We start from the raw sequence: 43,058 nt of genomic DNA, 5'->3' as shown, positions 1-43,058 counted from the left end.
TGCTCGCGGCACTGGCCAAGGGCACCAGCCGTTTGAGCGGCGCGCTCAAAAGCGATGACACACGCCATATGTCGGTCGCCCTGCGGCAGATGGGCGTCACCATCGACGAGCCGGACGACACCACCTTTGTCGTCACCAGCCAAGGCTCGCTGCAATTGCCGGCCCAGCCGTTGTTCCTCGGCAACGCCGGCACCGCCATGCGCTTTCTCACGGCTGCCGTCGCCACCGTGCAAGGCACCGTGGTACTGGACGGTGACGAGTACATGCAAAAACGCCCGATCGGCCCGCTGCTGGCCACCCTGGGCCAGAACGGCATCCAGGTCGACAGCCCCACCGGTTGCCCACCGGTAACGGTGCATGGCGCGGGCAAGGTCCAGGCCAGGCGTTTTGAGATTGACGGAGGCTTGTCCAGCCAGTACGTATCGGCCCTGCTGATGCTGGCGGCGTGCGGCGAAGCACCGATTGAAGTGGCGCTGACCGGCAAGGACATCGGCGCCCGTGGCTATGTGGACCTGACCCTCGATTGCATGCGTGCGTTCGGGGCCCAGGTAGACATCGTGGACGACACCACCTGGCGCGTGGCCCCCACGGGCTATACCGCCCATGATTACCTGATCGAACCCGACGCTTCCACCGCCACTTACCTGTGGGCCGCAGAAGTACTGACCGGTGGCCGTATCGATATTGGTGTAGCCGCGCAGGATTTCACCCAGCCCGACGCCAAGGCACAGGCCGTGATCGCGCAATTCCCGAACATGCAGGCCACGGTGGTGGGTTCACAAATGCAGGATGCGATCCCGACCCTGGCGGTGCTCGCCGCATTCAACAATACCCCGGTGCGCTTCACTGAACTGGCGAACCTGCGCGTCAAGGAATGTGACCGCGTGCAGGCGCTGCACGATGGCCTCAACGAAATTCGCCCGGGCCTGGCGACCATCGAAGGTGATGACCTGCTGGTTGCCAGCGACCCCGCTTTGGCTGGCACCGCCTGCACCGCACTGATCGATACCCACGCCGACCATCGCATCGCCATGTGCTTTGCCCTGGCCGGGCTGAAAGTCTCGGGCATTCGCATCCAAGACCCTGATTGCGTAGCCAAGACCTACCCTGACTACTGGAAAGCGCTGGCCAGCCTGGGCGTTCACTTGAGCTACTGACACACAAACCTGTGGGAGCGAGCTTGCTCGCGAAAAACGTTAACCAAAACGCGTGTTTGCTGAATGAATGCGGCGCCTGTGAGTTTTTCGCGAGCAAGCTCGCTCCTACAACTGAACCTTGCCGGGAGCGTCAATGACCCTTCGCCAACCCTGCCCACCCGGCGCCTGTGTCTGCAACCGTGAACAACTGCTGGAAGCTCCCGGCGCTGATCTGCGCATTCTGCAACTGACGCGACAGCAGGAAAAAATCCTGCTGGAGCGCCTGGAAAACCTCAAGAGCCTGCAAGACCTCGAACACTTGCAACAGCGGATGTACGACCAACTCGGCATCCGCGTCCACATCGCGCCCGGGCATACCGAGGTCAAAAGCATGCGCGGGATCCAGATCGTCATCGACGAACTGCCGGGCATGTGCCGCAAGACCCGCCAGTCGATCCCCGCCTCCATTCGCCGTGGCCTGGAGAAAAACCCAGAGATTGCCTACCGCTTGCTCGACGCCCACGACCTGTTTCGCGACGCTTGAATTATCCCGCGATGGCCTCACGCTCAAACAACCCCTGCCCCACGGTCCGGGCCTTGTGCAAATGCGCCTGGGCCGTGCCACTTTCCGAGTCCAACAACAACTCGGAAGTGAGTACCCGCGCCCCGCAATAATCAAAGATGCCGTAGTCGATCTGGGTATTCATGGCCTTGGCATAACCGTGTCGATCGAAGGCGCTTTCGTCAGCCGCCCCCAGGGCCAGCACATGTACGTGCAAATGCCTGAGTTTCTTCTGCACCGGTGTATCGGGGCCGTAATCAATCGCCCAGCCATTGACGAATACGCGGTCGACCCAACCCTTGAGCAACGCTGGCATTGACCACCAGTAGATGGGGAACGCCAGCACCAGCGCGTCGGCGCGGTCTATGCGGGCCTGTTCGGCCTGCACGTCGGCTGGCGGCGTCGCCCGAGTACGGTGCACCCGATGGTCGGCGATGGTGTAGCGTGGATCGAACCCTTCAGCGGCAAGGTCGGCTATTTCAAAGGTGTGGCCAGAGGCGGTCAAGCCCGCGCCCACCTCGGCGGCCACACTGTGGGTGAGAGATTGCGGGTCGTGATGAGCAACTACGATCAGTGCGTGCATGACTTTGACTCCATTTGAGCTTAATCTACTTTTAGTAAGTTACGTCGAATAAGTTACTTTTGGTATATAAGCATGTCAAGCAGTGAATCCCCTGCCCCACGTCGTCGTTTGTCCCGTGAAGATCGCCTGCGCCAGTTACTCGACGTGGCCTGGCAATTAGTGCGTGACGAAGGCACCGACGCCCTGACTCTGGGCCGCCTGGCCGAGCTGGCGGGCGTCACCAAACCAGTGGTTTACGACCACTTCGCTACACGCGCAGGGTTGCTGGCCGCGCTGTATGCAGACTTCGACGCGCGCCAGGACCAGGTATTTGCCGATGCCATCGCCACCAGCAAGGCGACCCTTGAGGACCGCGCGTGGGTTATCGCGTCGTCGTATGTCGATTGTGTGTTGTTGCAAGGTCGGGAAATACCCGGGGTGATTGCCGCCTTGAGCGGTTCGCCGGAGTTGGAAGCATCCAAGCGCGAATACGAGGCGATCTTTCTCGATAAATTTGCAAAGCCATTTAGCTATGAGTCATAAATCGTATAACAAGGCGTTGCAACACCGTTTCGCTTCGCTACACTCGACAGTTTGTAAGCAGCGCATTTAGCGAATCGCTGCGCGAAGTTTTTCGCACATGCGCTGCTTACAAACTGCGGTTGAACTTCACGTTAGGCGGTTCGGATCGCTCATGAACAGTCGACTTCATCTTCCGTCGTCACTCACGGCAGCCATCGCGGCTTCGGCAACCGGTGCCGGCACGTTTTGTACATCGCGTCAGCCTCGTCGCCTCGCCGAGCACCGTGGGGGCCAGGTGCCAGCTCGCGCCACACACAGTTTTCTCTTTCGGTCCGGCGTGCTCCGTCGCGCCGGCCTCAACATGGGGTGCTGCCGTAGTTACCCCCCGTCTAACTCTGGCGTTGAACGACAGCTTTCCCAAAAGCTCTACGGCTGCTCTGGGTCGACACCGGTAATCGGATCGTTGCCGCACTGAACAGCGCCCCGTTCCAGGTCGCCTCCATTTATGCGGCTGAACCGAGGGAGAGCAGCTTTACGCCGTCTGGCCGCAGTTCGCCCTTGGGCGACACGTGCCGGTAGAGCGTCTGCCGGGTAATCCCGAGTTCTTCGCAGAGATCGCCCACCTTGGTTTCCGGTTGCCCCATGCTGGCCATCGCCAGGCGTAGCTTGGCGGCGGTCATCTTGAAGGGGCGCCCCCCTTTCCTGCCGCGAGCGCGCGCCGAGATAAGTCCAGCGACTGTTCGCTCGGAAATCAACTCACGCTCGAACTCGGCCAGCGCGGCAAAAATACCGAACACAAGCTTGCCGGCGGCAGTCGTCGTGTCGACCGCCGCACCGTGACCGGTCAGGACCTTCAGGCCCACGCTACGCGCAGTTAGGTCGTGCACGGTGTTGATCAGGTGGCGCAGATCACGGCCAAGCCGATCGAGCTTCCACACGATCAGCGTGTCCCCTTCACGAAGCGCCTTCAGGCAAGCAGCCAACCCTGGGCGATCATCGCGCCTGCCCGAGGCCAGATCCTCGTAAAGGTGCGCAAGGCTCACACCAGCGGCGATGAGCGCATCGCGTTGCAAATTGGTGGACTGGGATCCGTCCGCCTTCGATACCCGCATGTAGCCGATCAGCACCTTTTCACCCGTCACGTATACGTTCGATTATGTGACAGTGTGGGTTGGAAAGTTCTGATCGTCAAATTTTGTCACTTAACCCGTCATTCATACTAAGGAATGCAAAGGGTTCGCGAGGAACATAATGTGACAGAAATTCCGGGGGAATGCCCTCCTGGGCAAACGTGTCGCGCAAGCGATCCAGGGACTCGGGGTCGCGCCGCCCATAAGACGCCAGCGTGAACAGTGAGCGGGCCGTTTCGCAATTATGTCGGGCCTCGGCGATAGCCTCGTTGAGCGCCTTGACCGCCTCCCGCCAGTGATCGACAGGCTCAGGCTTACGTTTCTTCTCGGGCAGGCCATTGGTGAACCCGGTGTGCGGCTCCGACAAGAACAGTGCTCCCAACTCCCCGTGTGGACGCACCACGCTCGATTCGATCAGCTCGATGGCGGTAGCCGCCGCCTCCAGCATTTGTAACTGCACCGCCGGGGCCAGAATCTCGTAGGGACGCCACTGGCTTTGTCCAGCGCGCAGTAGATGGCCGCAGCACGCCCAGACATGGCGAATGCTCCAGACGCAAGGCCCGCACTGCGAGAGTGGCGTGTTCAGCTCATCGAGCAGGGTGCGCAGCAACCGAAACCAGAGGCCGGCATGAATGCGTCGGCGCGGCAGCTCGACGTAACCCGTCGTCAGCGCCTGCCAAGTACGTCGGTCCATTGCCACCATCGCGTCGCTGGCCGTGCGTGGGGCCGCATCGGCGTTTTCCCAGCCGAGAAACTGCCCCGGCACGCCACTATAGGATTCCAGCCAGCAGCCATGTTGCGGGCAGCTCAGCATCAACGGCAATTTCCACGCGAGCAGTATGGCTTGATCCTCCGAGTCGTTCAGGCAAAGCGGGCAGGCGCGGTGAATCGGCTGGCTTGGCAGCCAGGCGCGCCAGCTCGTGATTGATCTCGTCTTGCGGCCGCGTCTCGGCAGCAATAGCGAGAACTGGAACGCATAGGTTTCCAGCGCGTCTGGAATCCGGGAATCGAGGCTGTCCAGCAGCCACGGCACCCAGCCAGCGAAACTCATGCAACGCAGCCGCTCCAGCTCAATGCCGCTGCGCAGGGAGAGGGCCGTCAGCAGCGCCGGAGGTGGCGCAGTATCCAGGTCATCGACCCGGCCGTGACCAAGGTCGTGCTCCAGCAGGTCATACAAGTCCATCTGGTAGCGGGCGGCGACACGCTGGAGCCATGAGGACAAGGCTTCGCCTTCCCTGGGAGCAGGATGCAGCGGCCAGCGTGCTGCCGGTTTCACATCAGTTCCCGCTCGAACTGCCGACGCCGCTCGCCAGGGCCGGTGTAATCGGCCATGCTGAGCGTGCGGTGATTGATCGCTTCTTCACCGCTTTCCAGGGCGGCGACCGCCGCCGCCATCAACAGGTGCGCCAATTCACCAATGGTGCCTTCGCTGCGCGTGAGCAGGTAACGGGCCATATCCGGCGTGGCAATTGGGGAAGGCCGCCGCAGCGGGAGCGACGCGGCAAAACTGGCCAGCAGCGAGCAGCAATCGTCGTTGGCCTCCCACAGCGGCAGCATCATGGGCTCGAAGCGGTTCTCCAACTGGTCGTCCGACCGGATCGCCAGATAGGCGTCGCGCGTGCCGACACCGACCAGCGGGATGCGCAGCTCGTTGCCGAGGAAGCGCAGCAGGTTAAGGAATTCCCGACGGTTGACGCTGTTGCCGGCCAGGACGTTGTGCAGTTCATCGATCACCAACATGCGCACGCCGACCTTGCGCAGCAAGGCCAGCGCCAATTGCTCCATTTCCGGCAGTCGTGGGCGCGGGCGCAAGGGAGCGCCCATCGCGGCGAGCAGTGCGACGTAGAAGCGGATCACCGAAGGCTCGGACGGCATCTGCACGACAAGCACCGGAATGTGCTCCTGGTCGGCGTCGGAGCTGGCCGGATGCGTGCGCCGGAATTTCTCGACGATCATCGACTTGCCGTTGTTGGTCGGGCCGATCAGCAGCAGGTTAGGCATGCGCTGCTTGTTCGGCCACGCATACAAGGTTTCCAGCCGGTTCAACGCCTCGACCGCGCGGGGATAGCCGATCCAGCGGTCGGCGCGAAGGCGCTGGATGCGCTCGTCCGCCGGCAGCCGAGCCAGCCCCTGCACCGCCGGCAGCAGGTGGGATAGGTCGATGATGGGATATTCGTCCACGGCTACCACTCCTCAATCTGGTCGAACGGTTTGGCGGGCGGCAAGTTGTCTGCCTGCGCGGCCGCAACGTCCGTTTCTGGCGGAGTCAGCTTGTCCGGCGGAACCAACGCCTTGAGGTGTTGGCGTCGATCCGCATCGCGCCGCGCCTTGCGCGTGGCCTTCTGTGCGGTGGTCACGATCTCGCGCATCTGCCCGATCATGCGGAACAGCGCCGATTCATCCACCTGCTCGCGCCCTTGCTGCCGCAATTTCGCTAGCGCCTGCCTTTGTTCCCATAGGGTGACAGCCGGGTGCGACAAAGTACGGTAGGGGACTTCCAGGTAATGCTGCCCCTCCGGTTCCAGCACCCAGATGCGGCTTATGTCGCGCGGGTCGCGCCGGATCAGAAAGGACGGCCAGCGCTCACGCCGTGCGATCCACGGCTTGAGCGCGTCGGCGTAGTAGTGAATGTGGTCGATGACGAAGCCGGTGCGGGTCAGCGTGCGGCGGAGGATGGGCAGGAAATCGACCAGAAAGGCAGTGGCGCGGGTGACGACGGCCGGCACACCGATGCGGGCCACCGCCTCGGCCCAGCGCGCTTCCGGCGGCTGAAGCAGACCGTTGTGCACGGAGCCGTGGTAGGTGCCGACCGCCAATGTGAGCCAGCGCTCCAGCTCGCGCAGCGTCAGGGCGGCCTTGTTTTCGGAATCGTAGTCGCCGCGCTGGTCAGGGTTGGAGAAGGTCGTTCCCGGCAGTTCGTCGTGAATCATCTGCATCGCCGTGCCGATGATCCGTTCCACGATGCCGCCATAGTGCGGCTGTCCCAGCGGGCGATAGTCCAGCCGGATGCCATGCTGCTCGCAACCCCGGCGCAGGGCCTCGCTCTTGAACTCGGCCGCGTTGTCTAGGTAGAGCAGCAAGGGCTTGCCGCTCATCTGCCAATCCATTTCCACGTTCAGTCCTTCCAGCCAAGGGCGCTTGTCGCAGGCGACATGCACGAGGCACAGGCCAACCGAAACGGCAGACGGCGCTTCCAGCGTGACGACCATGCCGAGCACGCAGCGGGTGAACACGTCGATGGCGAGGGTCAGGTACGGGCGGCCAATAGGTTGCCGGTCGCGGTCATCGACCACGATCAGGTCGATGACCGTATGGTCTATCTGCACCTGCTCCAGCGGCGCGGTCACGGCAGGAGGCTCGCCGCCCACACCTTGTAGGTCACGAGCGGCATCCTGGCCTTCCCGCCGGCGGATGACCTTGCGCGGGTCAAGGCTAGCGATCCGTAAGGCCACGGTATTTCGCGCCGGCACTCGCAGTTTTTGAGCCTTGCACACCTGAGTGACTTCGCGGTGAAAGGCCGCTAGGCTGCGCTTCTGCTTGGTCAGGAACCGCTTTTGCAGTAGCTCGTGGATGACGCGCTCGACCGGTTCCGGCAAGCGCCCCTTACCTTTACCTCCACCGGACTGGCCGGGCACCAGATCCGTCACGAGGCCGCTGCCTTGCCGGGCACGCCGGATCAGAACGTATACCTGGCGCCGAGACAAGCCCAGCGCCTGAGCCGCCATATCGGCCGCTTCGTGCCCGACCGTCTCCGACTGCGCCAACGGACTGATGATCTCCGCACGACGGCGCGCACGCTCCCAAGCCTCATCAGGCAGAGTGGCCACGCCTTGTTCTGGAATCCGTGGGGTGTCCGTCGCCATGCTCACCTCGCTTTGGTGCACACGAGTATTGAGCATAGTCGAGATTGGTGCAGATCACTTCTGATATTGAACTGTCAGGAGCTGGCTGCACAACAGCCATTACGCCCAATCAACTGGTGCAGTCGTCTTCTGAAAATGACAGCGTGACGCATCCTGATCGTGCGCAGAAGCCCGGAGGTATCCAAATATGTACATGACCGCCTCTTATGTCATTAGGGTTATGTCACTATAACCTATGTCATTAGAGTTATGCCATTAAGGCGCGAGGGGAAGGATTCAGAGGGTGACAGAAGGGTATACTCATAAGACATAGCTGATAGTTGTATCTATCAGCTATGCGTGACAGTCACGATAGAGAGGTTAGGCGTAATTCTTGATCTTGAACTGGCGGATAAATTCACGCGATTTGAAATACCTCCCACGCGGCAGTTTTTCACCAAGCGAGCGCTTATCTGCCCACGCTTCAAATGCGGGACATGCGCCTTTTAAAACTGATGGTAGATAAATCCGTGTTGCAACATTTCTCATTACTGTACGCAGAGACAAAGTGGCATCCTCAGTATTAAAGCTATCATCAATACTGATAACTCTTTCTGACACATCCTCGATTTTGATTTTTGAGGTATCGATGGTCATTCCGTCTTTGACCTTCCCCACAACAAAAATATTTCTATTCTGCTGGCGTTCTGTCATAGCTTCCTCCTGTTGAAATTAACACTACCGTACAGCCAATAGCACCCAAAGTAAATAATAGTCACCTTTATTTTTACTGGTAATTACTAAACCACCATGCTAGTGTTTTCTCAGCGTTATATTACTACGGAAAATGACAATGGCAGAGGACAGCAAACAGCTAACCAAACGGCAACAGAAAGCCATTGATACTGCGGCGCTAATCCGGCAGGAGCCGCCGCAAGGTGAAGATATGGCATTCACCCACTCCATTCTGTGCCAGGTCGGTTTGCCCCGTTCTAAGGTGGCAGGGCGTGAGTTTATGCGCCGTTCTGGTGATGCCTGGCTCGTCGTACAGGCAGGCTGGATTGATGAAGGCAGTGGCCCGGTAGAGCAGCCGTTACCCTATGGCGCTATGCCGCGACTCACGTTCGCCTGGATTTCATCGTATGCACTGCGCAACAAAACACGGGAAATTTCCATCGGCCACAGCGCTAATGAGTTTCTTCACCTTATGGGGATGGACTCACAGGGAACCCGTCATAAAACGCTGCGTACACAAATGCAGGCGCTGGCCGCGTGTCGTTTGCAGCTGGGCTTTAAGGGCCGGACCTATAACGGCCAGCCCGTCGAACAGTTTGATGCCTGGATCAAAGATGGTGACGCGAAGCAGCTCACGCTATGGCCGGGAACACTCACCCTGTCCGAAGGCTATTATAACGGCCTGATAGACAGCGCCGTTCCGCTCGACAACAGAGCGTTACATGTGCTGAAAGGCTCTGCACTGGCACTTGATATATACGCGTGGCTTGCTCACCGTCTCCACCGCATTGAGGGCCGTCCGGTTATTTTGTACTGGATGAAGCTACGGGAGCAGTTCGCCCAGGAATACAGCGGGAAGAATGCCGACAAGGATTTTAAACGGGCATTCATGCCAGCGTTGAAACAGGTGCTTTCAGTATACCCGGCGGCGAAGGTTGAGCAGGTTAAAGGCGGCTTATTGCTGTATTGTTCCCCTCCCCCTATTCCGTACAAATCGTGAAAAAGGCCCCATCCGGGCCTTTTGTTTTTGTGGATAACCCTGTTTATTCAGCAAGTTATCCACGTTAAATCACCCCCCCTCAACTGCGTTAAATCGCCCCCCCTACTGCGTTAAATCGCCCCCCTTAGCTGCGTTAAATTACCCCCCCTAACCCACGTTATATTACCCCCCCCCTAAACCTGTAAGGTGATCCTTTATGTTTTTCCTTTAATTTCTACCTATAACAGATCCTATAATTACCCGGTGCAATATGTGAAAAACGAGTGTCAGAGCGTGACTGTAACGGTGGTGGAAATTACGCTTCCTCGACCTGACAGACTCGCCGCGCTGCGGCTCCCTAATCAGGTCTTGCGGCGAGCGTTGCGGCTTTCAAATTCTACGGCTTTCGCTATAATCCAGAACTATCAGCATTTCCTTCGCTGATTCCCCCGGAGGCCAGTTGCTGCCGCGACGGCCTCCCCCCCTTCGTTTCATTAGTTCAATAGAGTAAAATCATTATTTACTAACATTGACCGTTGGCGATGGCCGCTATATCATGAGCTAATCGTTATCAACCAGGAATGACTATGGCCCGCAAGCAGACCCGCAGCATGACGCAAGAGGAATGGGATTTGCTCATGCCCGCAATGCAGACATTTACTCACCTTTCTACCGAGATCGGCCACTCCGTGCTGGTTAACGGAGAAAGCAATAAAGAAGTGGCCGAGCGTGTCGGGCGGACGAAGCAAAACGTGGGTTCCACTGTGAAACGTATTTGGGATCTGTATCAGTCCGTGACCATTGAGGCAGGCGGCGAGAAACTTCGTAAAGTGGATGTGTGGCTCCCTGAAGCAATGGCCCTGAAGGTGCTAAAGGAAGCCGAGAAGTACGCTATCAATCAGAGTAAAGCCGAACAATACGAATAATAAATATTCCATTCGCCCCGGTCAGGGGCTTTTATTATGAGGGCTGAAGTTCGGCTTTCTCGCAATGCTCCCCGCCGCAGAACACGACCAGACCCGGCTTACCCCACAGATTCACATGACACACCGGGCAGGTGTATTTTGCGCGATTGGACTTGTTTACCGGGGTTTCTGGCGGCGGCGAAACAAACCTCATTGCCTCGATGATCTCATCGTCCAGTTCGCCGGGTTCGTCGGTGTAATCATCGTCCGGCTGATACTCCCCATCATCTTCATCATCGATGTAGCCCTTTCCGCTGGGTGATTGCGGCGCTCCGGGTTTTGGCTGATACGGAGGAAATCGGTCCATCCAGGACAGCTGGAAATTACGCGTCAACAGTTCATCACAAGCCTGGTCAAACGGACCGCCGGTAATGATGTAGTGCGTCATGCTTTGCCCTACCTTCTTTCCCCCTGCTTGTCCTGTATCGGAGGGCATTAACCCGACTCTTTCCATCAACGCGGCCCATTCTTTATTGTGATAGCCACGTCTTCCGGCCTTCCCGAAATGAAACTGCCACTGGTGAACCATTTCATGTACCAGAGTGGATAACGTCGCCTTGATGGTGCGTATGGAGAAGTACACCGGGTTCATGGCTATTTCATCGACCATTTGCCCGCTCTCACGTCCAGCGAAGCGCTGAAACGAGCAATAGCCGTAAGTGCGCTTTTCACGTTGCAGGGTGATCAGGCATGGCGGTAGCTCGTTATTAAAAAGCCGTTCATCAAAAAAATCGTAGGCGTGCTGGAGTTCTTCGTAGGTTTCGGGTGTTGGCAATGTCATGTGGCCTTCCTTCTGTATTGCGCAATACAGAAAATATACTGCTGACAGAGAGTAAAGTCTAACAAAATTTGTATTTACTAATGTTGACTTTGAATCAAAAAAGAGCGATACTTATTTCATCGGGAGGCAATACCGCCCCCGTTAACACAGCCCAAAGCGGCAACCTCGGAGTAAATACTATGGCTAATATCGTCACCGCAAAAATCTATGGCCCCGCTCAGAAAATGCGTTTCCTTCCTTACGCGTTCGCAGAATTTTATCTTCAGGCAGAAAACTACGTTTGCAGCTTCATGAAAAAATACGCTGTTGGCTATGATGGCGGCTGCTGGGAGTACATCACATATGAAAACGGCGCGTGTGCGTTCATCGCGCCGGATGGCTACCAGCTCACGCTCCCTAACTATTTTGATGAACCAGTTAGCGCTAAAGAAGCCGGGATTATCGTTGCGCTGTATGCCTACAGCCACTTTTGCTGCGTGGCGTTTGAGCGTGGCTGGCAGCGTGTGAATGAGACGATGGCCGAACGCTACCACACGCTGCGGGACTTTACCGAAACACTCCCCCCGGAGTCACAGAGCCGTATTTTTCGGGCAATAGATTAACCAGGAGCGGCGGGCATTTGCCCGCCTTACTCGTTCAGGAAGGAGGCAATCCAATGCAGCCAACGAAAGAGCAGTTAATAGCACACGCAACCGAAAAGCTGGGGAGAATTTCGGTCGGAGCGGTGCCGGAACGCTACCGCCTGGAGGCACGAATGAATCAGCAGTTGCTTGAAATCGCGATTGCGGCGCTGACGGGTGAATATATACAGGTATTTGAGAAAAAGGACTGACATATGGCTTTCGACTTCAAAAAAGAGGATGCGGCCAAGTATGGCCGCGAGGTTTACCGGGCGTTTCGTAGTAAGGGTAATCACCGCTGGGATACATGTGTTTTCGTGAAGGAATCCGGGGCTTACTCTGCCGTATTCCGGCATTCGTTCCGCAAAAAGGTTATCGAGGATGGCAAAGAAATCCGCCGCAACGTTATTGATGATGAAATCGTGGTGGCCGCGCCGGACGCGGGCAGCTTTACCAGGGCAAAATTCCCACAATTGGCCGACGCGAAAGAGCTGAAGCAATCAGGCTTTTTCACCCGCTTACGGTTTGCCGCTGAAGCAGCTGCTTATCGTGAAGCATGGCCGGGGCATGATGGCGGCGTGGTGCTGATATGGGAAGGGAAAGCCTATGGCTGGAAAAATTGCCTGCGCGATGCAAACCATGAACAGCCTGGCGCGATAGCGATCGACACTGACGGCCATGTTTTTATTGCTGAAGGTGGAAACGAGTATGACGGCGCGAAATGCTGGGTAGCTATGCCTGAAAATGTGGTGTGACAGTGCTGACTTTTATCCGTCACGCTGTTCCCTGATATAAACAGCGAAAGGAACGATTGCATGAAAATTAAAGTGGAAGTTAACGGTCTGGTGTATGACAGCAGCAACCCAAAATGTATGTGCATTTTGTCCAATAGCCAGAATACCTTGTATGCCTTTATCCAGGTGCTCGATGGTGATATGACAAAGCGCTATTGGGGCCTGTACGATCATGATGCTCAAGAGGCCTCGATAAAGGAAATTATGCGATGGGGCGGCAAGTGGCCGACTCTGCCAGAGTCTGACGAAACACCATTTTGATAAGGAGTTTAATATGCCGCATGGGAAAGTGGTTTTTAACAAAAAAGGGCGCTGGGACTGGCTTGATAGAGGGTGTGATATTGGGGAGGATGAATTAAATCAGGGGGAGTGGTTTGTTGGTGAAATGTTTTACCCGCCTGACTTCGAATACGACACATCAATGCACGATCACCAAATCACAACGTGGCTATCAAAGCCTGATGAACTGGTGCGATATGAGAAATGACGTTTAGATGTTAAAAGGCGGGGAGTGGTCCCCCCGCCTTTAGTTACGTCTCCGGTCAGTCGAAATACTGCCGGATCAGTTCCAGGACTGCTATTACAGCGTTAGACACTGCAACAACTGCCCGCAGAACGACGATTAACACGTTAATCATCCGTTTGCTCCATACAGAGCAGGAACGCCGCTGATCACCCTTACATTGCCTGTCACAGCGGCTACCCAACGTCAATTGTTTTGGTCGTCCCCACTCCAGCCAGGGCATTGAAACAGCACCACCTGTTTTCCAACCAGGACTTTAATCCGTTCACGCCGCGCAAGCGGTGGGCTGGAGAAAGAACGCCAACAGATTGACCCGCGCAGTATACCCTATTCCTGATGGTTTGCATTTACGGCACTCATGACGTAATATTTTATCGTCAATTGTTTTGGTCGTTCCCGCCTCCATCTGGGGCAAAACATTAAAGCCCGATCTCACCAGTCGGGTTTTTTTGTGCCTGTCGTTTACCTCTCCGCGCTGGGCGTCGCCCTCCGGGCCGCTACGTTGTGCTGCGCATCGAGCCAGCCTTGCTGTCTCGACCCTTCGGGCTTCCATCGCTGACGCATCAAAAAAACTGAACGCCTGCTTTTCTCGCCTGTTGTCGCTAACTCACTGAAATAACGTAAAACCCGAAATGGGCGCCCGCCAGCTGCAGCTGCTTCTCAGCTGCTGCCGGCTGCGTGTGTCGTTCAGCAAATTTGATCGTGTCGGTCAACGTCACCAGCGGCGCTGTAAAGCCGTTTACAGCCCATCCGGGCGCGTCAGCTGCGCTGACCCACCACGGACCCGGAAATCACGCCCTGCGTGTCGCTATGCGCCCCACAGCCCGCTCACCGGGACAGGGCTAATGTGTGGCCGTGGCGTGGCGTTTTGGGCGGTTGAAAAGAGGGCTTTGCAGGGAGGGGGTGGGGGCAGAGTTTACGCGGCGGCGTGCGTGAGCGTGCTGTGGTGGCCTAGGTCGGGTTTTGTGGTAGTGGGCGTGTCGCCCTGGTCAGGGGGAGCAAGGCCCGGCGATTGGCGTTCTGAGTCCCCTTTTATCCTGGTGCTGTCGCCTTCCCGCTGTCGCGCAATCGTATGAAATATATGTAATAAATGTATTTACTAATATTGACTTTAAGAGCGAAAAAGGCGATACTTATATTCATCGGGAGGCAATGCCGCCGCCCGGTAACACAGCCCAAAGCGGCGATTATCAGGAGTAACATCATGACTACTTTAACTGTCGGCCAGTGCCTCACCTCTTTTAAAAACGAGTATGTAGTAAGCGCGATTAATCTGGCTGACGACAAAATCAGCTATACCATCCTCGGCCTGAATGCCCCGACCTGCGCCCCGCTGCTGGAAACCTCCCTGCGCTTTTACCAGGTGATCGACAAGACCCTTTCACTCGATGAACTCCGCGCCCGCCGTCAGGTTGTGCAGAGTGTGACCGACCAGCGAGAAGCGAGACACCAGGCGAAAGAAGATGCCCGCCAGCTGGCGAACGAACGCGCCAGCGCTGACCCGGAAAACGCCGGATTGCTGACCACGGCCACCGAAAGCAACACCACCAAGCTAGCCGCTAAAAACATCCGTATTCTGCTGAAAAAGCATTTCCCCGGCGTGAAGTTTTCTGTCCGTATGCGTGACTATAACGCGCTCTATGTTTCGTGGACGGATGGCCCAACCAAAGAGGCTGTAGAAGCGATTACAGACAAGTTTGAGGAAGGCAGCGTTAACTCAATGGAGGACATTTACGAATACAACATTACGGGCTTCCACCGTGTTTATGGTGGCGTGAAATACCTGTTTTGCTCACGCGACCTGACCGACGCGCTGATCGCTGAATCTATCGAACTGCTGCGCAAAGAATACGGCGAAACCACTATCCCGGCTGATGTGACGCTTGAGGCGTACAAATCCGGGGCGCTGGCGGGGCGCGGGCATGACCGCTTTACCTGGGGGCTTGCAACGCAAATACGCATCAATGCGGGAAAGGTGGATAAATCCAGCCACTGAAATTAGCGCCCTTCGGGGCGCTTTTTGTTGGTAGAACTTAATGAAGTATATGTAATAAATTTATTTACTAATATTGACTTTGGGGGCGAAAAGAGCGATACTTATTTCATCGGGAGGCAATACCGCCGCCCGGTAACACAGCCCAAAGTGGCATCTAAGGAGTTATCTATGAACTATCTGATCATCATCCCAATCGTGCTTATCCTTGCCGCCGCCGCGCTGGCGCTTCCGTGGTTTATGGTTCGTCAGGGCTACCGTGAACAAGTTCAGCTGGGCGGCGCGTGTACTACCGTGCTGGGGCTGGCCGCATCAACAGGCGTTTTCAGCTATGCCGATAATATGCCGCTGGCGTTACTGTATGGGTCTGCGTCGGTTGTGTCATTCCTGTATGCGCTTGATTGCTTCCTGCCGCTTTATCTTTCACGTAAATCTCACTAACTCACAGGCGGGGGGAAGCCCCCGCCAGCCAGGAGAAAAAAATGGAAACCGGAAAACTCGCACAACAGCAGGGTTTTGATCTGGAGTTGCAGATCCTGAAAAGCCAGAAGGGCTATTACATTGGCACAGCGACCAGTGAAGGCTACCCGGTATCAAGGGAATCCGCTGAATACTTCCCGGACAGCAGCGCCGCGCAGCAGGCTTTGACGGATAACCGCTGGACACAGCGGGAGGATTATTAATTAAATTGCAGGGCGGCTATTCGCCGCCCTGCATAACGAAAAGGAGGCCGAACGATGGCAGACCATGACGACGCGCCGGATAAAATTAGATGTCTGGAGTGCGGGAAAGAGTTTTCTTTCCTTGCCCCTCATTTGAGTAAAGCCCACCAGATGAACGCCAGACAGTACCGGGAACGCTGGGGCATACCACTACAAACGCCGCTTGCCAGCGCCGAGCATTCCCGCCAGTGTCGGGAAAATGTTTTGCGCCGTATCCGGCGGGGCGAGATTCGCCCCGCTGACCAGCTTGCACTCATGGCCGAAGGGCGCAGGAACGCCCCGAAGCGGGACCGAAGTACCCGCCTGCATAAAGTGGCGGCGGCACAGGTCGCGCGGGTGCATCAGATATGGAAGCATTCTCCGGTGGTGAAGGTCGTTCCTGATACGCTCAGGGACGAAGCCGTGCAAAGAATGACGGCCAGAAAGGTGACTGGTGAGAAAGTTAAGGATATTGCCGCCGATCTGAATCTGTCGGTTGGGTGTCTGTACAAATGGGTGGCGGGCGCTAAATAGGGCGTCTCCCTCCGGGCCGCTACGTCGTGCTGCGCATCGAGCCAGCCTTGCTGTCTCGCCCCTTCGGGCTTCCATCGCTGACGCTTGTGATAAACATGGATTGTGCAGCTCAACGGGCATCAGTCCGTCAAACCCGGCGCTTGCAGCGGCCACAGGCCGCGCCGCGCCAACCGCCCCGCAACGGGGCTTTAAGGCATCAAAAATACTGAATGCCTGTTTTCCCTGCCTGCTGTCGCTAACTCACTGAAATAACGCAAAACGCAAAATGGGCGTCCGCCAGCTGCAGCTGCTTCTCAGCTGCTGCCGGCTGCGGGTGTCGTTCAGCAAATTTGATCGTGTCGGCCAACGTCACCAGCGGCGCTGTAAGGCCGTTTACAGCCCATCCGGGCGCGTCAGCTGCGCTGACCCACCACGGACCCGGAAATCACGCCCAGCGCGTCGCAGAGCGCCGCACAGGCCGCTCACCGGGACAGGGCTAATGTGTGGCCGTGGCGTGGCGTTTTGGTCGGTGGAAAAGAGGGCTTTGCAGGGAGGGGGTGGGGGCAGTGTCCACGCGGCGGCGTGTGTGGGCGTGCTGTGGTGGTTCCGGTCGGGTTATGTGGTAGTCCCCGTCAGGTCCGGTAAGGCCCGGCGATTGACGATTTAAGCCCCCTTTCATCGTGGTGCTGTCGCCTTTCCGCTGTCGCGCAACCATATGAAATGTAAGTAATAAACGTATTTACTAATATTGACTTTGAGAGCGAAAAGAGCGATACTTAATTCATCGGGAGGCAGCACCGCCGCCCGGTAATACAGCCCAAAGCGGCGATTACATTCAAGGAGCAAAAAATGAAACTGACTCGCGAAGCAACCACAGCAGCAAACCCGGATTTACGCGGCCGCAAACATCATTTCATCATCGAGAGCGCCACGGCGGCAGAGCTGGAAGCGATGGATGAGATCCTGACGCTGGCAGGCTGGGAAAATGACAGCTGCCCTTGCTATGAGGACGGCTTTGGTTGTGGTTACTGGATCGACATTTCCGAAGTGGCTTGTTTCAAAGCGGCATACAAAGCAGCGAAAACGGGCCTGAAAGGCTATATGGCAGTTGAAGCAGAGAAGGCCGCAGCAGTGAGCGAAGCTACCGCAGAACCAGCCCCGCAACACATTCCGGCGGCAAGCCTGGACGATTACACCGTGTACACTTTGCATGAACCTATTGAAGCGGAAGAAGGCAAGCCATACGCAGAGAAGCGCGTAACTCGCGCCTACGTTGCCCGCAGCATGACCCGCGCCCTGGCGAGCCAGGAGAAGCATGTAGAGAAGTACAAAGCGCAGGATGTTATCTGGCTGGCGGAACACAACGCAGACCACGCTTTTAGAATGGGCGTTTTAAGCCCGGAAGAATTCACAGAGATCTATCACATGATACGTGCAGAGAACGCGCAGCCCCTGCTTATTCTGGCGGCCTTGCGTGATGCCCTGCTAACCGGAGCGCCAGCACTTGCCGCCGCCCGTGCGGCATAAACCGCCGTCCTTCAATGCGCCTTCCGGGGCGCTTTTTGTTGGTAGAACCGCATGAAATATATGTAATTATTGTATTTACTAATATTGACTTTTCGGGCGAAAAAAGCGATACTTATTTCATCGGGAGGCAATACCGCCGCCCGGTAGCAAAGCCCAAAGCGGCAACCTACGGAGTCCCAAATGAAACAACATATCGCTGCAATTATCCGCGAATACAACACCCCTACAGTCACCGTCGAAGTAGCCAATACAGACCGCTACGATAGTGAGCAAATCGAGATCCGCCAGGTTGTTGATGGTCGCCTTATCTGGCGGGCGTGGGACTATGAGGCAGGTTTTGAAAGCGCCCTGCATCGCGAGATGGCCTATTACCATATCCCGGCCTGATTGAGCCATAAACACCCCGCCCGGTGAAAGCCGGGCAATACAGCCCAAAGCGGCACTTATCAGGAGTTAACCTAATGACAAAAGCCACTACACCGTCCCAGCTGAAAACAGAGCTGGAGAGCCAGAAAACCTACCTTCTCGAAGCCTGCCTGATGGCCTTCAATCAGTTACCTAACCAGCGAACAAAAGGCGCATACCCGTCAACATACGCACTCGCAGCAAAGATTGATCACCTGTTGCAGCAGGAAAAAAAATAAGCCTTCCCACAACGACAAAGCCCGGTTAATACCGGGCTTTTCTGTATTGCACAATACACTAAAGATTAAGTGCGTTTGCGTCCTGCGCCAGCCAGCATCGGTATGTTTCCTTTTGAAACTCCCCGCCGCAGCCGCCACCGGCTTTTGATTTTCCGCAGTGCTGGCATGTACCCAGCGCGGCTTTTTCTTTCTCCCACTGTTGCCAGTTGCGGATCAGCAGCAGCTGGAAAAACTCATTTGGTGAATAGGGCTGTTTACCTATCCTGCGCACCTGCCGTAGTTCTTCCAGCTGCGCGGCTTCATCATGCGTTAGCGTGACCGTCACGCTAACGCCTTCATTGCGTAACCGTTCGCGGCGGCGAGCTTGCCGCCGCCTGGCTAACATCCTCTCGCGTTCAGTTTTATCCATGTTCATCACCGTGACTGTCACGATTTAAAAAAAGAAAAAAGGCCGGGAGTCCGGCCTTGTGAGTTACTTCAGGATCAGCAAGGTCAGCGCCGCACCAATGGCCGCGCCGACGATGGAACAAACAGCCGTCATGATCACGACGCGGTTAACGATGGTGCTGGCGTTGTTGTGCTGGAGTGATTGCCAGCGCGTCAGGAAGTCTGACCGCGCCTTGTTTTCCTCCTTCATCGCTGTCTGTATGTCTCTCAGGCTGCCGATGATTTCCGCTCTCGAATCGTCTGCCGTCAATTCAAGTGCGCTTTTGAGTTCGCCCAGCTGCTGAAGCATGTCGGCTTGTTCGGCCTTCATTAACTTCATGGCTTCTAAAATTTCCTTCGCGTCTCCCAAAAACCAGTCCATCAATACGTCTAATTTATCGGGCTGCTTATCCATGCTTAATCTCCGATTAACAGGGAGAATGTTTTATCCAGGTTACTTTTTACCGGGATAGCCTGTTTCATGTAAGTATAACGACGCGCCATTTTGCGGCGTTCGTCTACGTCAGCTGATGCTTTAGCGCGGGCTTTAAATTCTTCCGCATCTTCAGCGGTCAGCGTTTCAAACGAAATTTTGTGATGTGCAAGATATTCGTATACCTCACTATTATAGATCGCAGAATTTTTATTAATGCGGCCTACTTTAGTTTGCTTCACAAAATCGAAAATCGGGCCGAAAACATTTTCAACATCGTCGCCCGGATTAACACGGTTTGGAATAAAGATAATTTTTTTGTTATCCACGCCAGCCTTGCTTAACGTGTGTGCCGTTTTCATGCTTTCTTTAATAGCTTTATCTTCCGGCGTTACCGGGATGAAATACATATCAAATTCATTTGCGCCGCCATCGAAGCGGGACATTGCCATTAAAAACGGTTCTACGTTTGACGCGCCAATATCAATAATCGCTGCATCTTCGAAAACAACATCTTCAATCAGGCGGGAAAAATCATCCCCTTTAAAACTGGTGACGTTTTCAATTCCTAAATCAGACGCTGATTGGTTAATTGTTTCGACAGCGAAAAATTTCGCATCTTTCAGGCGCGGGGCGAGAAGGTAAGTTGAAACTAAAGTTTTGCCAACGCTGCCACTGTAATTAATAACCGCTACTTTCATTACACACCTCAATATTTTTTGATGAACTCATTAGGATCGAACTCGGCTTTTGCCTCGTCAAAAAATTCCTTTCCGATGATACCCGGTGACTGTTTCTTTTTGTCTCCTTCGGTCGCGTCTTGTGTATTGTGCAATACATCTTTTTTTGCCTGCTCAGACTGCGCGGGCTTTTCTGTATTGTGCAATACAGGTTTCTTTTTTTGCTCACTGGCTCCGGTTGATTCTGTATTGTGCAATACAGAATCAGGGGCGGCATGTTTCGCCCGGTTTTGCCTGGCCCGATACAGGGCAGTATCAAAACTTCGAACGTTCACATTCTCCAGGCTGAAGCGTTCAGATACCGCTTTGAAAACCTCCTCTCTGGAGACTCCCAGTGACAGCATTTCTTCTACTTCCGGCAACATCATCTGAATTGCTGCCCTGATGCTTTTGGGCTTCATAGTACCCTCATGTAGAACGATGTATTTTTGATGTAATAGTGATGTATTTATGACGCATCAACTATCCCATGACGTAAGAGTGGTGTAATAGTGGTGTAATGTCAACCATGAATTGACGTAATTATGGTGTATTTGTGGTGTAAGGGTATTCATGCAAGCATGAATACCGGGATATTGAACGCTTTTTCACCAAACTACCCCTTAACCTCCGTAGATCGCTCCTACCAAACTGATTATTTTTTAGCCCTTAACCTGCTATACACCTAACGCAGTGCGATAAATCGCACTAACCAACTGATTTAAAAAGTAAAAATGGCAATATTACGAATCATGGGTATTAAAAAGGTATTAAAAATATAGCATAAGAGTATGGTTTATATGGAAATGTAGGTATTACTTTGTTAATACTTACCTCATGCGGTTAAACTACCGCCAGATTGAACACGAAAAATCACCAGTTGAGGACATGATGCCGATCATCACATGCAAGGTAACGGACGAAGAAAAAGAGCTTATCGACAGGCTGGCCGGAACGAACAGATCGGACTATATGCGCCGTTGTTTGTTGGCCGGATCAGGTGGCCGGATAGGTGGATTGAGTCAGGTTACGGAACAGATAAATGAAGTAAATCGACGCCTCGATATTCTGTTTGACCAGGTATCAGAGACAGATATGAGCGCGTTTTCCTCGGAGCTAAAAGGTCTGGTCAAACAGCTGTCACAACTCAAATTGCCGCCTCCCGGTCAGATGATGCTGCACGAATCCCTGGCAATCGAGACGGTGATCCTGCTGCGTTCGATGGCGACCCCGGCCAATATGAAAGCCGCCTGGGGAGAGCTGGAACGTAACGGGTACAAAGTATGGGAAAGTAAACAAGAGAGGAAGGAATAATGACGGAACAAGAGAGAGGACTTATATTTTTATGCTCGCTGCTGGGGCCAATACCCTTTGTATGGTTTATTACGGCGAAGTTCGTTTATGGTATTAATAGCGAGACGGCTCACTACCTTGTCCCCTATTTGCTAAAAAACACGTTCAACCTGTGGCCGTTATGGGTGTCGATTATTTCAGGCTCGGTTATAGGGTTGTGTGGTTTTATTGGATTTATCATTTACGATAAGGGCAGGGTATATAAAGGACCACGTTTCAAACGTATCTTGCGTGGAACCAAATTAGCCAGAGCATCCACGCTAGCCGAAAAAACAAAGGAGAGAGGTAAAAAGCAATTAATGATTGCAGGTGTTCCAGTGCCTACTGAATATGAAACGCTTCATTTTTCAATCGGCGGGGCCACTGGTACGGGTAAATCAACCGTTATCAAAGAAGCCATATATTCAAGCCTGAAAAGAGGCACAGATAAACGCATAGTTCTTGACCCGAACGGAGAATATGTTGAGACGTTTTATCGCCCCGGCGACGTGATTCTTAGTCCCTATGATAAACGCTCTCCCGGTTGGTCAATGTTCAACGAAATACGCGATGATTTTGATTATGATCTCTATGCTGTATCTATTATTCAGGAAAGTAAGGAACGTTCAGCAGAGGAATGGTACAGGTATGGGCGTCTTATTTATCGTGAGGTGTCAAAGAAATTACTCACGCTAAAACGTAACCCAACAATGGAAGAAGTTATGCACTGGTGTACCATTGTTGAGAATGACAAATTAAAAGAGTTTGTGAAAGGTACACCTGCGGAAGCTCTGTTTATTAAAGGTGCCGAAAGGGCCACCGGGAGCGCCCGTTTTGTCCTGGGTGACAAATTAGCCCCACACCTGAAGATGCCCGCTGGCGATTTCTCGCTGCGTGACTGGCTGGAAGATGATAAACCCGGCACGTTGTTTATCACCTGGCAAGAGCAGATGAAAAAGAGCCTCAATCCGCTGATTTCATGCTGGCTGGATATTATGTTTTCAAGCCTGTTGGGTATGGGGAAACGCGATCAGCGCACGCTGTTTTTTATCGACGAGCTGGAATCACTGGAATACCTGCCAAACCTGCAAGACTTACTGACGAAAGGGCGAAAAAGTGGCGCGTCGGTATGGGCTGGCTACCAGACGTACTCTCAGCTGATTGAGCGCTACGGCATCAACATAGCGGAAACACTGCTAGGAAGTATGCGCTCCGGTATCGTCATGGGTAGCAGTCGATTAGGTAAAGAAACCCTTGAGCAAATGTCCCGCGCATTGGGCGAGATTGAGGGTGAAGTGGAACACAAACAAGGCAATCCATTCCAGGCGGGCATTGGTAACAGGCCACGCATTGAAACGCGTACTGTCAGAGCCGTTACCCCAACGGAAATATCAGAGCTGAAAAACCTTACCGGATACGTCTATTTTCCTGGTGATCTGCCTGTCGGCAAGTTCAAGACTAAATATGTGAAATACACGCGTAAAAACCCGGTTCCGGGCATCATCATGAGGTAGCGCCATGCTTGATATTACGACTATCACCCGTATCGATATTGCGTCAGTTGTAGGTTACTACGCTGACGCAAAAGACGATTACTACAGCAAAGACAGTAGCTTTACTGCGTGGCATGGTCAGGGCGCTGAAGCGCTGGGCCTTTCCGGCGAGGTCAGTTCCCAACGCTTCAAAGAGCTGCTTGTCGGGGATGTTGACCCTTTCACACAGATGAAGCGCTCCAGCGGTGATGCAACGAAAGAACGGCTGGGATACGACCTCACATTTTCCGCGCCTAAAGGCGTATCGATGCAGGCGCTGATCCACGGCGATAAGACAATAATCGCCGCCCACGAAAAAGCGGTTGCCGCTGCCGTCCAGGAAGCGGAAAAGCTGGCTCAGGCCCGCACGACCCACGCAGGGAAAACCATTACGCAGAATACCGGTAATCTGGTTGTTGCTTCCTTCCGGCATGAAACATCACGCGCCCTTGACCCGGAGTTGCATACCCACGCCTTTGTCATGAATATGACGCAGCGCGGGGATGGTCAATGGCGAGCACTTAAAAACGATGAACTGATGCGGGCCAAGATGCACCTGGGGGATGTCTATAAGCAGGAGCTGGCGCTGGAGCTGACAAAGGCCGGGTATGAGCTGCGCTATAACAACAAAAACAACACCTTTGATATGGCGCATTTTACGGATGAACAAATCCGGGGATTCTCACGGCGTTCCGCTCAGATAGAAGAAGGGCTGGCGGCTATGGGGCTGACCCGCGAAACCGCTGACGCACAGACCAAAAGCCGGGTATCGATGGCGACCCGCGACAAAAAAACAGACGACTATTCGCGTGAAGATATTCATAAAGAGTGGGTTAATCGGGCTAACGAGCTGGGGATAGACTTCAATGATCTGTCCTGGGCGGGCAAAGGCAAGGATGGCCCGCAAACGTCAATGAATACCGTCCCTAACTTCACAAGCCCGGAGGTAAAAGCCGACCGGGCGATCCAGTTTGCACTTAAATCTCTTTCAGAGCGCGATGCGTCTTTTGACCAGTCGCGCTTGCTGGCCGTGGCAAATAAAAAGGCAATCGGGCAGGCATCAAAACAGGATGTTGAAGCGGCCTATTATCGTGCTGTGGCGAAAGGGGCCATTATTGAAGGTGAAGCGCGATACACCACCACAACCGACCAACGAAGCAAAGATGCGCCGCCACTCCCTGCAATGACGAAAGCTGAATGGCAGGCGCAGCTGACCGACAAAAAAGGGATGAACGACAACCAGGCGAAGGCATTAGTTGCTGAAGGTATCAAGTCTGGCCGCCTGAAAAAAACCAGCCATCGGGTAACGACCGTTGAAGGTATCCGGGTAGAGAAAGCGGTGCTGAATATCGAGGCTCGCGGTCGGGGCAAGGTGATCGCCGCGCTGACAAGCGAACAAGTCACCGCGCAGCTGGTCGGCAAGACGCTGAAGGCCGAGCAACAGAAAAGCGTCGTAGATATTTGCACCACGACAGATCGCTTTGTGGCGGCTCATGGCTTCGCCGGGACCGGGAAAAGCTATATGACCATGAGCGCGAAGGCCGTTCTGGAGTCACAGGGCTATAACGTCACCGCACTGGCTCCCTACGGTACGCAGAAAAAATCCCTGGAAGATGAAGGGATGCCCGCCCGTACCGTTGCCGCTTTCGTGAAGGCAAAGGACAAAAAGATAGACGAGAAAAGCGTGGTCTTTATCGATGAAGCGGGCGTTATTCCGGCCAGACAGATGAAGGTGCTAATGGAAACCATCGAGAAGGCCGGGGCCAGAGCGGTATTCCTGGGCGATACCTCGCAGACGAAAGCCGTCGAGGCGGGCAAGCCATTTGAACAGCTGATCAGCGCCGGAATGCAGACCAGCTATATGAAGGATATTCAGCGCCAGAAAAATGACGTGTTGCTTGAGGCGGTTAAGCTGGCCGCAGAGGGCCACATATCCGGCTCACTGGCCCGACTCAGCAATATTAGCGCAGAGAAGGACCAGGATAAGCGGCTGGAGGCTGTAGCTAATCGCTGGCTGTCATTCACCCCGGAGCAGCGCGAAGGTACGCTGATTATTTCCGGCACAAACGAATCAAGGGTAATCCTCAACAGCCAGATTCGGGAGGCGTTGCAGCTGCAAGGAAAAGGCGTGGAGGTGAATTTTCTGGAGCGCGTTGACTCCACGCAGGCCGAACGCCGGGACAGTAAATACTACCAGGTAGGGCAAATTATCATCCCCGAAAAAGACTATAAAAACGGGCTTCAGCGGGGCGAGTCTTACCGGGTACTGGATACAGGTCCGGGGAACCTGCTGACCGTGGCCGGGAGCGACGGCCAGAAAATCAGCTTCAGCCCGCGCACCCATAAAAATTTATCTGTTTATACCAGCGTGGCCGCCGAGCTGGCCGTGGGCGATAAAGTGATGGTGACGCGTAACGATAAGACGCTGGATGTGGCGAACGGCGACCGCTTCACCGTGACCGGGACTACCGAGAAAGGCACGTTTACGTTAACCAACTCGAAGGGCCGGGAAATCGAGCTGGACCAGAAGCAGGCCGCCTATCTTTCGTATGCCTATGCAACGACCGTCCATAAAGCGCAGGGGCTTACCTGTGATCGGGTACTGTTTAACATCGATACCCGTTCTCTGACGACTTCCAAAGACGTTTTTTACGTTGGGATTTCCCGCGCCCGTCATGAAGTCGAGATCTTCACCGATGACAAAAAGCGTTTGTTGAGTAGTGCCAGCCGCAACAGTCCTAAGACCACGGCCAGCGAAATAGACCGATTCTTAGGGATGGAAGAACGTTACAAAGACGTAAACCGGAGCTATGGCCATAGCGATGGCCAACAGGAAAAAAGTTATGGCCATGATGCTGGCCATCAAACCGAAGAGAAGGAAAACACCATGAAAAACGCGACAGAAGCCGCGCATGATGGCCCTGATACTTCAGGTACTGAAAACACGTCTCAGGATTTGCGCCAGCGTGAGCAGGAGGAAGTCAACGCAGCTATCCAGTACGAGCAGAGGCAAGAAGCTACACCGGAAATGGAGGCGAACCCCTACCACGACTATGAGCGGTATGCTGACGAAGGGCCGGACTATGGCGACATGCAGGACTACAGCACGTATGAAGAATATGAACGTGCGCGTGACGTGGAACTACCGCAGCATGAGCACGAAAATCATCAACATGACCATGACAAGGAGGGCTACGGCCTATGATGTTCTGGAACCGAAATAAGAAAGAAAAAGCCGCTGCCGGCAATGAAAAAAATCGCTTCGATCACCTGCTTTCGGTGGCCGAAAAATTACCCGTTAAGGCGCTACCTGATCTCATTCGCGCCATCGTGCGGCCAGTACAGAGTGATTTCTTGCTGGCGGTAGCCGAGGAAGGGACTGATGCCCGCCCGGATATGACCCCGCAGGAGTTCTTCTTTGAAGGGCTTATCCAGGTGCAATCTTACGAGAAGATGAAAGAGGGTGAACTGGACGGCGCTGATTATCCGTTGTCGCTGGCAAGTGAAATGGTGCTGCCGTGGCCCTGGAGCCTGACACGCTATATCGATAACGTTTCGCACATTGGAACCCATAAGGGCAGGCCGTGGAAGCAGGATAAAATCAACCACTATGTTGACTTGTGGTTGCCCTGGCGCATTGGCTTTGTGCGCGGCGGCAACCATTCCATAACGGCGGGCATTCTGGCCGGAGAAGGGACCGTGATACCGGATCACGTTTACGATATGTCCTACCTTTTTGAGCTGGTCCGAACGGACGGTAATCACTGGTTCGTTGACGGCCAGAAGGTTGAGGCGGTGAAATCCGGGCGGTCAGCGGCTGTTTTCGAAATTGGCCGTTTACTTACGGAAGGAGCAAAAAATGGGTGAGCAAATTACTAACGCGGAGTGGGAAAAAATCTCACCTGATAATTTTGAAACAGCCTCTTTGTTGCGAGCTGTTGATGCTATTGATGATTTACGCGGGGATTTTAATGATGGCGAGTATTCAGCGCCGCCGCAAATCAGAACTGATTTACTCAGGCTTCATGAGATAGCAATGGCAGTGATTAACGAAGGTTCACGTAGCCGGGTTTCAGCATTGTTCGAGCTGGCGAGTGACCTGGACGAACAAATATCCCATCTGGTAAATCGGCTGGATGAAGTGCAGGACACGCTATCTCAGCTAATGGCGTTGTATCCAGAAAGCCTTTACTACGATGATATTGAAGGCGATGAGGAATAACGGAAGATCAAAGATCGTTGATCGATCCTCTGAAGATCCTGTACTCTCTTGCTCAGAAACGAAAAAACCACCCGGCAAGGTGGTTTCTTCGGGTGACAGAGCTAATGCTCTTATCACCTGGTAGCTGGTTCTACAGGGGAACGCAGTACCGTAAATTCAAATCTAGTGTAGCAGTCGTTATGGCTGAAATTCAAGCCCCATTTCCCCTGTAGAACCACGTTACCGCACAGGCTGTTACCTGTGGCGGCAATTTGCCGTGTCTGACGAACTGGAAATCATGTGTTTGTCATAGTCAGACGTAACGGCAGCGGGAGACGGGGAGTCTGGTTAAAACCCGCAGCGTTGGAGCGAACTGTCTACGTCGAGCCGAGAACTTTAAGCGTGAGCTATGAGAAAGCGCCACGTTGCCCGAATGGGCTAAAGGCGGTCAGGTTTCGGTAAACGATATGATAGGAACACAGGACGTAACCAGGGGGAGCGATGCCAACGAAAGGCGGCAGATCTCTAAGCTGTGTCGGGTTTCGCCTACTTCTGACTTGTAGCTTTTTTTTGAAGCTCGTCAGGAGGGGCGGAGCCTTTGGAAAAAGGCGACTTTCGCCGCCCTGTTATCATGGCTGGTAATCTTTTCCGCGCTGCCAGCGGTCCTGCCAGTGTTCAAGATAAGGCTTTGCCAGCTGGGGCATGTTCCAGATCACCACCGCGTTTTCCGAATTTTTAGATTCTGCTGCTTTGGTGTAGTTGAAGCTGCCCGTCTGAACTGACCGTTCATCAATAATCATCACCTTGTCATGCTGGATAGGAAAATCGCTATCCACCCGCAGCGGTATCTCGTTTTTCACAATGTACTTCATCGCTCGATGGCTTACGTCATTACGATTGCCGCGTTCGTCGATAACGATTTTTACATCAACACCGCGATTTTTAGCCTTGACCAGTGCCTGCATAATATCCATCGCGGTGAAGCTGTAGGCCATCATTCGAATAGAGGATTGCGCGGAGTCGATAGCGCCAATCACCAGAGTGTGGGCGCTACCTTCAGGGGAAAATCCGACCTGTACCGATGGCGAATCAGCGGCCATCGAGGGCAGGGAGGAAAGGGCCAGAAGGCCCGCGAGAAATATTGCAGCGCCTTTTCTCACTTTATCCCCCCGTTCATGCACTCATACTTATATTCTGGCGAATAGTAGATTTCGTGGATCTTCCTTTTCGCCATGAACACCACCACATCAATAGTGGAGTGCAACAGGCGCATAATGTCTGAAATATCCAGCATACGGCCCACTTCGGTAGCTTTAACCATCAGCCCTATGCGGGTAAAAGCATCCATTGCAGAGTTAGCATGTGTGGAGGTTAAACCGCCAGGGTGTCCGGTATTCAGCGCCTGAAGGTAATCCCATGCAGCATCATCCCTCAGCTCGGTCATGAAGATACGATCCGGTGTCAGACGCATACAGGCTTTAAGGCACTGCGTCGGTGTAGCCAGCCCTGGTTTGTCTTTGCCGCCATAACGCATATAAACCGCTTCTTCCAGATGGGTAGCTTCAACTTCGTGAGCATCCTCCATGATTATCACGCGTTCCTGTGGGCTAATGGCTTTGAGCAGGGCGCGGGTGAGTACCGTTTTCCCTGATCCGGTTTCACCCACAACGACAACGGTTCGCTTTTTCTGTACAGCAGTAAGCAAAAATTCTTCCCGGCGTTTAGCCCGGTATAACTCTTTCAGCAGGAGATCGTCGTCACCCAGCTCACGCTTATGGCTGTCAATTTCCCGGCAAAACTCAAAGATACCTTCACGGCTTAACGTCGCCAGGTCTTTATCCAGCGCGATATTTTTTCGAAACGCGATTGCGGCAGTGTTATCGATCACCGCAGGCGGTAAACAGATAATTCCCCTGGAGCCGTCCGGCAACACCACGTCATTAATCATCTGGCGTGTAACGTTGTTGGCGCTGGTTAATGCTGCTGTCAGGTTGTCGATAAATGCGCCGGTAATGCTGTTGTTCTGGATAATTTTGCGGCCTTCAAACGTGTCACAAACGACTTCGTTATAGCGATTGATACGGACTTCAAATACGCTCGGATCTTCGAAATACTCCCGCAGCGGCCCCAGCTGGTAATAAGCCGATGATTGGTTCATTTATGTTGTCTCCTGCTACAAAGAACAGTGGGCCTTTCGGCCCACGTTGATTAGTTGTCTGCCAGTGAGTAAATATCACTAAAATCGAGATCACGAGCGACGTAGATACTGATTGCGTCGCCCTGCTGGTCGTAGAGTGTTGGCGGGATATTAATAGTGGCCCTCAGCGCTTCAGAGGCCAGCTCCTGCGAGTTGTTTTGTGTGTTGTTAAACTGAACATCATTTCCGGTTTGCGCTGCGTTCACCCCAGCTTGCAGAGCGTCAGAGATAACGGAAATGAACACAGCCCCTTTGAAGCGATCCCAAAAGTGGGAATCAACCTGTCCGGGGACACCTGAACTACCGAGAGAGTTGGTTCCAGCGCTATCCAGATTAACGAATGTGCCATCCGGGTTTACCACGCGTTCCCACAATACAAAGACGCGGGCCTGACCATTTTTGAGGCCACCGTTCATCTGCCCTGTAACAAATGCGCCTTTGTCGATCAGTTTCACTAACCCATCGAGGGAATACACATCACGCGTCACTCGACAGGACACCATGCCGGGAACGGTCGTATCCAGCTCTGTAGACGTGCCACACGGTATCATCGTCCCTTTAGCAATAGTCATACTCATATTCTGCATTACGCCCGCTCTGCTGCCTTTCAGGCGGGCAGGTGTAAGCTCTTTTGCTAACGCGCTGCTGCCTTCGCTGCCTTCATCGCTTTGCTGCTCTTTTTTGGCCGGAGTCTGGCTACCGCCCTGCTCGCCGGAAAGATCGCCATCAAGACGGCGCTGCATGGCGACTTCTTCCGGCGTCAGCTGCTTCTTCCCGTTGCTGGCCCGGCCCGTGTTGCTATGATTGGCCTCATACTCCGCTTTGGCTTTATCCTGCATCGCCTTCTGATTAGCGTCAGGGGCCGCAGCCCCCCCAACGTTCGGGTTAGTGTTGAACTGGTAGTTAGGCAGGCTGCTAACCCCATCATTTTTATTACCGCTGTCAGCTTTGGCCGTGTCCGGCGCTTTGCGTGTGTGCGTATAAATTGTGACGCCAACGAAGCACATAGCGATGATAGCCAGAATAGCGATAAAGGCTTTTAGCCCTGGTGCTGTGCGGCGTTTCTGTGCGGGCATTCCCCCGCGTTCATCGTCGAAGCTGTTGTTATCCAGCTCGCTATCAATATCGACTTTACGGGCCATTAGTTATCCCCTCCTTTTTGCACCCTTCTAACATCCGGGGAGGCTGTGCCAGTGGCAATAGCGCCAGCTGATGGCACGTAGTTGATATTTTTAATACCAACAACCTTTGTCCAGCCAAGCCTTACACGCCATTCTTTCGCTACGTTCTGGCATTCCAGTATGTTGTGATGTTCACCAACCGGACGACAGTTAGGGAGCGTCTCTTTGCCGCTGGACGATATGTAATAAACCTGCGGTAAGTCGGCGTTTTCCGGGAACTCAAAGCGCGTGAAACGGTAGTTATCCCAAACATGGATCGGCTGAATATCTGCCATTTCCGGCTCGTCGCTCATTTCATACTGGTAGTTTTTAGGGCCAGCGAAAGAAGACTCCCGTAACTTCTCCGTCAGGCGCTTTTTCTCGGCCACGCTGGAGGCTTTTTTCTGCTCGTCAAACGGGTACTCATAGGTCAGCTGAAGCGTGGCCTGTTTCATTGACCACGGCGTTTTGATAAACGATTTTGTCTCTGTGCCGTCAGCGTTCTTTGTTGTCGTCTCGCCGATATAGTGCAGCACGATGTTATAAGACCGCTTATCAGTCACGATGGTCAGGTTGGTATCACTCATTTCGGTCTTAGGTTTCACGAAATAGTGATTAAGTTTGTGTGAGAAAATCCAGCCAGCAGAATCACCGAAAGCGTGAGTGATATAGCTTTCATCCGGGGAAACGACGATATGCGTAAACAGGCCCGCTACCGCATCAATTCGCACCACATCAACCGGGTTATAAACTACCGTTTTGATACGGAAGTCATATGGTGAGCTTTTCGGCGCTTGAAGCGCCGCCGCGTTGAATGTGGCCCCGGCCAGCGCCATTGCGATCACTGCGGATAAGACTACTTTGTTCATAGTACAGTCCTCAGTTCGACTCAGGGTTAACGCGGTAACTGGTGACGCGGAAGCCAAGCGGGTTTATGTAGCGCTGCGACGCATTCATAGCCAGCGATTTGTACTCGTAGCCCAGGATGGCAATCCAGCGCTTCGGTGGATCATCAAAATTATTGCTACGAGAGCGGCGAACGGTCGTAAAGCGAATGGTCGCCACGCCATGCTCTCTATCGAGAATGGTGGAGTTGATGCTTACCCGTGTCGTCTCGCTGTCACCCAGGACCTTATCAATCCCTTGCTTGCCCTTGAATCGGGAAAGGTAGGCTTCCGCCACGTTCGGCGTGGACATTAGACCTACTGCGTCATAGTCCACCTGAAGGGAGTAAAAATCGTAGGATTCGCGGTGAATAACGTATTGAGTAAGGAAATACTTATCAATTTCGTCACCGTAAGTAGCATCATCACGCGTCAGCTTGACCTGTGATACCTCGTGATTACTCGGATTCAGCGTCAACAGGAACGGCGGTATTGGCTGGCTATAACGGTAATTCACATACGACGCGTTACCGATCGCTACGATAGCCACAACAGATGCGACTGCGGCGACTATCCACGCCGTGCGGCGTGAAGATAGCACCTCGTGCATAACGTCCACTTCCAGCCCTTTACGGCTTTCGTTGAACTCTTTGATGGCCTCTTTGGTCAGCCCTTTCTTTTTCTCTCTCATAACAACCACCTTATCCCTGTGTATCTACTGGAAGCGTTTTATTGACTGGCACGGTGTGGCTCCAGTCCGGCTCCGGCGGCGGCTTGAAACTGCTGGAACATGCCCCTAACAACAACACCCCTAAAAGTACGATTGCGCGCATAGTTTCGACCTCATTTGTCCATTGCGTTCTATTTATCTTATGTCCGTGAAATTGCAATTTCAACGACTTTTGTTTATTTATGCTGCTTTTCCCCGGCTACCACGCGCTTTTCCTGTAAGACCTGAACCGCCAGCTCCTGCACTGCCGCTACTGCTGCCACTTTGTCCACCACCGCCGCCTGCTGCTGAAGGTCTTGCTGAAGGCTTCGCGCCCCCAAAAATCCCATTAGAGGCTACATTGCCCATCGTGTTCATCGAGTGGCCCGCATGACGGGCCGCAGATGCTATATCAGCAGAAACACCGCTACCGAAATTCGACGCTACCGCAGGAACCTGGAACAACACATAGACGGAAACAATGGTGAGAATGACCAATCCAATAGCCGTTGATAAGGCATCAAAGCCTTCGCTGCTGTTAAGACCGGAAATCATTTTTGTAAATAGACTCATTAACAACCCAAATACGAGAGCCAAAAGAACTATGACCAGGCTGTAATTAATGACGGTTCCCATCCACTTAGCGAATATGCCTTTTGTTGGATTCCAAAGGAGACAGAATATAGCTATTGGCCCTAAACAAAGACTTATAGCCAGTAGCACTTTAGCCATAATCACAAAAGCAGAACCCAACCCGCAAAGAACTACAGTTGCAGCTATTAGAATAAGCCCGATTACTGCGCTCATTATGCCATTAGCGCTAATTCCAGCCCCTTCAAACGCGGTTTGTATTGCCGTTATAGATTGGTCTACTCCGGTATCAATAATCGCTGCCATACCTGTGCTTGTGGTTTTTTCTTGAGTAACCAATATTGAGGAAAAATCATCGGGCAGATTTAAAGCTAAATGAACAAGGTCGGTTTGATATAAACCGCCAGCCGTTGCGAAACTCAAAACAACAGCAGCTTTCATATATTGCGTAATTAAATCCCCAAGAGCCTCTCCGCCCCCTCCGGGGCTAAGAGCGGAATATGCACCTTGAGCCATAAACTTGATGGTCAAAAATATTGCAACCGTTGGCGTGACTGTTGCAATGATGGTTGTTACGTTGGTATCAACCATCATATTTATCAGATCATCAATTATGTCAAATATCTGTTGGACAGTATTAAATGCCATAACTATATCCTGAAATTCAGTTTAACTTCGGCACGCTATGAGAGTTATCTTTCCCATGAACAAAAAGTTCAGTCTCAGCGTCTCTTGCATTCTTACAATCAGCATCCTGCAAAGATTCTGCATTCTTTTTGCATTCAACAAGCGTTTGCTTTCGCTCGGCCTCATGTGACTTATACCAATCTTTATCATGCTCAGGCTTACAACCAGCAAGAGCAGAAATACCGATAAGAACCAAAGCTACTTTTAAAATCGTTTTCATATAATCACCTTATTTCAGCGGAGCGGGGCTATGACCACCATCAGTACCATAAATAAAATTACCTACGGCGCGTTCTCTTTGAGCTTCATATAATTTATCTTGCGACTCCTGAAGCATACTCATTAGCTTCAGTTTCGCTTGCTCGCCCTGAATCGCGCCTTGTGCGGTTTGAATACGAGCCTGAAGGTCAGCAACTTCCTTTACATCTTTAGTAGTGGAAATCTGCTCGGTTAGCGCCTGCATATCACTTAATTCCTGCATCTGATTGTTATATGCCTTTTCAGCTATAACACGGTCATACGCCCCTTTTTCAGCCAGCTTTTTATTTAGAGCTTTAATTGCATCGGAAGGATTCATATCATCAACTTCAGAATTAAAGTCACCAACCATACTTTGAACATCACCAGTTACAGACGATGATGAGTTCATGGCATCGCTATAAACTTTCTGCCAGTCGTCAGGAAGGTTATTAGCCAAGCTGCTTGTTGATGTGTCCAGCAAATCCCCAATATTGGTTGTCTTTGCCAGGCTCTCATAAGTTGCTTTTTGGGTAGCCAGCTGCTGCTTCAGTTGGTCGAGCTGGTTAGCCATTTCCTCAAGCGTTTTAGCCAGGCTGGTCGGATCGTAAACCACAACACCATTACCTATAGCGGCAGCGGTCCCGATAGTTCCCACGCCTAACAGTCCTGCCAGTGCAATAGCAATTAACTTCGCTTTCATAACATCGTCCTCTAATTAATGACGGCAAAGACGCCAGTATTCCTCAATCCAGTTTTCCGGCTCTGGACCGTATTTCTCAATCAATTCTTCAGCCAGTTCAGCATTCTGCGGTTCCCCGGAAAGAATACTGATAATGTTGTCCTTCTCGATTTCATCCCGCTCAGGTGTATTGCTACCAGTGATATTCAGGTTGAATGTAGCGAGAGCTGACTGTGACCCCTGCTTAACCAGGAACTGGCGCGAGTGCTCAGGGATTTTGGACATTACTTCAAACTCTGCATCCGTCAGGAAGGAGTAGTCCTTACGGCTCGCATCAGGATCACGCAGGCAGATTTTTGATGGAGTTTGCGACATTACCGTTTTACCAATACTGCTGGCGAGCGCGTCATTTGGCTCTTGCGTGGAAAACAAATAAATCGCATCTTTCTTACGGTCTGTTTTGATACCGCGCTTTATTTCCAGCTTTAAAACAGGATCGTCAAGATAAGCGTGAAATTCATCAAAGCATTGAATAACACGACGCTTTCCGTCAATTGAATTACGGATTCGGTAAAGCAAGTACATTAATAACGGCGTTCTGGCCGGGCTGGGAATCTCACCTTCCGCAGCAATGAACTCGGTCAGGTCGAAGCCGAATACATCATGAGCATCGAGATCTAACGCATCTTCATCATTATCAAAAAGCCAGCCATACTGTCCTTCATTAGTCCAGTCGTTAATTAGGTCTTTGAGGTATAGATTTGTGATATATCCTTTCAGTCGTGTAATGTCTCTGGCCTCAACAGGAACCAAAGAATGCTCGCCCATTACAGCGTCCACAGCCTTATTGAGTTCCATTCCCATATCTTTATCTAACGGGCCGTTATTTGTAATTTCAGCACAGACACGCATGATATTTTTAGTGGTCGCAATATTACGCGGTGTGCCTTTTTGCTTGAGCGGTGAAAAGTTAGTTTTTACGCCCTGCTGTAAAACTTTATAATAACCGCCGACACTGCGAATAAATGGCTCCATTCCCCGGTCACGGTCATAGCAAAACATACGCGGATTAAACTTCATGCACTGGCATAACAGGAAATCCAGCAGCGTAGTTTTACCCTCACCAGACGTACCTGTAAGCAACATATGCCCCAGCGGGCGCTTTCCGATGGAGCGTTCTTCCAGTGGGGTGACGTGGAAGTTAAAATACAGCGGTGTGCCGTTCGCTGTACGGAACATCGTCACTGCCGGACCCCACGGATTATTGTCCGGTTTGCCGCGCATAAAATTATGGTACGGGGAGAAATGGAAGAAATTCCATGAGTTGATCGGTGTCGGGCGTGGCGCCCATTTCTGATTACCCGGAACCTTCGCAAAATAAGCTGCTTCAGAGGCCAGCCCTACGCCGCCCCCTACGAAGCCACACTGACTTAGCATGACTTTAGCTTTACGGGCCTTGCGCTGCACTGCTCGCTGATCGGTATCGAAAACGTGAATAGTGGCATGGTGATAGCCCATCACAATTTCTTTAGAAAGCAGCATATCAAGCGCTGTATTCAGCTGTTCAAGCTGGGACTGGCTTCTGTCGCCAGTTTCCATCATGGACTTCTCCTGGCGCTCCAGCAGCGTTTTAGCTGAAGCCTCGGATATGCAAGAGAACGTTTGAGTCAGCAGGTATTCAAAGTCAGCCTCTTTCAACAAATTGAACTGACCCGGTTCCGTGTTTTTATCGTAATCACGGATTTCGATAGCCGTAGTATAAAAATTACGGTCCAGCGCTCTGACCTGAACAATATCCCCCCATACGGAACTGACAACACGGTTTTCCATGATGTAAGTACCGATACGGTCACGGCAAACAGGCACAATGGACCATTCCAGGTTGACCAGAAAATAAAGAAACTCAAGCGCTTTAGAATATGCGTGAGCAGTCGGCGGGACGGTATCAGCGACATTGAGCATTACCGGTTCGTCGAAAATATCTGCTTCATCCACTTCAAGCAGCGACTGTTTTTCTTCAGCGTCAGTTAACGCTATTTCCTCACCGTTTTTATCCCGGTAATAAATACCCAGGCGCTTGATGCCATAGCCCTTCATCCCCTCCATGATCTGCTCACAGACTTCTTCCATTCCGGTGAAGGCTTCAGCCTGCATTTGAGCCAGCTCGTCAGCTGACGGTCGCTCAAACTTAGCCAGGAACTTCTGCGTCTTATCGCCTATCTGGCGATAGAGCACCGTCAGGTACAGGTCATTAACCATCTGGTTAGACCCCGTTTGCAGACGGCGGTTGTATTCATCCAGGTAGCGCGGGAAGAATTGGGTAAACTCAGAGTCAGGATACTCTTTAGACTGGTGATGATACTCGTGTGACCAGACTTCTACGTGGTCAGTCCCGAAGGACTTAATCAACGTATTAAGATCATCGTTCCATGTAATCAGCTCACGGTCAGAGGCACAATCATGTGTCCGGCCATCGACTTTAAAGAAAGCAAGCAGATCGCCATTACGCATCGAGATAATATAATCATCAAGGTGCTGGCTATGCTGCAAATACTTTTCATTAACGCTCGGCTCGTCTCTGAACGTTTTAGGTTTAAGCAATGCCACCATTTATTTCAGCTCCTTTTTCTTGTAATCCACAGGGGAATAACTTGAACCACTCCATTGTTTAAATGGCGTGTCGTGTGCATTACGAAACTTAGTCTGTAGCCATAATGAAAGGATGCGAAACATACGGTCGTCGTATTTCGTTAGCGCTGCTGCTATTGACCACAGAACCGCAAATACAAGGAGTGACCATAAATGTAACGTCATAAACAGCGTGGCCGAGATCATGAAGATAACCAGCGCCACTGTACGCGGAACGCCAGCAAGCCGGGGGACGCGTGTTGCACCTTTAAATAATGGCCTTTGTCCATTTTCAAACATAAAACCTCACTTAATGGGGGATGAACTCCCCCCATTAATCAGCTGCCGATACCAGTCAGGGATACCAGATATGATGCGGAGCCAATGCCAACCATTGCGATTGCGAGACGGAACATAAAACCAGCGGAAATAAGATGGAACAGCCAAACGAGGAACGACACGATCACGCCGATGGTACAGGCGATAGGAATCCAGGTATCCAGCCATGACTTGATGTTGTTACCTGTACTGGCCCCGGTGTCTGCCCCGCCAGCTGCGAGGGCCAGTTCTGGCGCTGCGATACATAACAGCGCAACCAGCAGCGCAACCCCGTTATTTTTGAAAAAAGTAACCATATATACCTCTACCTTTCCTTTGTTGATTTCAATATCAATCGGCACTCGCCGACATTGCACTTATCCAGGAGAAACTCCGTCAGGAGTCTCAGGTCTGCCCATGTGCGAAGTTCGTGATCTTTATTCAGACGAATAGAACAACGAACCTCACCCAAATCTTCATCCTTCACGTCAAATATGGGATACCACTGCTTTAGTGAAATCCTTTCAATTACAACCTCCTGTATTTTTCCGGCTTCGCATAAATCAATTATTTGAGACTGCAACAGGAGATAGATTTTTGTCATTCATAACCTCACTCCCTTTTTGCTCTGCTTTGGTCAGAAACGCGTCAGTGTTATCCTGCGAAAACACATCACCACCACTATCACTTTCACCCGTAAACGCATCGTGCTCACCCTCAAAGGTTGCGCCCTTCGCACTCACAGGCTGGCTCTCCGCTTCCTCGTTCTGCCCATCAGGTAGCAACGTAGGGATCTTTAAATCAGACTGTTTAGCCACGTTAATAACTTTCGTGACATACCCGTTTGAAATCCCCCGCACTTGTGAACCAGTGTTGTAGCAGGACAGCGCGTGTCTTAATGCTACCTGGCCGGGCGGGTTGGATTTCAGGGCCGTACTATAACAGTCTTTTAAAATGGTCTGACTGGCGCGGAGATTGATGCAGGGTTTAAATACCTGCTCAACCGTGATACCTAACGAACTCAAATTGTTAGAATTAATCATCGCAAGCCCCATATCGATGCTTTCATCTTTCTTGAGGTTTTTGATTAGCCGGTTGGCAACTTCTACCGCTTCAGCTTCGGTTTGCGGTTGACGTTTCAGGTTTGCGCCACGGTTAACGTTAATAAAATACGGGTTGTTCCCGGATTCATGGCCGACGATATAGGCCATTGTCAGCGGTGAAACGTCTGGTGCGCATCGGGCAGCAAGGCTGGCGATCGTATCCGAGGCAGAAGCCGCATGAGCGACCCCCTGAAAAGAAAGGCCGGAGATACATACCGCTATCAAGCACCATGATTTTTTCATTTTTGTATGTCCGTGTAATTGTAATTTTGACGACTTTTATTTATCATAAGGGCCAATAGAATCGTGTCAAGAGAAAAAGACGTTAAAGGGAAGAAACCTATGCTTGTTCCTTTGCAGTCGGAGAAGCGACCAAAAGGGACGCCTGTATACCGTGACCCGGAGAATCCATTTAACACCTGGAGCGGGTACGGAAAGCGCCCTGTCTGGTTACAGGAACGATTGAGTGATGGGTATCTTCTGGATGAAATGAAGCTGCCTGGTGCAGTGGTGGATCGGGATACCAAATCCCCTCGATACCGTGACCCGGCTAACCCGGCTAATACGTGGACTGGCGTTGGCCGTCGTCCTAAATGGTTAGTTGAGCTGCTGGAAAATGGTGTGGATTTGGACGATCTGAAGATTCGAGAAAGGGAGTGAACGATGGGCAATGTGATTGAGTTTAAGAGGCCGAAAGGCGAAAGAAACCAAAAAGACAAAATGCCTAAAAGGGGGATATTGCTGTGGTTCAAAAAGACTGCCCTGTCCCTCAAAAACAACCTCTTTACCTACTCTAAGTCATGTTGTTGTATTTGTTTGTTTTTTGTAAGCGCTGCGTCAAGAAAGCTATTGAAGTTGATCGCCACACTATCAATCGTGCTGTTTCTTGTCGAGTGGTTTATGGGCCGTTTGGGAGCGCCAGAGTTTTATAACCTGTTGTTCCTAATGGGATTGCTGTTGGTTATCAATGTGATTTCAACAAGCTGTATCAAATGGATAAGAGGGAACGTATGAGTAAGCTAAGAACCGTTGCAAAAATATTATTGATGTACTGCATCTTCAGTAGCGCCAGCGCCTTTGCGGAGGGAAATACTAAGGGTGATCCGTGTCTTGCGTTCACCTGTATGGCCGGAAAGTTACAAGGTAACGAGGCAACATCCGGGCCTGACTGTGTAATGGGCCGTCAGAGCTTCTTTGAGATACGAATTTACACTCCCTACTACAACCCCGGCGCGACAGCTGCGGCTCGTAAAGTATTTCTAAGCACCTGCCCTATGACCACTATTTCAGAAAACAAAAACACACTGGAGCTGATTATTCAGCGATACGGACGTTCATTTCAGGAGTAAAACATGAAGAAACTAATCCCAGCCATCATTGCCGCTGCCCTGCTCTCCGGGTGCGCCACTCAGAACGACGCGGTAGCACTCTCAAACCGAATCAGCGATCAGCAGAAGCAAATCAACGCGCTTTCCGTTCGCCTCCAGTCTGCCGAGCATCGCTTGAGTCAGCAGGAGTCAGCTTTTCGCTCAGAACAAACGCAGAACAGCAGCTACTGCTACCTGAACGGCGTCAAATATTCTCAGGGATCGGTGTTCGCTGGCCGTATCTGTGATGGCAGTTCCGGCAGTGTCGCCTGGCGTCTTTACTCCCACCGCTAATAAGCAAGGCTTCCGGGCTTGCCCCGGAAGCGCTTCCTCCAGACATGGATATTGAGCTGCACAATCCATGTTTATCACAACAATCATATTGTTAAAGAGCATAAAAAAGTCGCCATGAAGGCGACTTAAACGAGCTGGAATCGTGCATATTTTATTTTTGTAAGTGCCCTGGTGCTGTATTCAGGGTGAATTTTTGCACTATATAGGCACTATCTGCAACCACTTTAATCTATCTGACAGCCACATACACTGCTTGCACCTGTAACTGTGTGGAAACGGATGTAATGGCCGAACCCTATTTAAAAAATCGCCGACGCTTCACCTCGTCCCTTGATAATCAGCTTGTCCCATTGTTTGACGCTTTAGCGGCCAAAACGCGGATACCTAAAAGCCGCCTGCTCGATGAAGCTATAGAGGATTTGCTGGTCAAACACGGCGTTCCTGGTAAAAAGGTCGATAGCCAGAATTAACTTTTGCTCACCCGCGTAACCGTCCGTTCCGATACGCCAGCGAGTCTGGCCGTCTCGCTGATAGATTTCCCCTGGTGCCGCAAAGAACGGATCAGGTCATGCTTATTCTGGTCGGGCATCCGGCCACGATAAACCCCCTTCTCTTTGGCTTTCCTTACGCCTTCCTGCTGGCGACGGCGGCGATCTGTATAGTCTTTTCGGGCGATGGCCGCGAGCATATCAAGCATCATGCTATTGATGGCCGTCAGCATACTCCGTGTAAATTCATCGCTACCGTGGGGCATTAACGCCGCGTAGCTGGTTGGCAGGTCCAGACTGATAATCGCCAGGTTCTTTTCCTGCATCATTCGCTTCAGCTGCTGCCAGCCTTCATCATCGAGGCGTGAAAGGCGGTCTACCTGCTCAATCAGGATAAGATCGCCCTTCTCAGCATCATTTAGCAGGCGCATAAGCTCAGGGCGTTGCAGGGACGCGCCAGACGCATTCTCAACGTACCATCCGGCTACCCGGTGATTATGCTCAAGTGCAAAGGCTTTAAGCCGCTGCTGGGCGCGTGTGTCGTTTTCAGAAGACGGCTGCACTGAACGTCAGAAGCCGACTGCACTATAGCAGCGGAGGGGTTGGATCCATCAGGCAACGACGGGCTGCTGCCGGCCATCAGCGGACGCAGGGAGGACTTTCCGCAACCGGCCGTTCGATGCGGCACCGATGGCCTTCGCGCAGGGGTAGTGAATCCGCCAGGATTGACTTGCGCTGCCCTACCTCTCACTAGTGAGGGGCGGCAGCGCATCAAGCGGTGAGCGCACTCCGGCACCGCCAACTTTCAGCACATGCGTGTAAATCATCGTCGTAGAGACGTCGGAATGGCCGAGCAGATCCTGCACGGTTCGAATGTCGTAACCGCTGCGGAGCAAGGCCGTCGCGAACGAGTGGCGGAGGGTGTGCGGTGTGGCGGGCTTCGTGATGCCTGCTTGTTCTACGGCACGTTTGAAGGCGCGCTGAAAGGTCTGGTCATACATGTGATGGCGACGCACGACACCGCTCCGTGGATCGGTCGAATGCGTGTGCTGCGCAAAAACCCAGAACCACGGCCAGGAATGCCCGGCGCGCGGATACTTCCGCTCAAGGGCGTCGGGAAGCGCAACGCCGCTGCGGCCCTCGGCCTGGTCCTTCAGCCACCATGCCCGTGCACGCGACAGCTGCTCGCGCAGGCTGGGTGCCAAGCTCTCGGGTAACATCAAGGCCCGATCCTTGGAGCCCTTGCCCTCCCGCACGATGATCGTGCCGTGATCGAAATCCAGATCCTTGACCCGCAGTTGCAAACCCTCACTGATCCGCATGCCCGTTCCATACAGAAGCTGGGCGAACAAACGATGCTCGCCTTCCAGAAAACCGAGGATGCGAACCACTTCATCCGGGGTCAGCACCACCGGCAAGCGCCGCGACGGCCGAGGTCTTCCGATCTCCTGAAGCCAGGGCAGATCCGTGCACAGCACCTTGCCGTAGAAGAACAGCAAGGCCGCCAATGCCTGACGATGCGTGGAGACCGAAACCTTGCGCTCGTTCGCCAGCCAGGACAGAAATGCCTCGACTTCGCTGCTGCCCAAGGTTGCCGGGTGACGCACACCGTGGAAACGGATGAAGGCACGAACCCAGTGGACATAAGCCTGTTCGGTTCGTAAGCTGTAATGCAAGTAGCGTATGCGCTCACGCAACTGGTCCAGAACCTTGACCGAACGCAGCGGTGGTAACGGCGCAGTGGCGGTTTTCATGGCTTGTTATGACTGTTTTTTTGTACAGTCTATGCCTCGGGCATCCAAGCAGCAAGCGCGTTACGCCGTGGGTCGATGTTTGATGTTATGGAGCAGCAACGATGTTACGCAGCAGGGCAGTCGCCCTAAAACAAAGTTATACGAAGAGCAAGGAATGAAATGAATCGGTATCATTTAGCACAAATTAATATAGCTCATGCGCAAGCCCCAATGGATTCTGCCTTAATGAAAGGGTTTGTTGATCGTTTGGCTGAAATTAATGCACTCGCGGATAGTTCGCCCGGTTTTGTCTGGCGGCTTCAAACTGAAGACGGCGACGCTACTGCACTACAAGCTTTCGATGATCCATTATTGCTTGTAAATATGAGTGTTTGGGAAAATATTGATTCATTAAAAAACTATGTTTATAAATCACTTCACGTTGAACTAATTCGTGATCGTAATGCATGGTTTAATAAAATGACTAAGCCTCATCAAGTGCTTTGGTGGGTTCCAGCGGGGCACATTCCATCTGTAACAGAAGGAAAGGAAAAGTTAGAGCTATTGCAAAAGGTGGGGCCAAGCATAGCCGCCTTTACAATACGCAGATCACCCACTCACTCGACAAGCATGGCGTGTTTGCCTGATGATTCGGGTCCGCACGTCGGCCACTCCACGCCACCTCGCCTTGACCAGGAGCCTTGTACCTTGAGTTCGCAGAAAACCGTGACCGTTACACCGCCCAACTTCCCCCTCACTGGCAAGGTCGCGCCCCCCGGCTCCAAATCCATTACCAACCGTGCTCTGT

At 52.7% G+C, this 43,058-nt stretch carries 55 protein-coding genes and 1 pseudogene; 28 read left to right on the top strand and 28 right to left on the bottom strand.

What is annotated here, in order from left to right; translation table 11 throughout:
* Both aroA and AC0IXH_RS24455 read left to right on the top strand, forming a co-directional pair.
* A partial coding sequence (gene aroA / locus AC0IXH_RS24460) for a 3-phosphoshikimate 1-carboxyvinyltransferase (RefSeq protein WP_471721274.1) occupies positions 1-1,157 on the top strand: 1,157 nt, incomplete at its 5' end.
* 133 nt (positions 1,158-1,290) lie between these two features.
* A complete protein-coding gene (locus tag AC0IXH_RS24455) occupies positions 1,291-1,680 on the top strand; it encodes a hypothetical protein (RefSeq protein ID WP_034127625.1) in 390 nt (129 codons plus the stop codon).
* A gap of 1 nt (position 1,681) precedes the next feature.
* Here AC0IXH_RS24455 and AC0IXH_RS24450 read toward each other — a convergent pair whose 3' ends face one another.
* Positions 1,682-2,281, bottom strand: a complete 600-nt coding sequence (locus AC0IXH_RS24450) for an NAD(P)H-dependent oxidoreductase (protein ID WP_054898696.1) — start codon at positions 2,279-2,281, stop codon at positions 1,682-1,684.
* Positions 2,282-2,353: 72 nt separating this feature from the next.
* On the opposite strand from AC0IXH_RS24450, the gene AC0IXH_RS24445 reads away from it, so the two are divergent.
* Positions 2,354-2,803, top strand: a complete 450-nt coding sequence (locus AC0IXH_RS24445) for a TetR/AcrR family transcriptional regulator (RefSeq protein WP_471721273.1) — start codon at positions 2,354-2,356, stop codon at positions 2,801-2,803.
* Positions 2,804-3,285: 482 nt separating this feature from the next.
* Here AC0IXH_RS24445 and AC0IXH_RS24440 read toward each other — a convergent pair whose 3' ends face one another.
* From AC0IXH_RS24440 to AC0IXH_RS24415, 6 genes and pseudogenes are all read right to left on the bottom strand, one after another.
* Positions 3,286-3,909, bottom strand: a complete 624-nt coding sequence (locus tag AC0IXH_RS24440; RefSeq protein WP_003155741.1) for a recombinase family protein — start codon at positions 3,907-3,909, stop codon at positions 3,286-3,288.
* Positions 3,910-3,970: 61 nt separating this feature from the next.
* Positions 3,971-5,188, bottom strand: coding sequence for a TniQ family protein (locus AC0IXH_RS24435; protein WP_043314372.1), 1,218 nt, complete (start codon positions 5,186-5,188; stop codon positions 3,971-3,973).
* A complete protein-coding gene (locus AC0IXH_RS24430) occupies positions 5,185-6,093 on the bottom strand; it encodes a TniB family NTP-binding protein (RefSeq protein ID WP_020684702.1) in 909 nt (302 codons plus the stop codon). Before AC0IXH_RS24430 ends, AC0IXH_RS24435 begins: the two co-directional genes overlap by 4 nt.
* Positions 6,094-6,095: 2 nt before the next feature.
* Positions 6,096-7,775 carry a Mu transposase C-terminal domain-containing protein gene (locus AC0IXH_RS24425; RefSeq protein WP_338634704.1) on the bottom strand — a complete coding sequence of 560 codons (1,680 nt, stop codon included), beginning with the start codon at positions 7,773-7,775 and terminating at the stop codon, positions 6,096-6,098.
* Between the two features lie 74 nt (positions 7,776-7,849).
* A pseudogene (locus tag AC0IXH_RS24420) lies at positions 7,850-7,915 on the bottom strand (EAL domain-containing protein); the annotation flags it as partial.
* A 220-nt stretch (positions 7,916-8,135) separates the two neighbouring features.
* Positions 8,136-8,468, bottom strand: a complete 333-nt coding sequence (locus AC0IXH_RS24415) for a hypothetical protein (protein WP_471721272.1) — start codon at positions 8,466-8,468, stop codon at positions 8,136-8,138.
* A 139-nt stretch (positions 8,469-8,607) separates the two neighbouring features.
* Between AC0IXH_RS24415 and AC0IXH_RS24410 the strand changes: the two genes are divergently transcribed.
* Entirely contained in the window at positions 8,608-9,489 is an 882-nt protein-coding gene (locus tag AC0IXH_RS24410) for a replication protein RepA (RefSeq protein ID WP_316438894.1), read from the top strand.
* A 566-nt stretch (positions 9,490-10,055) separates the two neighbouring features.
* On the top strand, positions 10,056-10,394 hold the full coding sequence (locus AC0IXH_RS24405; protein WP_316438895.1) for a TrfB-related DNA-binding protein: 339 nt from the start codon (positions 10,056-10,058) through the stop codon (positions 10,392-10,394).
* A gap of 34 nt (positions 10,395-10,428) precedes the next feature.
* Here the strand turns inward: AC0IXH_RS24405 and AC0IXH_RS24400 are convergent, their stop codons facing one another.
* A complete protein-coding gene (locus AC0IXH_RS24400; RefSeq protein ID WP_032493169.1) occupies positions 10,429-11,214 on the bottom strand; it encodes a SprT family zinc-dependent metalloprotease in 786 nt (261 codons plus the stop codon).
* A gap of 179 nt (positions 11,215-11,393) precedes the next feature.
* Between AC0IXH_RS24400 and AC0IXH_RS24395 the strand changes: the two genes are divergently transcribed.
* Genes AC0IXH_RS24395 through AC0IXH_RS24375 form a run of 5 tightly spaced genes read left to right on the top strand, consistent with a single transcriptional unit; the run spans position 11,394 to position 13,115 of the window.
* Positions 11,394-11,816, top strand: a complete 423-nt coding sequence (locus AC0IXH_RS24395) for an antirestriction protein (RefSeq protein ID WP_024562320.1) — start codon at positions 11,394-11,396, stop codon at positions 11,814-11,816.
* Positions 11,817-11,869: 53 nt separating this feature from the next.
* Complete coding sequence (locus tag AC0IXH_RS24390) at positions 11,870-12,046, top strand: hypothetical protein (RefSeq protein WP_471721271.1); 177 nt, start codon at positions 11,870-11,872, stop codon at positions 12,044-12,046.
* Between the two features lie 3 nt (positions 12,047-12,049).
* On the top strand, positions 12,050-12,589 hold the full coding sequence (locus AC0IXH_RS24385) for an antirestriction protein ArdR (protein ID WP_471721270.1): 540 nt from the start codon (positions 12,050-12,052) through the stop codon (positions 12,587-12,589).
* Positions 12,590-12,649: 60 nt separating this feature from the next.
* Positions 12,650-12,889: a hypothetical protein gene (locus tag AC0IXH_RS24380; RefSeq protein ID WP_471721269.1), complete on the top strand. Its 240-nt coding sequence runs from the start codon at positions 12,650-12,652 to the stop codon at positions 12,887-12,889.
* A gap of 13 nt (positions 12,890-12,902) precedes the next feature.
* On the top strand, positions 12,903-13,115 hold the full coding sequence (locus AC0IXH_RS24375) for a hypothetical protein (RefSeq protein WP_471721268.1): 213 nt from the start codon (positions 12,903-12,905) through the stop codon (positions 13,113-13,115).
* A 55-nt stretch (positions 13,116-13,170) separates the two neighbouring features.
* Here the strand turns inward: AC0IXH_RS24375 and dqlB are convergent, their stop codons facing one another.
* Entirely contained in the window at positions 13,171-13,266 is a 96-nt protein-coding gene (gene dqlB, locus AC0IXH_RS24370; RefSeq protein ID WP_471721267.1) for a DinQ-like type I toxin DqlB, read from the bottom strand.
* Positions 13,267-14,355: 1,089 nt separating this feature from the next.
* On the opposite strand from dqlB, the gene AC0IXH_RS24365 reads away from it, so the two are divergent.
* The 7 genes from AC0IXH_RS24365 to AC0IXH_RS24335 all read left to right on the top strand — a co-directional run bounded on the left by AC0IXH_RS24365 (position 14,356) and on the right by AC0IXH_RS24335 (position 18,529).
* Positions 14,356-15,147 carry an LPD29 domain-containing protein gene (locus tag AC0IXH_RS24365; RefSeq protein ID WP_471721266.1) on the top strand — a complete coding sequence of 264 codons (792 nt, stop codon included), beginning with the start codon at positions 14,356-14,358 and terminating at the stop codon, positions 15,145-15,147.
* 168 nt (positions 15,148-15,315) lie between these two features.
* A complete protein-coding gene (locus tag AC0IXH_RS24360; protein WP_040223452.1) occupies positions 15,316-15,585 on the top strand; it encodes a hypothetical protein in 270 nt (89 codons plus the stop codon).
* A gap of 41 nt (positions 15,586-15,626) precedes the next feature.
* On the top strand, positions 15,627-15,827 hold the full coding sequence (locus AC0IXH_RS24355; protein ID WP_040223451.1) for a hypothetical protein: 201 nt from the start codon (positions 15,627-15,629) through the stop codon (positions 15,825-15,827).
* A 54-nt stretch (positions 15,828-15,881) separates the two neighbouring features.
* On the top strand, positions 15,882-16,379 hold the full coding sequence (locus tag AC0IXH_RS24350; RefSeq protein WP_040223450.1) for a MucR family transcriptional regulator: 498 nt from the start codon (positions 15,882-15,884) through the stop codon (positions 16,377-16,379).
* Between the two features lie 828 nt (positions 16,380-17,207).
* The gene (locus AC0IXH_RS24345) at positions 17,208-17,885 is read left to right on the top strand and encodes a DUF5417 domain-containing protein (RefSeq protein WP_471721265.1); all 678 of its coding nucleotides are present in this window, start codon (positions 17,208-17,210) and stop codon (positions 17,883-17,885) included.
* Between the two features lie 180 nt (positions 17,886-18,065).
* Positions 18,066-18,272: a DUF905 family protein gene (locus tag AC0IXH_RS24340; protein WP_048987680.1), complete on the top strand. Its 207-nt coding sequence runs from the start codon at positions 18,066-18,068 to the stop codon at positions 18,270-18,272.
* Positions 18,273-18,346: 74 nt separating this feature from the next.
* Positions 18,347-18,529 carry a hypothetical protein gene (locus AC0IXH_RS24335; protein WP_048987677.1) on the top strand — a complete coding sequence of 61 codons (183 nt, stop codon included), beginning with the start codon at positions 18,347-18,349 and terminating at the stop codon, positions 18,527-18,529.
* Between the two features lie 58 nt (positions 18,530-18,587).
* On the opposite strand, the gene AC0IXH_RS24330 is transcribed toward AC0IXH_RS24335, so the two are convergent.
* From AC0IXH_RS24330 to stbA, 4 genes are all read right to left on the bottom strand, one after another.
* Complete coding sequence (locus tag AC0IXH_RS24330) at positions 18,588-18,938, bottom strand: hypothetical protein (protein ID WP_227507289.1); 351 nt, start codon at positions 18,936-18,938, stop codon at positions 18,588-18,590.
* Positions 18,939-19,001: 63 nt separating this feature from the next.
* A complete protein-coding gene (gene stbC, locus AC0IXH_RS24325) occupies positions 19,002-19,370 on the bottom strand; it encodes a plasmid stabilization protein StbC (RefSeq protein ID WP_040223427.1) in 369 nt (122 codons plus the stop codon).
* Between the two features lie 2 nt (positions 19,371-19,372).
* Positions 19,373-20,089: a StbB family protein gene (stbB, locus tag AC0IXH_RS24320; RefSeq protein ID WP_040223428.1), complete on the bottom strand. Its 717-nt coding sequence runs from the start codon at positions 20,087-20,089 to the stop codon at positions 19,373-19,375.
* Between the two features lie 8 nt (positions 20,090-20,097).
* A complete protein-coding gene (gene stbA, locus AC0IXH_RS24315; protein ID WP_471721264.1) occupies positions 20,098-20,529 on the bottom strand; it encodes a plasmid stabilization protein StbA in 432 nt (143 codons plus the stop codon).
* Between the two features lie 466 nt (positions 20,530-20,995).
* Here stbA and AC0IXH_RS24310 point away from each other — a divergent pair, with 466 nt between their 5' ends.
* Genes AC0IXH_RS24310 through AC0IXH_RS24290 form a run of 5 tightly spaced genes read left to right on the top strand, consistent with a single transcriptional unit; the run spans position 20,996 to position 27,193 of the window.
* Entirely contained in the window at positions 20,996-21,421 is a 426-nt protein-coding gene (locus tag AC0IXH_RS24310) for a traK protein (protein ID WP_227507288.1), read from the top strand.
* The gene (locus AC0IXH_RS24305) at positions 21,421-22,953 is read left to right on the top strand and encodes a type IV secretion system DNA-binding domain-containing protein (protein WP_048987671.1); all 1,533 of its coding nucleotides are present in this window, start codon (positions 21,421-21,423) and stop codon (positions 22,951-22,953) included. The genes AC0IXH_RS24310 and AC0IXH_RS24305 overlap by 1 nt, the downstream gene beginning before the upstream one ends.
* Before the next feature lie 4 nt (positions 22,954-22,957).
* Positions 22,958-26,176, top strand: a complete 3,219-nt coding sequence (mobF, locus tag AC0IXH_RS24300; protein ID WP_471721263.1) for a MobF family relaxase — start codon at positions 22,958-22,960, stop codon at positions 26,174-26,176.
* Positions 26,173-26,838, top strand: coding sequence for a DUF6710 family protein (locus AC0IXH_RS24295; RefSeq protein WP_000971716.1), 666 nt, complete (start codon positions 26,173-26,175; stop codon positions 26,836-26,838). Before mobF ends, AC0IXH_RS24295 begins: the two co-directional genes overlap by 4 nt.
* Positions 26,831-27,193 carry a transposase gene (locus AC0IXH_RS24290; RefSeq protein ID WP_471721262.1) on the top strand — a complete coding sequence of 121 codons (363 nt, stop codon included), beginning with the start codon at positions 26,831-26,833 and terminating at the stop codon, positions 27,191-27,193. The genes AC0IXH_RS24295 and AC0IXH_RS24290 overlap by 8 nt, the downstream gene beginning before the upstream one ends.
* A 608-nt stretch (positions 27,194-27,801) precedes the next feature.
* On the opposite strand, the gene AC0IXH_RS24285 is transcribed toward AC0IXH_RS24290, so the two are convergent.
* The 13 genes from AC0IXH_RS24285 to AC0IXH_RS24225 form a co-directional block, all read right to left on the bottom strand.
* Entirely contained in the window at positions 27,802-28,332 is a 531-nt protein-coding gene (locus tag AC0IXH_RS24285; protein WP_471721261.1) for a phospholipase D family nuclease, read from the bottom strand.
* Complete coding sequence (locus AC0IXH_RS24280; protein ID WP_471721260.1) at positions 28,329-29,330, bottom strand: ATPase, T2SS/T4P/T4SS family; 1,002 nt, start codon at positions 29,328-29,330, stop codon at positions 28,329-28,331. Before AC0IXH_RS24280 ends, AC0IXH_RS24285 begins: the two co-directional genes overlap by 4 nt.
* 50 nt (positions 29,331-29,380) lie before the next feature.
* A complete protein-coding gene (virB10, locus tag AC0IXH_RS24275; protein ID WP_471721259.1) occupies positions 29,381-30,511 on the bottom strand; it encodes a type IV secretion system protein VirB10 in 1,131 nt (376 codons plus the stop codon).
* The gene (locus AC0IXH_RS24270) at positions 30,511-31,398 is read right to left on the bottom strand and encodes a TrbG/VirB9 family P-type conjugative transfer protein (RefSeq protein WP_471721258.1); all 888 of its coding nucleotides are present in this window, start codon (positions 31,396-31,398) and stop codon (positions 30,511-30,513) included. The genes virB10 and AC0IXH_RS24270 overlap by 1 nt, the downstream gene beginning before the upstream one ends.
* A 10-nt stretch (positions 31,399-31,408) precedes the next feature.
* The gene (locus AC0IXH_RS24265; protein WP_471721257.1) at positions 31,409-32,104 is read right to left on the bottom strand and encodes a VirB8 family type IV secretion system protein; all 696 of its coding nucleotides are present in this window, start codon (positions 32,102-32,104) and stop codon (positions 31,409-31,411) included.
* A gap of 10 nt (positions 32,105-32,114) precedes the next feature.
* The gene (locus AC0IXH_RS24260) at positions 32,115-32,246 is read right to left on the bottom strand and encodes a hypothetical protein (protein ID WP_032493177.1); all 132 of its coding nucleotides are present in this window, start codon (positions 32,244-32,246) and stop codon (positions 32,115-32,117) included.
* Between the two features lie 77 nt (positions 32,247-32,323).
* A complete protein-coding gene (locus tag AC0IXH_RS24255; RefSeq protein ID WP_471721256.1) occupies positions 32,324-33,361 on the bottom strand; it encodes a TrbL/VirB6 family protein in 1,038 nt (345 codons plus the stop codon).
* 16 nt (positions 33,362-33,377) lie between these two features.
* Positions 33,378-33,620, bottom strand: coding sequence for an EexN family lipoprotein (locus AC0IXH_RS24250; RefSeq protein ID WP_471721255.1), 243 nt, complete (start codon positions 33,618-33,620; stop codon positions 33,378-33,380).
* Between the two features lie 9 nt (positions 33,621-33,629).
* Positions 33,630-34,340 (bottom strand): TrbJ/VirB5 family protein, encoded by a 711-nt coding sequence (locus tag AC0IXH_RS24245; RefSeq protein WP_471721254.1) that lies wholly within the window; start codon positions 34,338-34,340, stop codon positions 33,630-33,632.
* 15 nt (positions 34,341-34,355) lie between these two features.
* Positions 34,356-36,929 (bottom strand): VirB4 family type IV secretion/conjugal transfer ATPase, encoded by a 2,574-nt coding sequence (locus AC0IXH_RS24240; protein WP_471721253.1) that lies wholly within the window; start codon positions 36,927-36,929, stop codon positions 34,356-34,358.
* Positions 36,930-37,247: a VirB3 family type IV secretion system protein gene (locus AC0IXH_RS24235; RefSeq protein ID WP_000462629.1), complete on the bottom strand. Its 318-nt coding sequence runs from the start codon at positions 37,245-37,247 to the stop codon at positions 36,930-36,932.
* A gap of 38 nt (positions 37,248-37,285) precedes the next feature.
* Positions 37,286-37,627, bottom strand: a complete 342-nt coding sequence (locus tag AC0IXH_RS24230) for a TrbC/VirB2 family protein (protein WP_471721252.1) — start codon at positions 37,625-37,627, stop codon at positions 37,286-37,288.
* A 201-nt stretch (positions 37,628-37,828) separates the two neighbouring features.
* Positions 37,829-38,611, bottom strand: a complete 783-nt coding sequence (locus tag AC0IXH_RS24225) for a lytic transglycosylase domain-containing protein (RefSeq protein ID WP_078081123.1) — start codon at positions 38,609-38,611, stop codon at positions 37,829-37,831.
* 99 nt (positions 38,612-38,710) lie between these two features.
* Here AC0IXH_RS24225 and AC0IXH_RS24220 point away from each other — a divergent pair, with 99 nt between their 5' ends.
* From AC0IXH_RS24220 to AC0IXH_RS24200, 5 genes are all read left to right on the top strand, one after another.
* A complete protein-coding gene (locus AC0IXH_RS24220) occupies positions 38,711-39,028 on the top strand; it encodes an H-NS family nucleoid-associated regulatory protein (protein ID WP_058672987.1) in 318 nt (105 codons plus the stop codon).
* A gap of 3 nt (positions 39,029-39,031) precedes the next feature.
* Complete coding sequence (locus tag AC0IXH_RS24215) at positions 39,032-39,382, top strand: hypothetical protein (protein ID WP_032416642.1); 351 nt, start codon at positions 39,032-39,034, stop codon at positions 39,380-39,382.
* Positions 39,379-39,717: a hypothetical protein gene (locus AC0IXH_RS24210; protein ID WP_000040982.1), complete on the top strand. Its 339-nt coding sequence runs from the start codon at positions 39,379-39,381 to the stop codon at positions 39,715-39,717. Before AC0IXH_RS24215 ends, AC0IXH_RS24210 begins: the two co-directional genes overlap by 4 nt.
* A gap of 3 nt (positions 39,718-39,720) precedes the next feature.
* Positions 39,721-40,029 (top strand): putative periplasmic lipoprotein, encoded by a 309-nt coding sequence (locus tag AC0IXH_RS24205; protein WP_000733764.1) that lies wholly within the window; start codon positions 39,721-39,723, stop codon positions 40,027-40,029.
* A gap of 284 nt (positions 40,030-40,313) precedes the next feature.
* Positions 40,314-40,499, top strand: coding sequence for a ribbon-helix-helix domain-containing protein (locus AC0IXH_RS24200; protein WP_024562121.1), 186 nt, complete (start codon positions 40,314-40,316; stop codon positions 40,497-40,499).
* On the opposite strand, the gene AC0IXH_RS24195 is transcribed toward AC0IXH_RS24200, so the two are convergent.
* Both AC0IXH_RS24195 and intI1 read right to left on the bottom strand, forming a co-directional pair.
* Positions 40,496-41,080: a recombinase family protein gene (locus AC0IXH_RS24195; RefSeq protein WP_471721251.1), complete on the bottom strand. Its 585-nt coding sequence runs from the start codon at positions 41,078-41,080 to the stop codon at positions 40,496-40,498. The genes AC0IXH_RS24200 and AC0IXH_RS24195 overlap by 4 nt on opposite strands.
* A gap of 177 nt (positions 41,081-41,257) precedes the next feature.
* Positions 41,258-42,271: a class 1 integron integrase IntI1 gene (intI1, locus tag AC0IXH_RS24190; protein WP_000845048.1), complete on the bottom strand. Its 1,014-nt coding sequence runs from the start codon at positions 42,269-42,271 to the stop codon at positions 41,258-41,260.
* A gap of 159 nt (positions 42,272-42,430) precedes the next feature.
* Here intI1 and AC0IXH_RS24185 point away from each other — a divergent pair.
* The coding region (locus AC0IXH_RS24185; protein WP_471721250.1) for a DUF3291 domain-containing protein at positions 42,431-43,058 on the top strand (628 nt) is incomplete at its 3' end.

The sequence above is a fragment of the Erwinia sp. AC075 genome, assembly GCF_979253995.1.
Note: the sequence above shows the minus strand (reverse complement) of the source record. Positions and strands in the feature narration are given on the sequence as shown.

Excerpts from the sequence above, each read along its gene's own strand:
- AC0IXH_RS24455 (WP_034127625.1), top strand. The coding sequence starts at position 1,291 with ATGACCCTTCGCCAACCCTGCCCACCCGGCGCCTGTGTCTGCAACCGT.
- AC0IXH_RS24450 (WP_054898696.1), bottom strand. The coding sequence starts at position 2,281 with ATGCACGCACTGATCGTAGTTGCTCATCACGACCCGCAATCTCTCACC.
- AC0IXH_RS24445 (WP_471721273.1), top strand. The coding sequence starts at position 2,354 with ATGTCAAGCAGTGAATCCCCTGCCCCACGTCGTCGTTTGTCCCGTGAA.
- AC0IXH_RS24425 (WP_338634704.1), bottom strand. The coding sequence starts at position 7,775 with ATGGCGACGGACACCCCACGGATTCCAGAACAAGGCGTGGCCACTCTG.
- AC0IXH_RS24415 (WP_471721272.1), bottom strand. The coding sequence starts at position 8,468 with ATGACAGAACGCCAGCAGAATAGAAATATTTTTGTTGTGGGGAAGGTC.
- AC0IXH_RS24410 (WP_316438894.1), top strand. The coding sequence starts at position 8,608 with ATGGCAGAGGACAGCAAACAGCTAACCAAACGGCAACAGAAAGCCATT.
- AC0IXH_RS24405 (WP_316438895.1), top strand. The coding sequence starts at position 10,056 with ATGGCCCGCAAGCAGACCCGCAGCATGACGCAAGAGGAATGGGATTTG.
- AC0IXH_RS24400 (WP_032493169.1), bottom strand. The coding sequence starts at position 11,214 with ATGACATTGCCAACACCCGAAACCTACGAAGAACTCCAGCACGCCTAC.
- AC0IXH_RS24395 (WP_024562320.1), top strand. The coding sequence starts at position 11,394 with ATGGCTAATATCGTCACCGCAAAAATCTATGGCCCCGCTCAGAAAATG.
- AC0IXH_RS24390 (WP_471721271.1), top strand. The coding sequence starts at position 11,870 with ATGCAGCCAACGAAAGAGCAGTTAATAGCACACGCAACCGAAAAGCTG.
- AC0IXH_RS24385 (WP_471721270.1), top strand. The coding sequence starts at position 12,050 with ATGGCTTTCGACTTCAAAAAAGAGGATGCGGCCAAGTATGGCCGCGAG.
- AC0IXH_RS24380 (WP_471721269.1), top strand. The coding sequence starts at position 12,650 with ATGAAAATTAAAGTGGAAGTTAACGGTCTGGTGTATGACAGCAGCAAC.
- AC0IXH_RS24375 (WP_471721268.1), top strand. The coding sequence starts at position 12,903 with ATGCCGCATGGGAAAGTGGTTTTTAACAAAAAAGGGCGCTGGGACTGG.
- dqlB (WP_471721267.1), bottom strand. The coding sequence starts at position 13,266 with ATGATTAACGTGTTAATCGTCGTTCTGCGGGCAGTTGTTGCAGTGTCT.
- AC0IXH_RS24365 (WP_471721266.1), top strand. The coding sequence starts at position 14,356 with ATGACTACTTTAACTGTCGGCCAGTGCCTCACCTCTTTTAAAAACGAG.
- AC0IXH_RS24360 (WP_040223452.1), top strand. The coding sequence starts at position 15,316 with ATGAACTATCTGATCATCATCCCAATCGTGCTTATCCTTGCCGCCGCC.
- AC0IXH_RS24355 (WP_040223451.1), top strand. The coding sequence starts at position 15,627 with ATGGAAACCGGAAAACTCGCACAACAGCAGGGTTTTGATCTGGAGTTG.
- AC0IXH_RS24350 (WP_040223450.1), top strand. The coding sequence starts at position 15,882 with ATGGCAGACCATGACGACGCGCCGGATAAAATTAGATGTCTGGAGTGC.
- AC0IXH_RS24345 (WP_471721265.1), top strand. The coding sequence starts at position 17,208 with ATGAAACTGACTCGCGAAGCAACCACAGCAGCAAACCCGGATTTACGC.
- AC0IXH_RS24340 (WP_048987680.1), top strand. The coding sequence starts at position 18,066 with ATGAAACAACATATCGCTGCAATTATCCGCGAATACAACACCCCTACA.
- AC0IXH_RS24335 (WP_048987677.1), top strand. The coding sequence starts at position 18,347 with ATGACAAAAGCCACTACACCGTCCCAGCTGAAAACAGAGCTGGAGAGC.
- AC0IXH_RS24330 (WP_227507289.1), bottom strand. The coding sequence starts at position 18,938 with ATGGATAAAACTGAACGCGAGAGGATGTTAGCCAGGCGGCGGCAAGCT.
- stbC (WP_040223427.1), bottom strand. The coding sequence starts at position 19,370 with ATGGATAAGCAGCCCGATAAATTAGACGTATTGATGGACTGGTTTTTG.
- stbB (WP_040223428.1), bottom strand. The coding sequence starts at position 20,089 with ATGAAAGTAGCGGTTATTAATTACAGTGGCAGCGTTGGCAAAACTTTA.
- stbA (WP_471721264.1), bottom strand. The coding sequence starts at position 20,529 with ATGAAGCCCAAAAGCATCAGGGCAGCAATTCAGATGATGTTGCCGGAA.
- AC0IXH_RS24310 (WP_227507288.1), top strand. The coding sequence starts at position 20,996 with ATGATGCCGATCATCACATGCAAGGTAACGGACGAAGAAAAAGAGCTT.
- AC0IXH_RS24305 (WP_048987671.1), top strand. The coding sequence starts at position 21,421 with ATGACGGAACAAGAGAGAGGACTTATATTTTTATGCTCGCTGCTGGGG.
- mobF (WP_471721263.1), top strand. The coding sequence starts at position 22,958 with ATGCTTGATATTACGACTATCACCCGTATCGATATTGCGTCAGTTGTA.
- AC0IXH_RS24295 (WP_000971716.1), top strand. The coding sequence starts at position 26,173 with ATGATGTTCTGGAACCGAAATAAGAAAGAAAAAGCCGCTGCCGGCAAT.
- AC0IXH_RS24290 (WP_471721262.1), top strand. The coding sequence starts at position 26,831 with ATGGGTGAGCAAATTACTAACGCGGAGTGGGAAAAAATCTCACCTGAT.
- AC0IXH_RS24280 (WP_471721260.1), bottom strand. The coding sequence starts at position 29,330 with ATGAACCAATCATCGGCTTATTACCAGCTGGGGCCGCTGCGGGAGTAT.
- virB10 (WP_471721259.1), bottom strand. The coding sequence starts at position 30,511 with ATGGCCCGTAAAGTCGATATTGATAGCGAGCTGGATAACAACAGCTTC.
- AC0IXH_RS24270 (WP_471721258.1), bottom strand. The coding sequence starts at position 31,398 with ATGAACAAAGTAGTCTTATCCGCAGTGATCGCAATGGCGCTGGCCGGG.
- AC0IXH_RS24265 (WP_471721257.1), bottom strand. The coding sequence starts at position 32,104 with ATGAGAGAGAAAAAGAAAGGGCTGACCAAAGAGGCCATCAAAGAGTTC.
- AC0IXH_RS24260 (WP_032493177.1), bottom strand. The coding sequence starts at position 32,246 with ATGCGCGCAATCGTACTTTTAGGGGTGTTGTTGTTAGGGGCATGTTCC.
- AC0IXH_RS24255 (WP_471721256.1), bottom strand. The coding sequence starts at position 33,361 with ATGGCATTTAATACTGTCCAACAGATATTTGACATAATTGATGATCTG.
- AC0IXH_RS24250 (WP_471721255.1), bottom strand. The coding sequence starts at position 33,620 with ATGAAAACGATTTTAAAAGTAGCTTTGGTTCTTATCGGTATTTCTGCT.
- AC0IXH_RS24245 (WP_471721254.1), bottom strand. The coding sequence starts at position 34,340 with ATGAAAGCGAAGTTAATTGCTATTGCACTGGCAGGACTGTTAGGCGTG.
- AC0IXH_RS24240 (WP_471721253.1), bottom strand. The coding sequence starts at position 36,929 with ATGGTGGCATTGCTTAAACCTAAAACGTTCAGAGACGAGCCGAGCGTT.
- AC0IXH_RS24235 (WP_000462629.1), bottom strand. The coding sequence starts at position 37,247 with ATGTTTGAAAATGGACAAAGGCCATTATTTAAAGGTGCAACACGCGTC.
- AC0IXH_RS24225 (WP_078081123.1), bottom strand. The coding sequence starts at position 38,611 with ATGAAAAAATCATGGTGCTTGATAGCGGTATGTATCTCCGGCCTTTCT.
- AC0IXH_RS24220 (WP_058672987.1), top strand. The coding sequence starts at position 38,711 with ATGCTTGTTCCTTTGCAGTCGGAGAAGCGACCAAAAGGGACGCCTGTA.
- AC0IXH_RS24215 (WP_032416642.1), top strand. The coding sequence starts at position 39,032 with ATGGGCAATGTGATTGAGTTTAAGAGGCCGAAAGGCGAAAGAAACCAA.
- AC0IXH_RS24210 (WP_000040982.1), top strand. The coding sequence starts at position 39,379 with ATGAGTAAGCTAAGAACCGTTGCAAAAATATTATTGATGTACTGCATC.
- AC0IXH_RS24205 (WP_000733764.1), top strand. The coding sequence starts at position 39,721 with ATGAAGAAACTAATCCCAGCCATCATTGCCGCTGCCCTGCTCTCCGGG.
- AC0IXH_RS24200 (WP_024562121.1), top strand. The coding sequence starts at position 40,314 with ATGGCCGAACCCTATTTAAAAAATCGCCGACGCTTCACCTCGTCCCTT.
- intI1 (WP_000845048.1), bottom strand. The coding sequence starts at position 42,271 with ATGAAAACCGCCACTGCGCCGTTACCACCGCTGCGTTCGGTCAAGGTT.